At 63.9% G+C, this 42,724-nt stretch carries 45 protein-coding genes and 1 pseudogene; 15 read left to right on the top strand and 31 right to left on the bottom strand.

The window, feature by feature from the left end; genetic code table 11:
• Positions 1-83 precede the first annotated feature (83 nt).
• A complete protein-coding gene (locus C464_RS17050; RefSeq protein ID WP_080510369.1) occupies positions 84-1,217 on the bottom strand; it encodes a glycosyltransferase family 4 protein in 1,134 nt (377 codons plus the stop codon).
• Positions 1,218-1,459: 242 nt separating this feature from the next.
• Between C464_RS17050 and C464_RS01540 the strand changes: the two genes are divergently transcribed.
• Positions 1,460-2,368: an NAD-dependent epimerase/dehydratase family protein gene (locus tag C464_RS01540; RefSeq protein ID WP_006111727.1), complete on the top strand. Its 909-nt coding sequence runs from the start codon at positions 1,460-1,462 to the stop codon at positions 2,366-2,368.
• A gap of 339 nt (positions 2,369-2,707) precedes the next feature.
• Here the strand turns inward: C464_RS01540 and C464_RS19960 are convergent, their stop codons facing one another.
• Positions 2,708-2,953: a hypothetical protein gene (locus C464_RS19960; RefSeq protein ID WP_080510368.1), complete on the bottom strand. Its 246-nt coding sequence runs from the start codon at positions 2,951-2,953 to the stop codon at positions 2,708-2,710.
• Positions 2,954-4,168: 1,215 nt separating this feature from the next.
• Here C464_RS19960 and C464_RS01535 point away from each other — a divergent pair.
• The 4 genes from C464_RS01535 (at position 4,169) to C464_RS01520 (ending at position 8,672) form a co-directional block, all read left to right on the top strand.
• A complete protein-coding gene (locus tag C464_RS01535) occupies positions 4,169-4,486 on the top strand; it encodes a hypothetical protein (RefSeq protein ID WP_006111725.1) in 318 nt (105 codons plus the stop codon).
• 520 nt (positions 4,487-5,006) lie between these two features.
• Positions 5,007-7,790, top strand: a complete 2,784-nt coding sequence (locus tag C464_RS19380) for a plasmid replication protein RepH (RefSeq protein WP_239640162.1) — start codon at positions 5,007-5,009, stop codon at positions 7,788-7,790.
• Entirely contained in the window at positions 7,787-8,029 is a 243-nt protein-coding gene (locus C464_RS01525; protein WP_006111723.1) for a hypothetical protein, read from the top strand. The genes C464_RS19380 and C464_RS01525 overlap by 4 nt, the downstream gene beginning before the upstream one ends.
• Positions 8,022-8,672: a restriction endonuclease gene (locus tag C464_RS01520; protein ID WP_006111722.1), complete on the top strand. Its 651-nt coding sequence runs from the start codon at positions 8,022-8,024 to the stop codon at positions 8,670-8,672. Before C464_RS01525 ends, C464_RS01520 begins: the two co-directional genes overlap by 8 nt.
• Positions 8,673-8,707: 35 nt before the next feature.
• Here C464_RS01520 and C464_RS18270 read toward each other — a convergent pair whose 3' ends face one another.
• The gene (locus C464_RS18270; protein WP_152420854.1) at positions 8,708-9,853 is read right to left on the bottom strand and encodes a hypothetical protein; all 1,146 of its coding nucleotides are present in this window, start codon (positions 9,851-9,853) and stop codon (positions 8,708-8,710) included.
• Between the two features lie 148 nt (positions 9,854-10,001).
• On the opposite strand from C464_RS18270, the gene C464_RS01515 reads away from it, so the two are divergent.
• The gene (locus tag C464_RS01515; protein ID WP_006111721.1) at positions 10,002-10,889 is read left to right on the top strand and encodes a hypothetical protein; all 888 of its coding nucleotides are present in this window, start codon (positions 10,002-10,004) and stop codon (positions 10,887-10,889) included.
• Between the two features lie 41 nt (positions 10,890-10,930).
• Here C464_RS01515 and C464_RS19500 read toward each other — a convergent pair.
• Together C464_RS19500 and C464_RS01510 are read right to left on the bottom strand one after the other, a co-directional pair.
• Positions 10,931-11,092: pseudogene (locus tag C464_RS19500) on the bottom strand (RNA-guided endonuclease InsQ/TnpB family protein); the annotation flags it as partial.
• A gap of 353 nt (positions 11,093-11,445) precedes the next feature.
• The gene (locus C464_RS01510; protein WP_239640161.1) at positions 11,446-11,847 is read right to left on the bottom strand and encodes a VanZ family protein; all 402 of its coding nucleotides are present in this window, start codon (positions 11,845-11,847) and stop codon (positions 11,446-11,448) included.
• Positions 11,848-12,015: 168 nt separating this feature from the next.
• Here C464_RS01510 and C464_RS01505 point away from each other — a divergent pair, with 168 nt between their 5' ends.
• The 3 genes from C464_RS01505 to C464_RS01495 all read left to right on the top strand — a co-directional run bounded on the left by C464_RS01505 (position 12,016) and on the right by C464_RS01495 (position 14,670).
• Positions 12,016-13,116: a DUF4330 family protein gene (locus tag C464_RS01505; RefSeq protein WP_006111718.1), complete on the top strand. Its 1,101-nt coding sequence runs from the start codon at positions 12,016-12,018 to the stop codon at positions 13,114-13,116.
• Between the two features lie 63 nt (positions 13,117-13,179).
• Positions 13,180-13,797, top strand: a complete 618-nt coding sequence (locus tag C464_RS01500) for a hypothetical protein (RefSeq protein WP_049910758.1) — start codon at positions 13,180-13,182, stop codon at positions 13,795-13,797.
• Between the two features lie 45 nt (positions 13,798-13,842).
• On the top strand, positions 13,843-14,670 hold the full coding sequence (locus tag C464_RS01495; RefSeq protein ID WP_006111716.1) for an undecaprenyl-diphosphate phosphatase: 828 nt from the start codon (positions 13,843-13,845) through the stop codon (positions 14,668-14,670).
• A gap of 362 nt (positions 14,671-15,032) precedes the next feature.
• On the opposite strand, the gene C464_RS01490 is transcribed toward C464_RS01495, so the two are convergent.
• Positions 15,033-15,764 carry a G protein-coupled receptor family protein gene (locus tag C464_RS01490; protein WP_006111715.1) on the bottom strand — a complete coding sequence of 244 codons (732 nt, stop codon included), beginning with the start codon at positions 15,762-15,764 and terminating at the stop codon, positions 15,033-15,035.
• The gene (locus C464_RS01485; protein ID WP_006111714.1) at positions 15,757-17,361 is read right to left on the bottom strand and encodes a methyl-accepting chemotaxis protein; all 1,605 of its coding nucleotides are present in this window, start codon (positions 17,359-17,361) and stop codon (positions 15,757-15,759) included. The genes C464_RS01490 and C464_RS01485 overlap by 8 nt, the downstream gene beginning before the upstream one ends.
• A 181-nt stretch (positions 17,362-17,542) precedes the next feature.
• Here C464_RS01485 and C464_RS01480 point away from each other — a divergent pair, with 181 nt between their 5' ends.
• Complete coding sequence (locus C464_RS01480) at positions 17,543-17,992, top strand: acyl-CoA thioesterase (RefSeq protein ID WP_006111713.1); 450 nt, start codon at positions 17,543-17,545, stop codon at positions 17,990-17,992.
• Between the two features lie 81 nt (positions 17,993-18,073).
• Here C464_RS01480 and kdgK1 read toward each other — a convergent pair whose 3' ends face one another.
• From kdgK1 to dgoD, 3 genes are all read right to left on the bottom strand, one after another.
• The gene (gene kdgK1 / locus C464_RS01475) at positions 18,074-19,030 is read right to left on the bottom strand and encodes a bifunctional 2-dehydro-3-deoxygluconokinase/2-dehydro-3-deoxygalactonokinase (protein ID WP_006111712.1); all 957 of its coding nucleotides are present in this window, start codon (positions 19,028-19,030) and stop codon (positions 18,074-18,076) included.
• A 122-nt stretch (positions 19,031-19,152) separates the two neighbouring features.
• Positions 19,153-20,022, bottom strand: coding sequence for an SDR family NAD(P)-dependent oxidoreductase (locus tag C464_RS01470; protein WP_006111710.1), 870 nt, complete (start codon positions 20,020-20,022; stop codon positions 19,153-19,155).
• 43 nt (positions 20,023-20,065) lie between these two features.
• Complete coding sequence (gene dgoD, locus C464_RS01465; RefSeq protein ID WP_006111709.1) at positions 20,066-21,217, bottom strand: galactonate dehydratase; 1,152 nt, start codon at positions 21,215-21,217, stop codon at positions 20,066-20,068.
• Positions 21,218-21,409: 192 nt separating this feature from the next.
• On the opposite strand from dgoD, the gene C464_RS01460 reads away from it, so the two are divergent.
• Together C464_RS01460 and C464_RS01455 are read left to right on the top strand one after the other, a co-directional pair.
• Positions 21,410-22,045, top strand: a complete 636-nt coding sequence (locus C464_RS01460; protein WP_006111707.1) for a bifunctional 4-hydroxy-2-oxoglutarate aldolase/2-dehydro-3-deoxy-phosphogluconate aldolase — start codon at positions 21,410-21,412, stop codon at positions 22,043-22,045.
• Positions 22,046-22,190: 145 nt separating this feature from the next.
• Positions 22,191-22,370, top strand: a complete 180-nt coding sequence (locus tag C464_RS01455) for a hypothetical protein (protein WP_049910757.1) — start codon at positions 22,191-22,193, stop codon at positions 22,368-22,370.
• Positions 22,371-22,407: 37 nt separating this feature from the next.
• On the opposite strand, the gene C464_RS01450 is transcribed toward C464_RS01455, so the two are convergent.
• Positions 22,408-23,262, bottom strand: a complete 855-nt coding sequence (locus C464_RS01450) for an ABC transporter permease (protein ID WP_006111706.1) — start codon at positions 23,260-23,262, stop codon at positions 22,408-22,410.
• Positions 23,259-24,326: an ABC transporter ATP-binding protein gene (locus C464_RS01445; protein ID WP_006111705.1), complete on the bottom strand. Its 1,068-nt coding sequence runs from the start codon at positions 24,324-24,326 to the stop codon at positions 23,259-23,261. Before C464_RS01445 ends, C464_RS01450 begins: the two co-directional genes overlap by 4 nt.
• A gap of 56 nt (positions 24,327-24,382) precedes the next feature.
• On the opposite strand from C464_RS01445, the gene C464_RS01440 reads away from it, so the two are divergent.
• Positions 24,383-24,841 (top strand): hypothetical protein, encoded by a 459-nt coding sequence (locus tag C464_RS01440; protein ID WP_006111704.1) that lies wholly within the window; start codon positions 24,383-24,385, stop codon positions 24,839-24,841.
• Positions 24,842-24,890: 49 nt separating this feature from the next.
• Here the strand turns inward: C464_RS01440 and C464_RS01435 are convergent, their stop codons facing one another.
• The 9 genes from C464_RS01435 to C464_RS01395 all read right to left on the bottom strand — a co-directional run bounded on the left by C464_RS01435 (position 24,891) and on the right by C464_RS01395 (position 32,499).
• A complete protein-coding gene (locus C464_RS01435) occupies positions 24,891-25,250 on the bottom strand; it encodes a type II toxin-antitoxin system PemK/MazF family toxin (protein ID WP_006111702.1) in 360 nt (119 codons plus the stop codon).
• Positions 25,251-25,517, bottom strand: coding sequence for an AbrB/MazE/SpoVT family DNA-binding domain-containing protein (locus tag C464_RS01430; RefSeq protein WP_049910756.1), 267 nt, complete (start codon positions 25,515-25,517; stop codon positions 25,251-25,253).
• Positions 25,518-25,590: 73 nt separating this feature from the next.
• The gene (locus C464_RS01425; protein ID WP_006111700.1) at positions 25,591-26,535 is read right to left on the bottom strand and encodes an ABC transporter substrate-binding protein; all 945 of its coding nucleotides are present in this window, start codon (positions 26,533-26,535) and stop codon (positions 25,591-25,593) included.
• A gap of 120 nt (positions 26,536-26,655) precedes the next feature.
• On the bottom strand, positions 26,656-27,144 hold the full coding sequence (locus C464_RS01420; protein WP_204365981.1) for a DUF7529 family protein: 489 nt from the start codon (positions 27,142-27,144) through the stop codon (positions 26,656-26,658).
• A gap of 43 nt (positions 27,145-27,187) precedes the next feature.
• Entirely contained in the window at positions 27,188-27,589 is a 402-nt protein-coding gene (locus C464_RS01415; protein ID WP_006111698.1) for a DUF7555 family protein, read from the bottom strand.
• A complete protein-coding gene (locus tag C464_RS01410; RefSeq protein ID WP_006111697.1) occupies positions 27,589-28,917 on the bottom strand; it encodes an ABC transporter ATP-binding protein in 1,329 nt (442 codons plus the stop codon). Before C464_RS01410 ends, C464_RS01415 begins: the two co-directional genes overlap by 1 nt.
• A 1-nt stretch (position 28,918) precedes the next feature.
• The gene (locus C464_RS01405; RefSeq protein ID WP_049910754.1) at positions 28,919-30,013 is read right to left on the bottom strand and encodes an ABC transporter ATP-binding protein; all 1,095 of its coding nucleotides are present in this window, start codon (positions 30,011-30,013) and stop codon (positions 28,919-28,921) included.
• Complete coding sequence (locus tag C464_RS01400; RefSeq protein WP_049910753.1) at positions 30,010-31,452, bottom strand: ABC transporter permease; 1,443 nt, start codon at positions 31,450-31,452, stop codon at positions 30,010-30,012. Before C464_RS01400 ends, C464_RS01405 begins: the two co-directional genes overlap by 4 nt.
• 3 nt (positions 31,453-31,455) lie before the next feature.
• Positions 31,456-32,499 (bottom strand): ABC transporter permease, encoded by a 1,044-nt coding sequence (locus tag C464_RS01395; RefSeq protein WP_006111693.1) that lies wholly within the window; start codon positions 32,497-32,499, stop codon positions 31,456-31,458.
• Between the two features lie 219 nt (positions 32,500-32,718).
• Here C464_RS01395 and C464_RS01390 point away from each other — a divergent pair, with 219 nt between their 5' ends.
• The gene (locus tag C464_RS01390) at positions 32,719-34,428 is read left to right on the top strand and encodes an ABC transporter substrate-binding protein (RefSeq protein ID WP_006111691.1); all 1,710 of its coding nucleotides are present in this window, start codon (positions 32,719-32,721) and stop codon (positions 34,426-34,428) included.
• A gap of 151 nt (positions 34,429-34,579) precedes the next feature.
• Here C464_RS01390 and C464_RS01385 read toward each other — a convergent pair whose 3' ends face one another.
• Genes C464_RS01385 through C464_RS01375 form a run of 3 tightly spaced genes read right to left on the bottom strand, consistent with a single transcriptional unit; the run spans position 34,580 to position 35,712 of the window.
• The gene (locus C464_RS01385; RefSeq protein ID WP_006111690.1) at positions 34,580-34,765 is read right to left on the bottom strand and encodes a hypothetical protein; all 186 of its coding nucleotides are present in this window, start codon (positions 34,763-34,765) and stop codon (positions 34,580-34,582) included.
• Between the two features lie 57 nt (positions 34,766-34,822).
• Positions 34,823-35,089 (bottom strand): hypothetical protein, encoded by a 267-nt coding sequence (locus tag C464_RS01380; RefSeq protein ID WP_006111689.1) that lies wholly within the window; start codon positions 35,087-35,089, stop codon positions 34,823-34,825.
• Positions 35,086-35,712, bottom strand: coding sequence for a class I SAM-dependent methyltransferase (locus C464_RS01375; protein WP_006111688.1), 627 nt, complete (start codon positions 35,710-35,712; stop codon positions 35,086-35,088). The genes C464_RS01380 and C464_RS01375 overlap by 4 nt, the downstream gene beginning before the upstream one ends.
• 106 nt (positions 35,713-35,818) lie before the next feature.
• Between C464_RS01375 and C464_RS01370 the strand changes: the two genes are divergently transcribed.
• Positions 35,819-36,187: a VOC family protein gene (locus C464_RS01370; RefSeq protein ID WP_006111687.1), complete on the top strand. Its 369-nt coding sequence runs from the start codon at positions 35,819-35,821 to the stop codon at positions 36,185-36,187.
• Between the two features lie 100 nt (positions 36,188-36,287).
• Here C464_RS01370 and C464_RS19090 read toward each other — a convergent pair whose 3' ends face one another.
• The 7 genes from C464_RS19090 to C464_RS01340 form a co-directional block, all read right to left on the bottom strand.
• Positions 36,288-36,461 carry a hypothetical protein gene (locus C464_RS19090; RefSeq protein WP_167539327.1) on the bottom strand — a complete coding sequence of 58 codons (174 nt, stop codon included), beginning with the start codon at positions 36,459-36,461 and terminating at the stop codon, positions 36,288-36,290.
• A gap of 74 nt (positions 36,462-36,535) precedes the next feature.
• Entirely contained in the window at positions 36,536-37,588 is a 1,053-nt protein-coding gene (locus tag C464_RS01365) for a zinc-dependent alcohol dehydrogenase family protein (protein WP_006111686.1), read from the bottom strand.
• A 74-nt stretch (positions 37,589-37,662) separates the two neighbouring features.
• Entirely contained in the window at positions 37,663-38,694 is a 1,032-nt protein-coding gene (locus C464_RS01360) for a DUF4350 domain-containing protein (RefSeq protein WP_006111685.1), read from the bottom strand.
• A complete protein-coding gene (locus tag C464_RS01355) occupies positions 38,691-39,680 on the bottom strand; it encodes a S49 family peptidase (RefSeq protein WP_006111684.1) in 990 nt (329 codons plus the stop codon). The genes C464_RS01360 and C464_RS01355 overlap by 4 nt, the downstream gene beginning before the upstream one ends.
• Positions 39,681-39,814: 134 nt before the next feature.
• Entirely contained in the window at positions 39,815-40,819 is a 1,005-nt protein-coding gene (locus C464_RS01350; protein WP_006111683.1) for an alcohol dehydrogenase, read from the bottom strand.
• Positions 40,820-40,929: 110 nt separating this feature from the next.
• Positions 40,930-42,075, bottom strand: a complete 1,146-nt coding sequence (locus C464_RS01345) for a sensor histidine kinase (RefSeq protein WP_049910751.1) — start codon at positions 42,073-42,075, stop codon at positions 40,930-40,932.
• A gap of 156 nt (positions 42,076-42,231) precedes the next feature.
• Positions 42,232-42,724 (bottom strand): sulfite exporter TauE/SafE family protein (locus C464_RS01340; RefSeq protein WP_006111681.1); only part of this gene is annotated, 493 nt, incomplete at its 5' end.

The following is a 42,724-nucleotide window of genomic DNA, read 5'->3' as shown; positions in this document are numbered from 1 at the left end:
TCTTGGAGTTCTTCGACGGAGATCTCGTCGAGATGATCCATTAGGTACTGTACAATCTGCCGTGCGGAAAGTTCTAACGGCTACTATAGCTGACAATCCTTTCCAAGAAGATCCCGATAGATATTATCTGTTTCTTCAACCATCGCCTCCACAGAAAACCGCTTTACTCGCTCAATTCCTTGTTGACCCATTCGTTGGCGTAATTCTGTATCCTGTAATAATTGTTCTAAGCGTCGTCTCAACGCCTTGGCATCTCCGGTCGGGATCAGATACCCGCTTTCTCCATCTGCGACCTGCTCTGGAATTCCCGCAATGTCGGTGGCAACTACTGGCACCCCACTTGCCATCGCTTCTGTGATCACTCTGGGTGTCCCCTCACGAAACGATGGTAACGTTAGTAAGTCACTCGCAGCGAGCACGTTCGGAATATCATCTCGAAAACCAATTAAGAACACACGCCCGTCCAATCCCCGCCTCAGAATCTCTGCTTCCAATTCGTCGTACAGTGGGCCGTCACCGACGATACACACGGATCCAATGTCCTCATCCATTGATTCAATAGCGTTGAGTAGTACTCCGTGCCCTTTCCCCTCGGTGAGCCGTCCGATCATAACGATACGGGGACGTTTACCCGGCAAATCGTCTGCTGGCGTTGCGTCTACAAACGCATCTAACTCAACACCACTGTACACGGTCGTGTACTGCTCTGACGTACCAATGTTACGTTCAAGATAGTCCTCAGTAATGATATCTGCATTTGTCACAATACGATCTGTGTAGCTCGCTACCTGACGCTCGCAGGTGAGTACAAACTGACTTAAAATATTATTTCGGTCCGTCGAGAACGGTATTCCATGAACAGTATGAACAATATTTGGAACGCCAGCTAACTTAGCAGCAAATCGCCCGATAATACCAGCTTCCGTGCTGTTCGTGTGGACAATATCGAAATCTCTGCGTTGAAGATACCAGGCCAGCGACAGAACAGCTGGAACCGTCGTTATAGGATTATAATGTCGCACGAGAGGGAACCGCTTTGTCGAAACCCCCGCGTTCTCTAGGGAGTCAACTTGTGACTGGACGTATTCCGAACCATATCCTACTGTAAACTCATATCTGTCGAGACCCTGGACTGTGGCGATCAGATGACCTTCAGCACCACCTTTCAATAATCGCGTTATTAAATGGAAAACACGCGGTTGTTTGGAGTCAGGCATTAATCAACTACGTTGTTAGTGGTTAGGCGCACTTTTAACGTTCGTCTTCTCGTCTAAGATTGCTACTGGTTGGAGACACCGACCATTGGTCACTGAACAGGCCCAAGCATACCTCTGATTGGCAATTGAGTCTAGAATCTATCCGCACGAGAACACCACCCGCACCGCTCTGTATGTGTGATTCGATACGGTCGTAACGACCAGTACGCCTCGTGACGGACCACCTCGTAGACACCCACGTAATGTTCGACTCTGATCACGCCCTCGTCACCGGCGGAGCGGGATTCATCGGCAGCCACCTCGCCGACCGACTCGTCAACGACTGTACCGTCACGGTCTACGATGATCTCTCGACGGGCTCCCGAGACAACGTTCCCGAAGACGCGGCGTTCATCCACGCCGATATCCGTGACGCCGAGACGCTCCGAGATGCGGTCAACGACGCCGATGTCGTCTTCCACGAGGCGGCGCAGGTCAGCGTCCAACGCTCCGTCGACGACCCGCAAGCGAGTCATGAGGTGAATATTGACCCACTCCTCACAATCCTCGAGGCTGTTCGGGGGACGGACACGCGCGTCGTTTTCGCGTCTAGTGCCGCAATCTACGGCCATCCCCACTCGCTGCCGATCGACGAACACCACCCGAAAACACCGACCTCACCGTACGGGCTCGAAAAGCTCACCGCAGACCACTATTGCCGGCTCTATCACGAGCGCTACGGCGTCGACGCGGTCGCGCTCCGATATTTCAACGCCTACGGCCCCCGACAGCAGGGCGGCAACTACAGCGGCGTCATCGGCATCTTTCGCGACCAGGCACGCGCGGGCGACGACCTCACCGTTGAGGGCGACGGGACCCAGACCCGCGACTTCGTCCACGTCAACGACATCGTCGAAGCGAACCTGCTCGCCGCGGCCACCGAGGAGGCTGCCGGCGAGGCGTTCAATATCGGTACCGGAAACAGCATCTCGATCCGCGAGCTAGCCGAGACGATCCGCGACGTGACGGACTCGAACGCGGAGATTGTCTACGTTGACTCCCGGTCGGGCGACATCAACCACAGCGAGGCGGATGTCTCAAAGGCGCGCGACGTGCTCGGCTTCGAACCCACCTACGACGTCGCGACGGGGCTTGACGCGTACCTCGGCTAAGGCGTCGGACCCAATGTGGATGCGTCCGATAATAGTAAAAGCTCCGGACATGCGGGCTCGTCCGACTGCTGTGGGCGAGTAGTCGGTCCGTATTCACTCGCGAGCGCGGTTTGTCCCATTCGGAGAGTGTCATAAACGCTCAGACGCTCCTGCCCCACTGTGTCGAATGTTCTGGCGATCACATCGGGGCCATTACGACGTCGGCTCCCCATCACTTTGTGTCGGATACGTCCTACCTCTCACCCCACTATGTTGAGTGTTCTGCCAACGGTATGGAGCAACTCTTACTCACGGATTTTACATGTTATTCACCCTATTATATCGAGTGTTCGTTCAGTCTCAGATACGGTGTCGCACGCGCTGTGGAAGCGCGAGTCCCTCCAAGTCTCCCACGGCCTCTCGAACGGTCCGCAAATAAACGCTAAACTCGTACTCGCAGTACTGTCCGCCGCGTCGCCCCTCGTTGCGCGACTGCCAGTCAAGAATACCAAGCATGGCGAAGTCGGCCAAGTGATCGTGTATCCGCCGGCGGACCAGCGGATCGATCTCAGAGTGATCAGCGATCGTCCGGTAACGGGGATATATCTTTCAGACCCGAGTTGGCGTCTCTTCTTCAAGCGCGAGCGGAAGACAAGACACGTACGAACGAGTCACGAGGTGTTGGGATCACGACACCCTCACGACGCTGAAGGGCATTCAGAACCACCCCTCAGATCTCACGATGCTCGGCTTTCTCGAACGCTCTAGGCAGAACAAGAGGCGTGCCGGCGGCGCTCACTATCAGTACGAACTCACGCTTGACCCGTAGACAGTCCTCGAAACTTGAGAATCGATTAAGGCCGAGTCGTAACCTCACCGTGATTAGTATGGACCGCTGATTGATCGCTGACTGACTCTCCCAGAGCAGACGAAACGAGGGGGTGATCGACTACTCCGAGATGAGTAGGTGACAGAGGCCTACTACTATCACTTTGTAGACACCTGTTTAGTTCGTGCTTTTATCCGTCTTCGATCAGAGTAGACACACCACCGTTTCGATTGAAGCGTGATGAAGTATTGATCTGTCCTATAGCAACTATTTATCAAATACCCTTCCCAGTAGAATCGCTATTGATGTTCTCAGCGGCATCTTGATCAATATATTCCCAATCTTCAGTATCTAGGTGGCCCTTGAGATATGTCTTACCGTCTTCTGTAAGGACATATGTTGCATCACTAATCTCTCGGAGTAATCCTTTCTCTTTCAGTTTTTTTACATCGCCTACCAATATATGCTCGGCTAAATTTGATTGGTCCGCCCTTCATCATTTCTGTGGGCGACGCCGCTTCATTCTCATAGAGATATTCTAAAATCCGATCGTCAACTAGTTTCATCCAGTTTCCAGAGTGCCGGAGCATGAGAACTAATTCTCTCGGAGTGCGTGTAATGAGTTCGGATAGTTTACTTCAGAATTTTCTCTTTCCATAGGCAGTATCCGAACTTATAAGTTACAAGCGATACTACTAGCTACTACAGAGCCCGGTGACGAACCCTCGGCGCACGAGAAAGTGTAGAAACCCCGGCCGCGGTGCTCCAACACCCGGCCGAGACGGGTCCTGTGCCTGAACACAGAACCATGTTAATGCTGGCAGCTGCGGGGCTTAAGCCCTGCGAGACGACTAACGGATCGAACGGTAACAGTGCTTGCCATAGTTTGTGTACAAACCCAACCGACGGCTACGACGCTGTCTTCGACGGCCCATTCTGTACACCGTGCGCTACGAAACGTAGCGCCAACCAGGAAACCGTGGAGGGGCACAATGTCTAGCCCCAACGAGAACAACGGCATCTCGCTTGCCGATCTCTCAGCCACTCATCGCGACCTGCTCTGGGTACTATCGCAGACTGGTCCCAGAGAGAGCGGTCCACTCCACCACACACTCACCGACTACTACACCGGCGGTATCGACCAAACTCGAGTGTGTGACACCCTCAAGGACCTAATCGAACTGGACCTCGTCACCAAACAAACCCACGACACGACCGAGTACCGACTGACCGAGTCGGCCCGCCACGCGCTTTCCGCGCGGCAGGCGTGGCAAGCTGGCACTCGCAACACTGCGGGAGAGCACGAATGACGCGCCCCGACGGCCCACAAGCCGCAGACCTCGCCCAACTCACCCGCATCTCCCTCAACACCCAGAATCCAATCTGCCAAGTCTGCGGCCAACCCTTCCATGAAGGCGGCGACATCACCGCCTACGCCTACCGCGCAGCCGGCGAACCCGCGTACGCGATCGGGTATGTCATGTGCGGATCAGATATTCACGAACACCCGACCGTCTTCACCCGCGGTGTTCGTGAGTACGTCCTTACAGGCCACATCGGGACGTGTTCAAACACCCGAACGCAATCCACAACGTACGTCCTCCTCGACCCGACCCCGATTGCCACGAGTCCCACGACGACCACAGAACCACGTATCCACCTGGACGCCCCAACACCACGAACCCCAACCCAGCCGGCACGGCAGGAGCCAAGCCCGCTTCTCACGACAGTTCGGGAACACGCCCGCTCTGATGGAGGCTCCCCGCGCGAGGGGTCGGAGTGATGCTGGCCGATCTGACCCACCAGCCCAACACCAGCAGGTGATCGCTTGTGGGAACACGCCAGCCCGTGGTCCGCAAGCGAGGGGTCCGCCTCGTCAGCCACAGCACGAACGTCTCCACCGAGGGGATCACCTGTCCAGCGGTCTCCCCCCGGCTGACCGAGTGGGTCCCAGAGCTCCTCGACAAACTCCGGCCACAAACGGAGCGAACCATCCGCGAGTACCCCACCACCGATCCGTGGCACACGAGTTCCCAGATCCTCGCAGAAACCCTGCCAGCGTGGCAACGCACGGACAACCCATGGACCGACGACGTCGCCGAAGCCGTCGCGTACACCCGCGCGATCACGACACTCGCGCTCACCTACGGAGACGGACCCACCAAGACACGCAGTCCGTACCACCAACGGCGACACGCAGACCTCACCGATACAGTCACCAGCATCGGCACGGGGCGCGGGCCAGTCAACGCCGACCTCGGCGCACTCGCGAAGGGCCCGGTCGCACTCCATCGTGAACTCGACGATCAACCACGTGCCCTCACACTCCTATTGGACGGCGACGCGTGGACCTCTCTTACAGACCGCCGCACGGGCGTCCGCGCACTCGCAGCGACCGCCGTCCTTGCCGATGGGTTCGACGTTAGACTCGTCGCCTCCCCCAGAGTCCACAGACATCTATTGAAGCGGTATCCCGACTGGGGTGAGTGTCACCTCAGTCTTACTGCCAGCCGGGAGCGGTCCCCCCACACCGACCACGCACAAACTGTCGAGACCGCATGGAAGGCCATCCGTGATCTCGACACCGAGCCTGGAAAACGCCGCGTTCTCGGGAATCTCAATATAGCGTACGCCCGGAGCTACCGCGATCTTGGCAACGACCACGCGATCGATGTCGCAGACGGTACCATTAGCAGGTATGTCCTCAATCTCGAAGCCCGCGACGTAGTCACGATCGACCGCCGTGGCCAGCAGAACTCCGTCCATCTCACTGACCTCGGAAATTTAGCCGTCAAACAGTGTCTCGACGATAACTACGACCTCGTCCACCCGGATCAGCGCCAACTCGGAAAGAGTCTTACTGCGACCCCTCAGGAATCCACAAGTACAGTGTCGCCTCGCCGAGGAGGCGAAAAGACACCCTCCCCAGAGGAATGGGTGGCGACAACCGGCAATCCAGACAAGAATAGTGAGTACGTCCAGTGGCTCACCGACGCAAAAAACGCTCCAACCCACCTCCACGAGCGATTCTCCACCGTCGCTCATGACAATGCCGTCACGCTCGTTGATGACCAACCAGAACCCTTCGAGGACGGCCGTGTCGCGTACCTGAGCCACACCAACAATGAAACCCTCGTTGTGCTCCAGTGGGGTGGCCCCTTAGCCACCCTGGGACGTCTCGCGGGTGCCTTACTGAGCGAAAAGGCTCTCTCCAAAATTCTCACTCCCTCGCGGCTCGGCCAGAACTTCAACAGACTCCACGAAAATACCGACCACGACACCGCCCGTCTCCTCCGCCGTGGCCACCAAGTCGGCTGGTACAGCGACACAGAAACAACCTACGGAGCATGGCGTGAGCGAATCACGACTGTCCGAGACCGCCTCCTCACACAAGTCGCCAAACTCACGCACAGCGATGACACCGCTGCCCGAAGTGACCTCTTTGAAGATCTCCACGGCCTGATTGCTTCAGCCACCCAGCTGTATCACGCAGCGAGTATTGATCTCACGACCACCATCAGGCTTCCAGATACCGATGCGCTCGCACGCAACACCACCCAACTACAGGACCTCAGTACGTTCCTTGCCAAGACGGTCCCTAAACAATCTGTCTACGGAATTCACGCGGGCTACCGCATGTTGTTCGAAGAGCGGCCCGCAAAACTGGCCCGGCGACTCCCCTACGAGGTTGAGCCTGACACACAGATGGATCTCACCATGTCGTGGGTGCTTGCTGGGCCGACTGTCACAGAACTTGCCGATCAGATCACCACAGCCCTCGAAGCGGAACTCACCGACGTCCGGGAAGCGATCGCCGACGGCACCGAACACGCACCACCGCTCGAAATCCCCGTCGTCAACGGGACGACCTACCCCGCCATTCGGCGGGCAATAGAGAAAATTGCGATGACCCACGATGTACAGTGGACACCCCGCGAGAAACAGCGGCTCGTGCGGCGCTGTCTGCGCTCGTTCAGCCCGGCGGACACCCACAGAGCGTGTCCGTACGACGTCGTGGAGAGCCTCCTCCGCGCGCTGAACGAGACGCATTCACCAACGCCTGCCGACGTGGAACGCACAGCGGCCACACTCTCAGCTAGGCGCTTTCGGCCTGATCTCACGCCGACGGCGACGAAGTTGTACGCCACGCTGCTCAGAGCCGAGGAGCCGCTTGGTCGCACCGAGTTACTCGAGCAAGCTGGGGTCTCTGCTAGCAGCTATGATCGTCGAATTCACGATGTGCGCGAGCTCGACCAGATCCAGCCTGTCCAGGTGAATGGCCACCGACGGTGGGTGGCCACTCCCAAAGCCTCGTTCACTCCACCGGCAGCCACGAACGCACCACCGCTGTTGGCGCATCGCCAGCCGAACCTACCTCACCGCGTTGTACGCAGTCACTCCGACGTCTGGACACGACGCCGTACTGTCCATGCGTACACAGCGCTGTTCACCACGACTCAGATGACCCGACACACCACGCTTCCAGTGAAGTCGTATCGACAATTCGACCAGCACAGTTCACTGCTCGCCTCTCAAATACCAACCACACAGAGCCGACCACCAGAGCCGACAACATCAACGCTCCACTCGAAACAAAGGGGTGAGACGCAATGACATCGCCCACGATCGACCTCAAGACAGCCGTGACACGCGACCGCCCTGTCACCCACACCGAGGGGGCAATTCAGGTAAGCCAGAGCGAACTCGATGACACCACCATCACGCTCGGGTTTGGTGGTCCGTGGGGGACCACCTACGCGGAACTCACGCCCGAAGAGGCACGAGCAGTCGCAACCGCACTCGAAGAGGCAGCCACCGACGTGACTAATCAGGAGGGCTCCACAGATGAGTGACCCTCCTGAAGAACCCAAGCAGATTCCGGAGGTTGGTGACACCGACGAGAAGCCCACCGTTGATCACGACCCAACAAACGGCCGGTGGCTCGAAGCGAAGTTCGCTGAGACACTCGAAAGATGGGGGTATCTCACCGCCCGCAATGAGCACATTTTCGGGCTCGAAACCGACGTCATCGCGCGGCACAAACCCCTCCGTGATGAGCCGGACGACTTCATCGTCGCTGAGTGTAAAGACTGGAACACGACCTTGGTCGGTCGGAACGCCGTTGCGTCGATCTCACACCGGGCCGCACTCGGTCGGGCAATGCCCGTACTCGTTGTAGCGTGGGGCGTGACCACACCCGCATGGTATCTCGCTCAGCGACTTGACGTGCGGATCGTCACCAGCGAGGATCTCAGGAAGAATTCACTGCCCCCGCTAACCGAACACCGACCGCCACAAGGCACACTCCGCACCCGGCGAGAACCACGAGTGAGAGAACTTCGGGAGATGGTTCCGGCACTGCTCGACCGACGAACGGATCTCGATATCGAGGCTCCCGTGTTCATGGGTGGGATACGAAGCCCGTGTTACGTGCCAGATCGAACAGGCAACGACGAGTACGTTAGCGCGTACGACACTGACTACACGTTCGAGTGATATCCGCTCACGGGTGAACTACCTGAATCAGACGATTAGACGGTCGCGTGATATCCCGAGAGCGCTTGCTCGAAGCGTCGCTGGATGTCATCTCGGGACTTGAAGGAAACGCTGTCTGTGTGCTGACACGCAAGCGCCAGAAGGGGTGGGACATCTGTTTGGCTAATAGCTGGTGTCTCAACAAGGTCGTCTATCGTAAGCGCCGGCCCGGTGTCGGCGTCGTCAGTGCTTGTAGGCCCCGTTGTTCGTGCTTGGAGATCTGCGACAGTTGTGATCTCATCGGCACTGAGTGCCTCTATGGTGGTTGTTGACAGTGGGGTATATTCAGCAAGCGATCCAGAAACTGAAAGAGAGTGAGCCTCCACAGCAAATTCAATCGGCGTCACAAGCACCGGAGAATCGGTCGTTAGCAGATCAAGCGCGTTCTCAAACCCGTTGCGAGCCTCGCGATACCGGATCTTGGCGACCGTCTGTCGTTGCTCAAGATGTGCCCTCACAGCAGTTTGAAAGCTATTCTCCGCAGTGGTAAGCCGTGAGCGAAGCGTTTCGCGACGCGCTTGAAGATCCACAACCTGTTGGTGAGTAGTTTGGAGGTCCCTCAGCGTATGCTGGATGGCGTCTCGCCGGCCATCGTCAGCTGGGAGTCGTTCAAGAACCGTCTGGTATCCACTGATGGCCGTCTCATACTGGTCAGAAGCCTCAGTAAGTAGTCCTTCACTGTGAGCGCTTTCGGCGGCATCAACAACCCGTTCGCAGTTTTGAATAACGTGATCAACGTCCGTTGGATGAGTCGGGTCTGTGAGTTCTGGGTCGGGAACGGCGGCAACGGCCGTCTGGACCTTGTCGATGAACTCTCGGTTTGGGTCATGAAGCTCGTATGTAAACGTCTCGTCAATCGTCGCGATGGAAAGCTCTCGCCGGCGCTCATCTGGTAAATCAACAAGACGAGAGTCAACTTCTGTAACAGTTGACAACGGTACAGACTCCAAGGTCGCGTCAATCAGCTTAGAGACGACAATTATCACCTTCTCGGAAGTCAATACTAACCAAACCGTTTCTGTGAATCCGCCAGTTGTTGTTTTAACGGCGGCACGAAACGTCTCATCCTCACCGATCGCATCGATGATGTACCCTCGGAGAGAGTCGGGAAGCTGTTTTTCGTTCTCGCAGTACTCAATCATACAGATGACATTTTTGTAATTAGTGAACTTGGTTTTAATGGGTACCCCTAAGAGAGATCATCAACTGGATACACCGAAAGAGACCGCTCTGGGGCAATAATGTTAATTGTCCAATAGCTTGATGCGTCGTCCCCGTTGACCACAAGCCATGTTCCAGAGTTCGTATATGATGTGGACCGGTGGGGTCGTGATTGCCATGGTTATCTTTTCTCTCGCACTGCTCAGGCTGATCGGAGCCGCCGAAGCGAGCCAAAAAGAACCCAGCACGAAGCAGACATCACACAATCCAGAGCGGACGCTCGATGCCTCATCGGTCGGTGAACTTCGATCTACAGCCGACACATTTCTTGATACGGCTGCTAGTGCCAGAGAAGAGCGTAAATTCGAGGAAGCTATCGAGGCCTACACCGCAGCTCTCACCCGGTATCAGGCTGCGCTCAACAAACTCAATCCCGAAGCGAGCAAAACACACACCGAGATTGAGGATACTATCGACTCGACAGAAAGTGAGTTAGAAGCGGTTCGGACCCTCCACACCCAACGCAAAAACCTCACCGAGACGCTCAAATCGGCAGAACAGAGCTTTCAGGTGGCTATCGGGGCCCATACACAAGGCGATCATACACTCGCCCGAATACGGTTTCGGCAGGCTCGAGACTCGTTTGCGGACGCTACCACGCAGATTGAAGACGCCGACAACAATCTGTTCTCCTCGCCCATCGAGGTGAGTGTTGACCCTGATCAAAAGTTGACATCGACAACGCTGCGTGAGTTACAAACAATTCCAGAGCCTGTGGCGACGACGCTCGCCGACGCTGGCGTTACTACAGGTGCCGAGCTTGAGAGCAGCAACGAGCCACCGTGGCCGCCTGCTATCATCGAAACTCTAAGCGATCAACATACTGTGGACGACGAGCTACAAACGACACTAACAGTACTCTCATGGATGGACGACAGCGATAGCCGCGTGTTTGATACCCCAACGGCAGTGTCACAACGTCGTGAACAGGCCGCTTACGGATTTAACCAGAGTTGAGACTCACGACTGTGTAACCCCTCGATCAGGGGGATGGCTCGTCAGTGACCCACGACTGAAGTCGTGGGCTTGTCAGTGGACTCCCCTTCTGCCGTCGAATCGACGGAGGCGATAAATTCGCCGTTCAGGTTCAACGTCCCTGACGTCAGCGCACACTGACAGGGTGCGCCTCCATCCGAAGACGTTTGCCTCGAATGAAGTCGATTGCCCCTTCATACTGAACGAATTGGATGAAAGCGACATCATTCCGATACGTGAGCTGAACAGATTGAGCCGACCAACCGCGGTCTGTGTGGACACGGGCTGGTGACTGAATCGTCTTCTTGATTACAGTTTGCTCTTCAGCCGAGAGCGTTTCAAAAGCAATTGGCTCAACCCCCGCAGGTGAGTACGCCGCAAGTGAGTCCGCCATCGCCTCTTCAGTAGGGGCTTGTGTATCGATTGTTGTCTCATACAGTGGCATACCAGTATAAACGCCACCGAGACACGCAAGCAGACAACAACACCCGAAGATGAGACGGAGCGAGCCGGCCGATTGAATACGAGCAAACATGGGCTATTGTATCGGCTGCTCGATGTCGGTAACTCGCCGAAGCCGATAGAACCGCACCCACCGCGTGAGCACCCGCCAACTCACAGCGGCAACCGCAGCGCCAATCGCATTCACCAGCAGGTCCCCAAAACCGGCCGTCCGCGCGGCCAACGTCGACTGGAGCAGCTCAATGCTCCCACCGTACCCCACAGCACCGACGAACACAACGATCAACACGGTCCGGTCGCGCCACGGTCGGTCCTGAAGCGCATACGCAAGCGTCACAGCGAGCCCGGCGTACGCCAACCCATGAAGCCACGTACTGTACGGGACCGCGCCAAGCGGCCCAGTCCGAATCACCCCGCTCCCAGGTGGTGTAAACACCGAAAAATAGAGGATTGTCTCCGCGACGACTCCAACGCCCACAAGCCGGAGCCACCGCGGCACAAGTGGAAGCCGAACGCGAGTCAGTGTATTCACACCCAGCCAGACACCACGCAAAAAACACAGGGTTGTTGACCAGATCGCCGAACAAATACGCTTTTCACCCGCGCTCCGGTCAATACCAATAATGCCGCGCTCGGAGGGATCTAAATGGAGCTGATCGACGACGAGGGCCGTCTGTTCGGCCGCGTCAATGTGATCGACGCGCTTGTCGTGTTGGTGATCGCTGCCGTCGTCGTTGCGGGCGCCGCGTTTGTGCTTACAGACAACTCCGCTCCCGCCCCAGAGACGGATACCACCTACGCAACGCTTGATGTGGGGACGGTCTCGCCGTACGTCGTTGACGAAATTGAAGAGGGCGACACTTACGAGACCGATAGCACGTCGACGCTCCGGGTCACCGACGTGTACCTCACACCGCAAGACGACACTAGCCGGGTTACACTTCGGGTCGCACTTGAGGGCGAACGCAACGATCAGGGGAGTCTCATGTATGAGGGCGCGCCACCCCGGCTTGGGCGCACACTCGACATCACCACCGACCGCTACCAGATCAGCGGCCAGATTCGTGACGTGGGCGACAGCGACGCACTGTCAACCGAACAACAGCGCGTCCTTTTGAGTAGCCGAGTTGATGCCGCCACCGCCCAAGTGGTCACCCCAGGGGATGAAATCCAGCTTAGCGACCGGACGATAGCACAAATTAACGATGTAACCACTTACACAACGAATCAGGCAGATCAGCGCCAACTCCTTGTCGAGACGACGCTCACCGCTCACCGCCAACAGGACCGGCTCCGGTTTGGCGGCAACGCCGTGCGCCGGGGGCAGTCAGTTACACTCCCAGCAAACGAGTATACCCTCACCGGCCAAATCGACCAAGTCGGTGGTGACATCTCATTGGGCGCAACCACAACCCGGACCGTGACACTCCGGATGGAGGAGGTTCGCGAGGACTTCGCGGACGCCATTGAGCCTGGCATGACCGAACGCGCCGGAGACACCACTGTGGCCCGCGTCACACGCGTTGAGACGGAGCCGTCACTCATCATCGCCACCGGCGAGGATGGAAGCGTCAATGTCGTTGATCACCCGGTCAACCGTGACGTGACGATCACCGCTCGGCTCCAACTGCGGGAAACGCCAAGCGGGCTCGCATTTAAAGGCGATCAGCTCCGACAGGGGTCGACTGCCACACTTGATTTTGGAACCGTTAGCGTGAACGCAACGGTCGTCTCCGTGAGTCAGTAAAACCCTCAACTCCACCCCAGAAAGCCACAAACTACATGGATCCGTACCCAACCGCCAATTCAGATGGGTGACGAGACGGAGGCCGATAGACCATCCGCAACCGCGATCCAGCGGGCCGCCCGCACGTCACGGCTCGGTCAGTTATGGCGTCGGACTATTACACTCTTCAAAGGGTCGTATCTCTATCGCTGGCTGACCGCCGAACCGGACCCAGATGTGATTGTGATCGACCTGCGAGAGACGTGGACTGTTGGACCGTTCATTCGCCTGCTTGACGCAGTGATTGAGCGTGTGTTGCCCGCGTTCGAGGACTCACGGGCCGCGTCTGCTGTACAAGTTGGTGTCCAGCGCACACTGGCAGCGCCACTAGTCGTTGGTGGAGTTATGCTGCTCGTTGGCGGACTCCTCACCGCGCTCACAAGCGTTGCCACCCAGAACGTGAGCACAATCCGACTCGGAATCGCAGCCGGACTCATCGTCGGCGGCGCAGTCGCCACACGTGAGCGCCGTACCTGGGCAGAACTCCGCGAAACGCGCCCAGTCGAGTTGCTTATTGCCGCACTTGAACCACCGGAGCCACCCGCCCAGAACGACACCCAAAATACACACACCGAAGACGAGTCATCGGCCGCGCCCACGAACACAACAGACGCAGCCGACGACCAGTCGCACCACCGCTGACGCAAACAGCGCCTGTTAAGTGATTGCCTGCGCCCGAATCAGCTAGTGACTACCACGGAGTTGTTGATCGCCGTTCTCGCCGGAATCGTCCAGGGAGTCGTCGAGTGGCTTCCCGTGTCGAGTCAAGGAAACCTCTCGCTCGTGCTCACGCTCGTCGGGACGGATCCTGCGGTCGCGGTTCAACTCGCTCTGTTCCTCCAAGTTGGAACGACGTTGTCGGCCGCCACCTATTACCGCGACGAACTTGCTACCGCACTCCGAGCGGCGCCCAGTTGGCGGCCGGCCACAGCGTACGAGGGCGAACACGCACTTGTCTCATACATCGTGGTGGCGTCACTCTTCACCGGAATCGTCGGCATTCCACTCTACGTGTTCGCCGTCGACCTTGCCGGCCAGCTCACCGGTGGCGTCTTCATCGCGGTTATTGGCGTGCTGCTCATCATCACCGGGGTACTCCAACGCGTCTCGAACACAGTCAGTATGGGCGGGCGTGAGACCCCCTCGCTCGTTGATTCCATACTGGTTGGGAGCGCCCAAGGATTCGCCATCCTGCCTGGTATCTCGCGATCTGGCGTGACGGCAAGCACGCTGTTGTTCCGCAGTTACGACCCGCCAAGCGCGTTTCGGCTCTCGTTTCTGTTGTCAATTCCCGCAAGCGTCGGGGCGGCCCTTCTGACCGTTGTGGGCGCAGGTGGCCTGCCCGGGATCGATCCCATCCCAGCGGTTGTCGCGCTCGGTGTGAGCGCCGTCGTGGGGTACGTCACGATTGACGCGCTCATGCGGGTCGTCGAGCGGGTGCCGTTCGCGACCGTGTGCTTCGCGCTCGGCGCGATCGCAATCGTTGGCGGGGGCGGCATCGCGCTCATCGTGTAAGCACGCAGTTGGACCCACCATCCGGGTCGGCTGGACTATGCGTTTCAACTCGGTACAATCGATTCTTTGGTATGGGAATGGTTTGGGATAGCGACCACAGCGACGGAGCACCAACGGCAGGAGAGACAGGAATCCGTGTGAAAGATGTCGTGTCCGTGTGCGAACACAACGGATACAGTCCCGACCATTTGACCCTCTCCTCCGACTAAAGGCGAGGGTATACGCTCGCAATCTATATATAAATTTGAGATTGTTAACGTAGTTCGCTTAGCGATTTTGATTGTTGTCTTGACAGCGATTGTTGCGACACTACTGTTTAATTAGCTACAAGCCGGACGACAGGCAGGTGACAGCCGTGGTGGTCAGTCTGCGCCTGTCCCCATTGAACCACTGTGTTGTCCGGTGTCGTCAACGCTCTCCGTATCGTTTCCGCCTTCCGCTGCCAGCGTCTCGACGTTCGCGAACACGAAGCCGGCGAAGCCAACCCGCAAGAGGAGATCAAGATACTCCAGCGTCACTGTGCCCGTGAACTGATCGAGGAGGCCGGCGATCTGGAACATCGCCCACGCGATCAGCACGCCGAACGCGAACAACGCGAGGTTCCGCGTCTTCTTGAAGAAGAGTTCGCGGGCGGGCGGCTGCGCAGCCGCCGCGCTCGCAATGGGCCCGAAGAAGAGCCCTAGCAGCGCAACGTATCCGACGAAGATTGCTCCGGTACCGGCGAGCGCGGCCGCTCCGTCAAATACTTCGGCGACATCGTAGCCCAGCCGGAGGAACGCAGTGATGGCTACCACACCGCCCACGTACCGCCGGCTCACTCCCGAGACGAACGCCGCAAAGCCAAACAGGAACATGTACCCCACGTAGTCGGTGAGCAGCTGGCCGCCCGCTAGCGTGCCACTCCCGACTGAGAACGTTCCGACGCCGGCCGCCCATAGCCCTACCCCCACAGCCGCAATCCCGACAACCCCAACAAACGGGTAGCAGTACGGCCGCAAGGCGGCAGGCTTGCGCCGCGCAAGCACCAGTAGCACGACCGCGGAGACGGCATACACACCGGCGGAGACGAATCGGATCGCCGACGGCTCAATCATCCGCGCTCACCTCTGGGTCAACAACAGTTGGGTCCGCAGGCTGTGACCCGGCCGCGGTCGTGGGCGTTGTGTGTTGGCCATCAACCGTGTCTGTGTCGCGTGTTTCGAATTGGTCGAGCCGCTCAGAGAGGGAGGCGGTGCGGTCGGCGAGCGCCGTCGCCGTCTCCGCGAGGTCGCCGACCGTCTGGGCGGTGTCATCGGCGGTCTCGGCCAGTGTCCGTGCGCGGTCGGCTGCGGCGGTCGCCGAACTGTGGACCTCTTCGACCCGGGCCGCGACCGACTCAATCCCCTCGGCTCCCTGGTCAGTTGCCCGCGCGATATCACCCATTGCGATGTCAACGTCTTCAACGGTGCCAGTGAGCTCTTCGATCGCCTCCCCTGCCGCCTGAACCGCGGTGGTCGTGTCGTCCAACTCCGCCATCGTGCGGTCCATCTCGCCAGCGACCTCGGAGACATCCTCGGTGACATCGCCAATCGTCGCCTCAATCTCCGTAGTGGACTCATGTGTCTCTTCGGCGAGTCCTTTCACCTCTTCTGCGACGACCGCGAATCCGTCACCGTCGCCGCCCGCCCGCGACGCCTCGATCGAGGCATTCAGTGCGAGGATGTTGGTCTGCTCGGCGATGTCGGCGATCACGTCGGTGGTCTCGGCGACGCCATCCATCCGGTCGTCGAGGCTGGCAACGAGGTCGTCGAGCTCCGCCAACAGGTCGCCGATGGCGACGATCGCCTCGACTGCCTCGGTCGCCCGCCGCTCGCCTTCTTCGCCGAGCTCGGCCGCAGCGCTCGCGTCGCCTGCCACCTCGTCGGTGGTGGAGGCGATCTCCTCGACCGTGGCGGAGAAGTCGTCCGTGTCGGCCGCCGTCTCGCGTAGCCGGTCGGTCTGCTCGTCTAACTCGTCGGCCAGCGTCCGCATCTCGGCGGCCACCTCCTCGTTCATCTCGGCCACGTCGTCGGCCTCGGCGGCCATCTCCTCGCTCGTCGCCTCCACGTCGCCCGCGAACGTCTGGATGTTCTCGATTGTCGTCGAGAGCCCGCCGGTCATCTCGTTGTACGCGGTCGTGATCCGCTCGATTGCGTCGACCTCGCTCTCTTCTGAGAGCTGTTGTGAGAGGTCACCGTCGGCCGCCCGCTCCATCGCACCGCCGATTTCGTCGGCGCGGTCAAGCAGGGTGTCGGAGAGCTCTTCGGCCTCTTCACGGGCTTCCTCCGCCTCTGACGTGGCGCGCTCGGACTCGGCAACTGCGTCCCGCAGCGACCGCCGGGTCTCATCGAAGGCGTCGAAGAGACGCCCAATCTCGTCGCCACGGTCAGAACTCGCGCTCGCGTCGAACTCGCCGCGCCCGACCGCCTCAGCCGTCTCCGTCAGCCGCCGGAGCTCGACGGCGACGTTCCCAACCAAGACAATTCCCAATAGGCCTAGATTCAGGGTGACAACAACCCCGATCCCGACGAGCGACGCAATCGCCGCCGACAGCGTCCCGACTGTCGCGACATGGCCCGCGAAAAGGGCGACGAACCCGAGCGTGACGGCGAGCGCCAGAAGCACCGTCGCTCCGACGCGTCGGCCATACCGCGCGGTGATTACGTTCAGCATATCTGATCGAATAAAAAGGATCACCATACTTAGTATTGTAGGCAAGATTATCCGGATAGATAATCGCGGCAACGAGCGTGGAGCCCCCGGCAGATCGCCTGACAAGTGAGAGTTGGACACCCGCGCAGCGACGGGGGGCGTCGGGGCGCGGGCTTTTCCCTCGGCCGCGCCACCCGGATCCATGCCCAGTGTCAGCGAGACCTACATCGAGAACCGCCAGCGCGTCCAGCCGACCCACACCAACAACTACGCGTCGGCCCACGGGGGCAACGTCGTCAAGTGGATGGACGAAATCGGCGCAATGTCGGCGATGCGCGCCGCCGGCGAGACCTGCGTCACGGCTAAAATAAACGGGCTCGACTTCAAGCGGCCGGTCCCGCAAGGCGACACCTGCGTCATCGAGTCGTACGTGTACGCAGTCGGGCGGACGAGCCTCCGGACGCGAATCCGCGCCTACCGCGAGTCGCCGCGCACGGGCGAGCGCGAACTCACCACGGAGTCGTACTTCGTGTTCGTCGCCGTCGACGCCGACGGGGACCCCACACCCGTCCCGGAGTTGGAGGTCGCGGGCGAGCGCTGCCGCGAACTCCGCGACGAGGCGCTCGCGGCGGAGCCAGACGACGACCGCTGAGCCGACGGCCTCGTCCCCAACAAGGGCCCACCGGCGGGGAAACCCCAGCGAAGTCCCACCGGCGAGCGTGCCCGACGAGCGTCAGCGGCTGATTTCGTCGCCGCCGGCGACAACCGACTCGACCTCCGCGCGGGTCGTGACGGCGAGGTCGCCGTCGGTCGTCCGCTTCACGGCCGCGGTCGCCGCCCCCCACTCTAGAGCGTCGGAGACATCGCCGCCGTGGAGCCGCTCGGCGACGAACCCGGCGACGAATGCGTCGCCAGTGCCAATGGCGTCGAACGTCTCCGCCTCGAACACCGGCTGCTCGTACACGTCGCCGTCCGTGAGCGCCAGCGCCCCTTCATCGCCGCGGGTGACGACCACGGTCTCGAAGCCGTGGGCGGTCGCGAGCCCGTGGGCGACCTCGACGGCACTCCCGTCGCGGCCGAGCACCTCGCGCGCGTCACGGCGCGGGACAAACAACACGTCGACGTGTTCGAACAGGGCCGCGTACGCCTCGCGCGCCTCGTCGGGCTCCCACAGCTTCGACCGGTAATTGAGGTCGAACGATCGGGTGACGCCGGCCTCGCCGGCATGGCGCAACAGCGCGGTCGTCGTGGCCGCGGCGGTCGGCGACAGCGCCGGCGTGATCCCCGTCGTGTGGAACCACTGCGCCCCCGTCAGCGTCTCCGTAGGGAGTTCGTCGGGCTCGACAGTCGTGATCGCGGCGTCGGCGCGGTCGTAGATCACGTTCGTCCCGCGCGGGACGCCGCCGTGTTCGAGGTAGTACGTTCCGACCCGGCTCTCCGCCGGGTCAGTCCACGCGACTCCCGGGCTGACGCCGTGGCTCCGGAGCTCGCTCGTCACCCGCCGGCCGAGCGGCGAGTCTGGGAGCTTCGAGAGCCACGCGGCGTCAACGCCCAGACGCGCCGCGCCGACGGCAACGTTGCTCTCCGCCCCGCCAGCCTGAACGGCCAGCTCGCGCGTTGTCTCCAGTCGATCGCCGCGCGGCGGCGACAGCCGGAGCATCGTCTCACCGAAGGTCACGAGGTCGGTCATGCCGCCCACCTCACGCCACGGACGTCGAGTGGACTCATACCCGACCCTGACGGCGGACGCCTAAAAGCGATCGCGGTCCGCGGCGGTAAGCCGAGTCGCGACGATGATCCGGGCCGCGGCGGTCACTCCTCGTCGCCAGTGGAGCCTTCGCGCGCCCGGTAGTCGGGCAGCACATCGTCTTGGAGCACCGCCCCGCGGCCGCCGTCGACGAGCAGCGCCGAACCGGTGACGTACGCGGCGTCCTCGCTCGCAAGGAACGAGACCGCCCCGGCGACGTCGCTTGGCGTGCCGATGCGCCCGGTCGGGTGGATCGACTCAACCGACTCGAACCGCCCCTCGGGGAGTTCGTCGCGGGTGCGCTCGATCTCCACCCAGCCGGGGACGACCGTGTTCACCCGGACGCGGGGGCCGAAGTCGACCGCGAGCGACCGGGTCATCCCGTTGATCCCGGCTTTCACCGCGTTGTACGGGAAGTACTTCGGCATCGTCGCGTGCGCGTGGTTCGACGAGACGTTCACGATCGCGCCCCGGTCCATGTGGTCGAGCGCCGCCCGCGCCGCCAGCCAGTACGCGCGGAAGTCCGTCTCCACGACGAACGCCCAGTCGTCAAGCGTCGCCTCGTCGGCCGCGGTCTCGGTCTGGACGCCGGCGTTGTTCACGAGTACGTCGAGCGAGCCGTACTCTGCGACGGCGGCCTCGGCGAGCGCGGCGACGTCGTCCGGGTCGCGCATGTCCGCGCGGACGAAGACCGCGTCGCCGGTCGGAGCGTCCGCGTCGCCCGAATCCCCGCCGGTCGCCTCGTCGATCCGCTCGACGATCGCCTCGCCGGCGTCCTCGCTCCGGCCGCTAACGACGACGTTCGCGCCTTCGGCGGCCAGCCGCTCTGCGATCCCGGCACCGATGCCCCGAGTCGACCCCGTCACGATCGCCGTCTGCCCCGTGAAGCGCCTGGGCACGGCGTGTTCGCGCGGCGAGTCGTGGCGGCGGGTCATCGCTCCCTCCGTGAGCGCCCGGACTGAGTGGCTCCTCGCATCGTCACCACTCCGCGACCGACCCGTCCGGATGCCGCCAGACGGGGTTGTGCCAGTCGACGTCCTTCTCGGCCTGCTCGCGGACGTGCGCCTCGTCGATTTCGATGCCGAGGCCGTCGCCGTCGGGGACGTCGACGAACCCCTCCTCGTAGTCGAACACCGACGGGTCGGCCAGGTAGTCCAACACGTCGCTCGTCTCGTTGTAGTGGATGTCGAGCGACTGCTCCTGAATGAGCGCGTTCGGCGTACAGGCGTCGACCTGGAGACACGAGGCGAGCGCGATCGGGCCCAGCGGGCAGTGCGGCGCGACCGACACGTCGTACGCCTCGGCCATCGAGGCGATCTTCTTCACCTCGGTGATACCGCCCGCGTGCGAGACGTCCGGCTGGATCACGTCGACGGCGTCAGCTTCGAGCACCTCCTTGAATTCCCACCGGGAGTACATCCGCTCGCCGGTGGCGATCGGAACGGTCGTCGACGCGCGGATCGCCGGCAGCGCGTCGTTGTTCTCCGGCAACACCGGCTCCTCGACAAACATCGGGTCGTACGGTTCGAGCGCCGACGCCAGCCGCCGGGCCATCGGCTTCGACACGCGGCCGTGGAAGTCGACGCCGATGTCAACCTCGTCGCCGACGGCTTCCCTGACCGCCGCGATGCGGTCGACGGCGTCGCTCACCGCCGCGGGCGTGTCGACCGCGCGGAGCTCCGCGGTGGCGTTCATCTTCAGGGCGGAGAAGCCCGCGTCGACCTTCTCGCGGGCGGCCTCGCCCACGTCGGCCGGGCGGTCCCCGCCGATCCACTGGTAGACGCGGACGCGGTCGCGGGCGCGCCCGCCGAGCAGCTCGTGGACCGGAGCCCCGAACTGCTTCCCTTTCAGGTCCCACAGCGCCTGGTCGATCCCCGCGATGGCGCTCATCAGAATGGGGCCGCCCCGGTAGAAGCCCCCGCGGTACATCGTCTGCCAGTGGTCCTCGATCCGCGTCGGGTCCTCGCCCAGCAGGTAGTTGTCGAGCAGTTCCTCGACCGCGGTCGCGACCGTTCGGGCCCGGCCCTCGACGACCGGCTCCCCCCAGCCGACCGCGCCGTTGCTGGTCGTCAGCTTCAAAAAGAGCCACCGGGGCGGGACCTCGAACAGTTCGTAGTCAGTAATGTGCATTGTCGGGTCTGTTCCGTGGTATCGACAACGGCAGGAGCCGATTAAAAACAGGGCGGTCGGCGGGTCGGGCGGCGCGTTAGGGCGGTCGACGAATCGGGGTGTGCGGCGCGATCGGGCGGTCACTCCCCTCGGGGAAGTCGCTCCGGCCGCCGAACGAGGCCGATTTAAGAGGCTCGGCGGCGGAGGGCCGTCATGCGACCTGACAGCGCCGAGCGGATCGCGGACACGGGCGTGATCGCCATCCTTCGCGGCGTGGCCGTCGAGGACGCCCCGGACGTCGCCGAGGCGGTCGCCGACGGCGGCGTGACGGCCCTAGAGATAACGGCGGACACGCCGAACGTCACGGCGGCCATCGAGGCGGTCGCGGACCGCGTCGACGCCGCGGTCGGCGTCGGCACCGTCCTCGACGCAGAGACCACTCGGGCGGCACAGCTCGCCGGCGCGGAGTTCGTCGTCACGCCGACCGTGAACCGGGAAGTCATCCGCACCGCGAACCGGTACGGTACGCCGATCGCGGCCGGGGCCTACACGCCGACCGAGGCGCTCGATGCGTTCGAAGCGGGCGCCGACTTCGTGAAGGTGTTTCCGGCGAAGACCGGTGGCCCCGACCACGTCGCAGCGCTTGGCGGGCCGCTCGCGCAGATCCCACTCGTCCCAACCGGCGGCGTGAGCGCCGACAACGCGAGGGCATACATCGAGGCCGGTGCGACGGCCGTCGGGGTCGGCAGCGCCATCGTCGACCACGACGCCGTTGAGGCGGGCGCGTACGACCGAATCGCCGCGAACGCGCGAGCGGTGGTGGAGGCGGTGGCGGCCGCGCGGGACTGACGCGGAGACATCGACCCCGCGGGACTGACACGAAGACGTTGACCGCGCGAGACTGAGACACCGGCGTCGACCGCGACCGCGACATTCGCGCCCCGCGAGTCGACGACTCGGCACGTACATACGACTCCGCGATCATCGATCGGACATGCGAAGATCCGGGGCGGTGCTCCTCGCTGGCGGCGCGGCGGCCGGCGTCGCGGTCGGACTGCTGCTGCTCGTGGGCGCGCCGCGGTCGGTCGTCCCAACCGGCGCGCTCGGCGCGGCGATACCGGTGGCAATGATCTACGCCGTGTTGACGGCCGACGAGACCGACGCGGCGGGGTAGGCGGCCCTCGCCGGTTCCGTCGGCCGCGAGGGGCCGCTTAGTAGTCGCCGAGCACGCCGAGCCGCCGGGCGCGCGCCGTGGCGAACTGGAAGACGAGGTAGCCGCCGAACAGGTAGCCGACCGCGACCACGACGAGCAGCGCCAAGTCGACGAGCGGGAATTCCCACAGCCGCACCCCGTCGACCATCGCGCGCTGGAGCATAGCGCTGCCGTGCGCTAGGGGGAGCACGCGCGTCCACGGCAGATCGAAGACGGGCGCGGAGATGAGCGCAACGAACCCGAACTGGAGCAGATTGAGCCAGTTGCCGATCCGCTTGTACAGCACGGTCACCCCGCCGGCGGCGAAGCCGAGGCCGAGCACGGAGACGATCGACAGCCCGGCGACGACGACCACGGTGACGGGGGCGAGGCTGAGCCGCGTTCCGGTGATGACGAGCATCGCGGCGAGTATCACCGCGCTCGTGATGAAGGTTCGCACCACCTTCGCGACCCCCTTCAGCAGCGCGACGGGCGCGAAGCCGAACGGCGTGGTGATGTGGCGTTCGAGGGTCCCCCACTGTACCTCGCTGCCGATGTCGTTCGACACCGACGAGTACGCGCCCACCGACAGCGTCCACAGGAAGTAGCCGACGACGATCCCCTCGATCGAGTCGGTGAGCGCCTGCCCGGCGAGCAGCTGCCCGCCGAGAAACAGCGCGGCGAAGAAGAACAGCGACACCACGATCCCGCCGATCGCGTTGGCGGGGTACCGCACAAAGATCAGGTACTCGCGGTACAACACCGCCCGCGCCAGATGGTAGTAGCTGGCCGGGCGGGGGTCGTCACCGGCCCGCGCCGCGTCGCCGGTCCCCTCGGCCGCCGGCTCCTCTGGCGGTGTGGTGTCCGCGCTCACCGCCGGTCACCCCCGGACGGCGCGTCGGGCGCGGTCCCGGTGCGTTCGAGGAACACCTCTTCGAGGTCAGGCTGGACCGTGCGGATGTCGGAGACGGTGACGCCAGCCGCGCGGAGCGCGTCGGTCAGGTCGTACAACCGGTCGCCGCCGGCCGCGACCGTCACCGTCGGCGGCCGCGCCTCACGGTCGACATCGACTATCTCGAACGACTCGCGGACCCCCGCGACCGTCTCGGCGTTGAGGTCGGGGCTCGCTACCCGAACGGCGTCGCGGTCGGCCGCGCCGAGCAGCGCCTCGACGCTGTCGTCCGCGACGATCCGCCCGTTCGACAGCATGACGACGCGGTCGCACACCGCCTCAATCGTCGTCATGTCGTGGCTGCTGACGACGATGGTGAGCCCCTCTTCGACCGCCAGCCGGCGCAGCTCCGCCCGGAGCGTTCGCGCGCTCTCGACATCGAGTCCGAGCGTCGGCTCGTCGAGGAAAACGAGCTCCGCGCCCCCCGCCAGCACGCTCGCCAGCGACACCTTCTGTTTCATCCCCCGCGAGAGGTCGCGGACCGGCGTGTCCGCCTTGTCGGCCAGATCGAGCCGGTCGAGCAGCCGGTCGTGACGCGCCGCCACGGAGTCGGGGTCGACCCCGCTGATCGTCGCGAAGTACCGCAGGTTCTCGCGGACCGTGAGCCGCCAGTAGTCGTTGCGCGCGCCCTCCAGCATCGCGTCCACGTCGGCGTACGCCGCGCGGCGACCGTCGCGCACGTCGTTGCCGAACACCCGGACCGACCCCGCGTCGGGGATGACGATCCCGAGGGCGCACTTGATCAGCGTCGTCTTGCCCGCGCCGTTCGGCCCAAGCAGGCCGACGACGGAGCCGCGCTCGACGGTGAGACTCACGTCGTCGACCGCGGTCACCGCCTCGTCGCCCTCGCCGAACCGCTTGGTGAGCCCGTCGACCGAGAGGGCCGGCGGCCCCGACCGATCGGCGGGCGACTCCTCGCCGCGTGCCGCGTTAGTCTCGTCGCGCTCGCGGGGACCGCCGCGCGCGCTCGTCGCACTCCGTGCCATCTACCCCTGTTACGCGCCGGCGGCGGATATATCCGCGCTCGCCGGTGATACCGCGTGTGGACCTCGACCGCTTTGCCGCCGACGCTCCCGAGGACGACGCGCCGGGCGACGCCCGGGTCTGTGTCGTCGCGACGCAGCCAGACACCTTCGAGCGCTGCCGCGCCGGCTTCTACCCGGCGCCGCGCTCGTACGACCGCACCCGCGCCGACTTCGCGTACATGGCCTTCTACCGCACCGCGCCAGTGTCGGCGATCACCCACTACGCCCACGTCGACGCCCGCACCGAACAGGCGCGCGGCGAGCCGGGACCGATGAACGAGGCCGACTGGGCGGCGCTTATCGACCCGTTCTCCGAGGAGCGCGTGGTAGTCGTCTTCGAGTTCGACGAGCTGGTGCCCCTCGATAGCCCCGTCGAGAACGACCTGAACGGCGTGCGCGGCGCGTGGTACTGTACCGTCGCCGACCTCCGCGAGGCGGCGACGCTGTCGGGGTTGCGCGACCGGGCGGAGACGTGATCGGCCGACCGAAACCGGTGAATAGGCGGCAACGCCTCACTACTCTCGATCAGATCACCGTGAGCCCGAGGCTGTACTCGAGTGCCGTATCGACCCCCTCCATCCGCTCTTGCGGTAACGATCCGAGGTTCTCAGTAATGCGGTGATCGATGGAGATAGTTCGAATCTGACTACAGAGTGCGACCGAATCCTCCCGAAGCGCACATTCGTCGGCCGAGACGAACACCTCAAACGGATAGCGCTGCTCGCCGAACGAGGTGGTGAACGGAACGACGATCGTCGTCGGTGCGTTCGCATTCCCGACATCATTCTGGACGACGAGACACGGACGCGTCCCTCGCTGTTCAGACCCTTCGGTCGGATCGAGTTCGACGATAACGATGTCCCCACGATGGACTGATATAGCCATCTACCAGTCCGGGCTGTCGCCAAGGTGGTCATTCGCCTCTGTCGAGATGCCCTCTAGTTGCTCGGCAAGTTCACCGGTCCGCTGGGCCCGTCGGCGATATCCCTCAGCCAACTCCTCGCGAGTGACCGCGCGTTCAATGACGAGCTGCCCCGCCTCTTCGCGGATCACAACATCGTCGCCGCCCATGAGTCCGAACCGTTCTCTGAGCTCCTTCGGGATGGTTACCTGACCTCGCTCCCCGATCTTCCGACGTTCACCCTTGCTCATACACATTCATATCATATTCATACTGGTAAACACTTCGATGGGGGCCCTCAGTCGGTGATCATCACGGAGGATGTCAACCGCCGTCGGCGCGCACGGACGGCTTGGCGGTATCGTCAACGGCCGCAACGCGCTCGTGCGCGGTCGGCGCCGTCGCGGCGTGCTCGGGGTGGAGACAGGCGAACAGCGCCTCCAGCGAGTCGACGAGCCGGTGGCTCGGGCGATTGAAGAGCCCGTTGCCGTCGACCGCGTACGCGCGCCCATCGACCACGGCAGAGAGGTCGTCGAAGCCCGGACACGCCGCGAGGTCGCCGACTGCCTCGACGGCGCGGTCGCGGCCGAACCCGCAGGGCGCGACGACGAGCACCTCGGGGTCGAACTCGCGCACGTCGTCCCACGCGACCGGCTCCGAGGGCCCGTCGGGCTGGAAGGCCGGGTCACCGCCCCCGATTTCGACCATGTCGCGCACCCAGTGGCCCGCGCGGATCGGCGGGTCGGTCCAGTCGAGGACGGCGACTCGGGGGTGGCCCCCGTCGGCGACGGCGCGCTCGGCGCGCTCGCGGATCGTGTCGACGCGCTCGCGCAGATCGCCCCGGAGCGCGGTCGCGGCGTCGGCCGCGTCGACCGCCTCGCCGATCCGCACCACGTCGTCGAGGGCGTCGGCGAAGGAGTGCGGGTCACACACGAGCACGTCGGGCGCGCGGTCGAGTCGCTCGGCGGCCGCACGGACCTCGCTCGCGTCGACCGCGCAGATGTCGCAGGTGGCCTGCGTGACGAGGAGGTCGGGGTCGAGGGCCGCGAGCCGCTCCTCGTCGAGGTCGTAGACCGCGCCGTCAACTTCGCGCATCTGTTCGTCGATGTCGGCCGCCGAGCGGTCCGCGTGGTCGACGACCGTGCTTGTCAGCGTCGGAAGCTCGCGGGCGGCGGCCAGGTGGTCGCAGCTGTGGGAGACACCGACCGGCTCGACGCCGAGCGCGAACAGCGTCTCGGTGGCGGAGGGCAGTAGTGAGGCGACGCGCATACTTGATATGAGTCGGTCGGACGTGAAAAGCCAGGGGTCGCACGGAGCGAGTGTGTGGCCACCCCGACTCGTATACGAACGGAGCGCTGTAGTGGACCGATAACGGCGGCCGGGTTAGTTTCAGGGGAAGAACTTCCCCGGCTCGTCGTGTCGGAACGTACCGAGGTGGGTCGCGTCGAGTTTCTGGACGTGGGTGTACACCACCCCCTCGTCCTCGGCCACCGACTGGAGCGACTGTCCGTGTTGTTCGTCATACTGCGCAGCGAGCAGGATCGCGTTCCGTGACGGTGCGTCAAGCAGTTGGAGAAGGAAGAACACCTTCCCGGCGATCTCTCGGTGGAACACGTCGTAGCGCTCGAAGCCGCCCGCCTCGAACGCCTCCCGGAACGCCGACTCGTGGTTGCCGGGGATCACGTGAACGAAACCGAACCGATCCTCCTCGCCGACATCGGGGATCTCGGGCGCGGCGTGGCCGACCGGGATCGCGACTGTCTCCCACCCCTCTGTTTCGAGTTCGGACGCGATCGATTCCATCTCCTGTAGCGTTCGGCGCCACGCGTCTTTTCGCGCCTCAACGCTCGCCGGGGTGTCATCGGTTGGTTCGGGCACGATCCGAGATATGGAAATGCTAGTTAAATACCTCCCGACGGCGTCAGACGCCGAACGCCGCCTCCAGTCCGAACGACACGAGGAGGATCGCCAGCCCCGAGAGGGACCGTTTCGTGCCGAGAGCGAAGTGCCGTCCGGCGGGGAGGCCGAGACGTCGGGTCAGCGAGAGTCGGTCCACGACCCGCTGCGTCCGAGTGGCCGCGTCGGGATCCGGCTCTCGGACGTCCGACGAGTCGGTCGGCCAGAGCTGTGCGACACCGACGCCAACCTGTAAGAACCCGCCGACGAACAGCAGGTGCTTGAGGACGACCAGCGGCTCCGCGAAGAACGCCCCGACGGTTAACCCGACGAGCGACGCGGCTCCCGCCGTGAGGACGGCGTAGATGACGCCGTCGACTGTCTTGGAGAGAAACACCGCGACCGGATACGTCCGATCCGCCGACATCACTCGGATCTGAGGGTCGGAGACGGTGGATCGTACTCCGCGGTATGGCGATGGCAGTAGCTAGACCGCCCGTCGTCGTCGACGGTGTAGTACTCGGGCGTGTCGGTGTCACACGGGCCACCGATCTCCCGTTTCAAGTAGCTCTGAGCGGCCTCGGGGTTCCCGTCGGTCACCTCGTGGACGACGCGGTCGACGTGGGTTGACAGCTCGGGCGGGAGGTCGACGCCACCGAACACTTCCTCGACGATCTCGTCGATGTCGGAGAGTCGCGTCTCCAGCCCGAGCAGTTCGCGGGCGATCATGGCTATCGAGCGGTCGGTACGCGCCCGTTCTCGCAGGATCCCTCGGAGCTCTTCCATCGCCCGCCAGACGTCGTCGTCGACGGAGCGGTACTTTTCGGGGCGGATCTTCGTCGGGCAGCGCGTTGAGAACGGACAGCCCTCCGGCGGATTCCGTGGACTCGGCGGCGCCCCGCGGAGCGTGATCCGTTCGGACTCGGCGTAGGGATCCGCTTCGGGAATCGCCGATAGCAGGGATTGAGTGTACGGATTCGCGGGGTTTTCGAACAGTCGTTCGGTCTCGCCGAGCTCCATGATATGGCCGAGGTACATCACCGCGACGCGGTCGGCCAAGTGGCGGACGACCGAGAGGTCGTGGGCGATCAGCAGGTACGTCAGATCGAGGTCGGATTGGAGGTCCCGGAGCAGGTTCAGGATCTTGGCCTGGACCGACACGTCGAGCGCCGAGACCGGCTCGTCGAGGACGAGGAACTCAGGTTCGAGCGCGAGCGCGCGAGCGATCCCGATACGCTGACGCTGGCCGCCAGAGAACTGGTGAGGGTACCGGAAGTAGTGATTCTCCGAGAGTCCGACCTTCTCCAGCAGTTCGCGCACCCGCTCGTCGCGTTCCGATTTCGTTTTCCAGTCGTGAACGTCGAGCGGGTCGCGGATCAGCTCCCCGACGGTCATCCGCTCGTTGAGGCTCGAGTCGGGGTCCTGAAACACCATCTGTGCGTTCCGTCGCCACTGCTTGAGATCGCTGCCGGAAAGCGTCGTGATATCGGTATCGTCGAACCGGATTTCGCCGCTCGTAGGCGTTTCCAGCCGAATGAGCGTCCGCCCGAGCGTGGTCTTTCCGCAGCCGGACTCGCCGACAAGCCCGAGCGTCTCTCCGCGATGGATATCAAAGCTCACGCCGTCGACAGCTTTTACCGGATCGTCCGAGAGGAAGCTGTCCGCACCGTAGTGTTTTCGCAGGTTACGAACGCTGACCAGCACCTCGTCGTCGGCAGTCGTCGCTTGATGCTCTTGTTCGGGCGTCGTATTCATTTTACTCATCGTCGGCCTCCGTGTCGGAGTCCTCCATCTGTCGTTCGTGCTCCTTGACCGCTGCCTCCCGAGTCAGACCGTCCGGGTACAATAGACACGCCGCTTGGTGACCCCCCCTCCCGGATTCGACGTCGACCGGCGCGGGGTGGACCTCCTCGCACGCGTCGAACTTCTTCGGACACCGCGGGTGGAACCGGCAGTCGGTCGGTGACTCCGTCGGGGTCGGAACGTCTCCGTCAATTGTCCTGAGGTACGTCTCGTCGGGGAATCGACCGGGAATGCTCTTCAGTAACCCCTCAGTGTACGGATGAGCGGGGTTCTCGAATATCTCTCCGACAGGGCCGGATTCTGCGATTTCGCCGGCGTACATCACGTTCACCCAGTCGCTGATCTCCGCGATCACGCCCATGTCGTGGGTGATGAAGATGATGCTCAGGTTGCGCTCTTCCTGGAGCTCCTGAAGTAACTCGAGGATCTGCGCTTGGATCGTCACGTCCAGCGCAGTCGTCGGTTCGTCGCAGATCAGCAGCTCCGGGTCACACGCCAGCGCCATCGCGATCACCACACGTTGGCGCATTCCGCCAGAGAACTGGTGGGGATACTCGTCGAGTCGCCGCCGGGCGTCGGGGATGCTCACCGATTCGAGGAGGTCGATCGCCGCCTCGTCGGCCGCGTCGCCCCGAATCCCCTGGTGGACCCTCAGCGTCTCTTTGATCTGGTTGCCGACCGTGTACACCGGGTTCAGGCTAGTGAGCGGGTCTTGGAACACCATTGCGATCCCGCTGCCTCGCACCTCGCGGTATTCGTTCTCCGTCATCCCGGTCAGCTCACGCCCCCGAAACTCGATCGAGGAGTCGTCCCCGATCCGGCCGGGAGCGTCGACCAGCCCCATGATCGAGCGGGCCGTTACGCTCTTGCCGGACCCGGACTCGCCAACGATTCCGACGGTCTCGCCTTCTCGAACCTCGAAGGTGATCCCCTCGACCGCCCGAACGGTCTCCTTGTCGGTGTGGAACACCGTCTGTAGGTTCTCCACGGCGAGCATGGTTTCGTCGGCACTGGCGGTGGCCGGATGAGGCTCCGGGGTTCGGCTCATGCGCCACCCCCACCGGCGGCGGCAGCTGTCGCTTCGTCGCCTTCGGCGCTCTGCGGATCGACAGCGTCGCGGATCCCGTCCCCCATCGCGTTGAACGCGGTGACGACCAGCGTGATCAAGAACCCCGGGATCAGCGAGATGTGCCACGAGGCAGAGGCGACGTACGGCTGGCCGACGCTAATTGCTCGCCCCCACTCCGGTGTCGGTGGCGTGATCCCGAGCCCGAGGAACGAGAGCCCGGCAACGGAGATGATCACCCCGCCGAGCGTGAGCGAGGCGTAGATCAGCATGTAGCCAACGATGTAGGGCGCCATGTGCTTTCGCATGATCTGAGCGGGGTGTTGCCCGTAGTTTTTAGCGGCGTCTATCCACTCCTCCTCTGCGACTTGGAACGATGGACCGCGGATCGCTCGCCACAGGTACGGCCAGTATATGAGGGTGAACAGCGCTATGAACAGCAAGGCACCGTTGTACACCGTCGCTATCCAGGTGTTTGAGAACACCACCGCGGCTAGAATAAGTATCATCAACACCGGCAACGCCTGGATCGAGTCGCTGGTGACGACCAGCGCCAAATCAACGGCGCCTTTGTAGAACGAGGAGATCATCGCGAACGACATCGCGAGGGCGCCGGCCCCGAGCATCGAGCTGACGCCGATGAACAGCGAGATGCGTGCTCCGTACGCGAGGAACGTGAACAGGTCCTTCCCCGAAGGCAGGGTGCCGAACGGGTGGAATCTGTTGAAGTTGTCGTACTCCCACGGGCCGACGTTGCGCGCGACCGATCCGACTGAGGTCGACTGTCGGTTCGCCGCTCCGGCCGTCGTCGTTTGAACCTCACCGGTCTCTTCGGAGAAGTACTGGATCTGGTTGGAGTACGGGTCCTGAATGTTCTGTTCCATCGTCGTCGGACTCACGACGGGCGCGAACAGCGCCAACAGGAGGAACAGAGCGACGATAACCATCCCGAACTTCCCCCACTGGTGGCTCCTGAGCCGGTCGATGATATCATCGGTCGGGGTCCAGTCCGCGACTCGGTAGTGGCGGCGGAACGTGATATACCCGAACCACAACCAACCACACCAGACCGCCCCATAGACGACGACCAGGGCGACCCGAATGAGCCAGGCATACTTCGGCTCAAGCCCGAGGAATGTGCCCGCCCACTCTTCGCCGGTGTAATACCCCCGGTTCGGCACGAGATCGCGTGAGATCAGCGTCGGGAGCGATTGAGATGTACTGACCGCGCCTGAGAGCGGGGCAGTCCCGAGGGTAAGCCGGAGGAGGTCGTTCGCCACACCCAACACGAAAGAGAGCACTGCCCCGAGTTCGACCAAGAGGAGGAGTGAGACCCCCGCCAGCCATCGAGCGAACGGAGCAGGGTAATCGCGCATACGGTCACGGTACGTCGTCGTTGTTGCCGTTTGGTCAGCGGACATGGATTATTGATCCTCGAATCCAACGCGGGGATCCAGTACCGTGTACAGCAGGTCCTGGATGATGTTGAGTACGACCAGCGTCAGGATGAACACGAACAGTAGCGACGAGACCAGCGGCAGGTCTCCTTGGATTGCCGACTGGAAGAAGAGGTATCCGATTCCGTTGATCCCGAACACAACCTCGACCAGCACGGAGCCGCCGATCAGCAGAAACGCCTCGCCGGTAATAACCGGAACGAGCGGGATCATGGCGTTCCGGAAGATGTGCTTCCAAACGATGTTACGCCGGCTCATCCCCTTCGCTCGGGCGGTTTCGACATATTTCGAGTTCACCGTTTCCAGCACAGCGGTCCGGCCGATCCGCATCTCATTCCCCATCGACGCCGATCCCAACACCAGCGCGGCCGGAAGGATCTGTTTCGTCGCCCCAAGCACGACGGGCCACGTCTCTCCGGGCGCCGTGATCAGGCTGAGCGGGTCACCGAGGAACCCCAAGGGCGGGGGGGTTACGATGTTGGTCTCGACGAGAAAGGTGGCCCACTCGAAGCCGAACAATTTCTCGGACTGAGAGAGGACGGAGACGAGGATGATCGCGAGCCAGAAGTTCGGCATGGCGCGCCAGACGATCCCCCCAAACGAGGCGAAGTAGTCGCTCAGCGTGTTGGGGTTCAACCCCGCGTAGAACCCGAGCGGAATGCCGATAAACAGCGGGATCAGTATCGACCAAAACCCGAGCCACAGGGTACGCGGCGCGTACGACGCGATGAGTTCGTACGCGCCGTCGCCAGGGCTTATCACCCATGACTGGCCAAGATTAAAAGTAAACAGGTTCCACATGTAATCGAGATACTGGTCCCACAGCGGGTCGTTTAGCCCCAACGACTCTCTTAGCTGCTCGTACTCGGTTGGATCACCGGACGGACCCAGGATTGCTGCCGCGGGATCGATCGGGCCGGCGCGGATGATCAGGAATGCCACCGTCGTCCCCAAGATGAGCACGGGTATCGAGAGGAGTAACCGACGGAGGAAGTAGTTCCACTTGGCCATTAGTGTGTGATATGCTACCTCGTATCGAATATAAAGTTTTCAATAGTCAACATCATTGCCCGTTCATGACATGTTTTATACATCACCTCCATGTGCCTTCCCATGGGATCTGGTAACACAGACGCCTCACGGCGGACATTCTTGAAAACAACTGGTGCGGTGGCGACTGGTGCGGCACTGGCAGGTTGTACCGGCGGCGACGAACCGAACGACAGCGGCATGAACGATACGGACTCGGGGACGGATGTCGGGTCAGACACCGGCGAAGACGGTGGCGACGCCGGGAATGAGCTCCAGCTCATCAATGCGACGATGACTTCCCTCGATCCGGTTCAGGCGTCGGACACGGCCTCATCGGAGGTCACGACGCAGATCTTCGACGGCCTGTTGAACTGGGTGGACGGCGGCGTTCCGGTAGAGGCTCGTCTGGCCGCCGACTACTCGGTCAGCGACGACTTCCTCACGTACACCTTCGAACTCAAGGAGGGTGTCACGTATCACAACGGCGACGAAGTCACGGCACAGGACTTCGTCTACGCGTGGGAGCGGCTGGCCGCGTCGCCAAACTCCCAGGCGCCGTCGGACATCTTGAGCGCGGTAAACATCGCTCACGAGGAGACCGACGACGGGTCGTACGTCCCCGGCACCCTACAGATGGAGGCCGTCGACGACTACACTTTCGAGTTCACGCTTGCGGCCCCGTTCGCGTCGGCCACACAAGTGATGGCGAACAACCAGTTCGCCGTCTACCCGAAGGGGATCGTCGGCGACATCGAGGGATACGACGGCGAGATAGACCAGGGGACGTTCGCCTCCGATAACCCTATCGGCGCCGGACCCTTCGAGTTTGAGGAGTGGCAGTCCGGGACGGAAGCGACCGTTTTGGCCTACGATGACTACCACGGCAGCGGGCCGGAGGTGGACGGCATTCACTGGCAGATCATCGCGGACCCCTCGGCGCGGTTCAACTACGCTATGAATCAAAATGCCGACATGTTCGCCATTCCAACCTCCCAGTTCAGCGCAAGCAGCTACACGATCGACCGGACGGACGAACAGGGCCGACAGCGCGGCACGTACGAGGCGCGCAACGGTGAAACGCTGTCGGCCACCGGCGTTCCGACGCTGAACTACAACTATATCGGCTTCAACATGCCCGCGGTGCCGAAGCCCGTGCGACAGGCGCTGGCACACGCAATGAATCAGCAGACAATCGCCCAGCAAGTGTTCAAGAACCGGGCGGTGCCGGCGTACCACACGATGTCACCGAACATCTACCCTGGCGGGGCGGAAGCGTACGACCAACACGCCGAGGAGAACTACCCGTACGGGTACAACCAGACCGACCTCGAAGGCGCGCGGCAGGTGATGGAGGAGGCTGGCTACGGGCCGAACAACCGCTACGAACTCGACTGGCTCCAGTACCAGTCGAGTACGTGGCTGAGTGTGGCGAACACACTCCGTGACAAGCTGACCAACGCGTATATCGACATGCAGATCGAGCAGGCGCCGTTCTCGACCCTGCTCGAACGGGTGCGCGCCCTCAACGTCGAAGCGTTCACGCTCGCGTGGATCGTCCCCTGGGCGGCGCCGGACGCGTTCGTCAAACACCTCGATGCATCGCGGTCGGACCCGACCGATGGGCCGGTAGAGATGTACGCCGACTGGCCGAACGACAGCGAGGCGGCCCAAAACGCGGTCGAGGCTTGGGAGCGGATCGAAAACAACCCCCTCGCCAACGACGAGAACACGCAGATCCGTAACGAGGCCGCGATCGCGATGGAAGAGGCCAACTGGGAGGACGTGGCGAATCTCCCCGTCTACCACGAGATCGAACAGCGGTTCCGCTACGACCACGTCGACGTCGACGCGTTCGGTTCCGGCGGGTCCTACAAACAGAAGCACGACACGACGACGCTGGACCGCTAACGGACGGCGATCCACACCGACGCCGGGGATTTTTTCGACGCGTTACGGTCGGCGTCGAGCGCGATCAGCGCCTTCGGGGGGCGGCAGTAGCGGGGCGACGCGTATGTCAGTCGAAACGCGCTTGACGGCAAAAGCGAGGGGCCAGTCGGCGCTACCGCGCGGGGAACCACGCGAGGAGCGGCTGTGAGACGACGGAACCGGCGTACAGCAGCGTCGCGACCGCCAACGCGAACGCCGCCGTCTGGAACCACCGCGCGGTCGGGGCGTCGAGCGTGTTCAACAGCGTGACGGCGAGCAGGGTACTCAGGAGGGCGAACCGCGCGTTGCGCCGGTACATACTTGACTGTGGGTGCGGCGGGTGAAATGGTCGGTGCTTTCGCGGCGGACGCGACGCCTATGCCGCGACGGCCTCCGCAGTCGCCGTGGCGTACGCGGCCGCGAGGTCCGCGTTCGGCAGGGCGTCAAGCGCCGCGGCGCAGCCCCACCGGACCCGGTCGCGCCGCTCGCCGGCCGGGAGCTTGTTCGTCGCCACCGTCTCGGCTGTGTCGAGGGCGGCTCGAGCGGTCGCGTCGTTGCCCTCCGTCGCCGCGTCGGCGGCCGCCGCGAGCAGTTGTTCGAGGCTCGCGCGCACGTCGTGGGGGACCTCGTCGGCGTCGGTCACGGGTCGCTCGGCCCCGCGTCGCCCGCCTCGTCGAGCGTCGCGAGCGCGAACTCCGTGCTGCTGCCGAGCGGGTCGGTCGCGGTCGTCGTCTCGACGTCGGTGAACCCCGCCGCGCGCAGTTGGTCGAGCGTTCGCTCGCGGCCGGGGGCGGAGAAGAACATCCGGCCGCCCATCCAGCCGCGCCGGACAGTCTCGAAGCGGCCACCGGGCAGGGTCATGAGCAGTCGTCCGCCGGGGCGGAGGATGCGGGCGAACTCCGCGTACACCTCGGGGTGGCGCTCGCGCTCGACGTGAAACACCGAGTGGTACGCCGTGACCGCGTCGAAACGGTCAGCCGCGAGCGGGAGCGCCGACATCTCGCCGTGGACGAGCCGGGCATCGGGCACCGTCTCGCTCGCGAGGTCGAGCCCGCGCCGGGAGACATCGAGCCCGACGCTGTCCGGCGGGAGGTTCGCGAGGGTCCGCGCACCGTCGCCGCAGCCCGCGTCGAGGACGCTCGGGTCGGGAGGCAGTTCGGCGAGTAGGTCGTCGATCAGCGCCGCGTCCGACCCGTCCGGGTCGCGGCGGTCGGCGTACGTCTCCGCGACCTCGTCCCACGCGCGGCGCACGGCGTTGCGGTCCATACGGAGCGATCGGGCGCGAGAGACATGACTGTGCTGCCGGGAGCCGTCGCGAGCGCACCGGGCGTCTGCCGGCGAGGTTTATATCGACGCCGGGAGACGAGATCATATGGAGATTCTCCACACCTGCCTGAACGTGGCGGACGCGGACCAAGCCGCCGACTGGTACGTCGACGAGCTCGGGCTCGAACGCTCGTGGGAGTTCACGACCGCGGACGGCGACGCGCGGAATGTGTACGTCGCCGACGGGAACGGCGTCGAGTTCCAGCTGTCGGACACCGAGGGAGCGACGCCGAGCGCGGACGGCGACCGGTACGATCACGTCGCCCTTGGCGTCGACGACGTGGACGTGGCGTTCGACGAGATCAACCACTACGGCGTCGTGGAGCCGCCGAGCGATCACCCCGAGGCCGGGGCGCGAGTCGCATTCGTCGAGGACCCTGACGGCCACGTGGTCGAACTGATCGAGCCGCTGTGAACGAGCGGTTTCACTACTGGTCATTGCCCGGCGCTGCCGCTCCGAGGGCCAGGTATGCGATAAAAAATCGGGGTTCGGGGCGGTGTCGTGCCCGACCGCGTCAGTCGTCGGCCGGGGCGTGCGGCTCCGCCGGGGGCTCGGTCTCCTCCGCCTCCCCCGCCGGCTCGTCGACCGCGTCGACGTCGGGGGAGTCGTCGAGTTCGTCCGCCTCCTCGGACCGGTGACGCGCCTGGACCTCTTCCCAGGTCATCGCCTCGTCGTAATGATGGCACATGACAACTATTGACAGGGGCTAGCCACACGTAAATCTTACGCCGAATCGGAGCGGAGAGCGGTTCTCGCGGGGGATTACGCGCCGGCGTGGGGTTTGACCAGCACCTTGATCGCCTCGCGGTCATCCATCATGCGGTACCCCTCGTCGACCTCATCGAGGCTGACCGTCTCGGTGAAGATCGGCGCGGGGTCGAGCGTTCCCTGGAGCACGTCGGCCATCAGCTCCTCGGCGTACGCGCGGACGGGGGCGACCCCGCCCGCGAGCGTCACGTTCTGCCCGAACATGCCGAACACGTCGAGGCCCTCCTCCTCGACGCCGTACGGGACGCCGACGTAGCCGATCGTGCCGCCGGGGCGGACGGCGTCGATCGCAGTGTTCATCGCGCTCGCGGCTCCGACGCACTCCATCACGTGGTTCGGGCCGCCATAGGTGAGTTCTCGAATGCGCTCGACCGCTGCGTCGCCGCGCTCGGAGACAGTCTCGGTGGCCCCGAACTCCTCGGCGAGTTCGAGCCGGTCCTCGTGATGGCCGACGGCGACGATCCGCTCCGCGCCGAGCCGCCGCGCCGCAAGGACGCCGCAGAGTCCGACTGCGCCGTCACCGATGACGGCCACGGTCGACCCCTCCTCGACGCCCGCGCTGACGGCCGCGTGGTGGCCAGTGCCCATCACATCGGTCAGGGGTAAAAGCGAGCGGAGCGTGTCCTCGTCGTCGGCGTGGCGGTCTGGCACGCGCACGAGCGTCCCGTCGGCGTGTGTCGACCGGACGAACTCGCCCTGCCCGCCGCCGTTGTCGCCGCCCCATGAGTCGCCGTTCGCGCAGGAGGTGTGGAGCCCTTTCCGGCAGAACTCGCACTCGCCACAGGAGATGGCGAAGGGGGCGAGCACCCGGTCGCCCGGGGCGACCGAGGTCACATCGTCGCCGACTTCCTCGACGATGCCCATCGGCTCGTGACCCACCGGCGAGCCGGGGTCGCGGTCGCTGTCGCCGCGGTAGAACCACAAGTCGGAGCCGCAGACTGCGGTATGCGTGACGCGGACGATCGCGTCGGTCGGTGCCTCGATTTCGGGTCGGGGTCGCTCTTCGACGCCGATCTCGCCGGGAGCGTTGAACACGGCTGCGCGCATGCTGTTTACTTCCGGCGCGCGCGGCAAAAGTGAGAGGGTGATGGAAACCGCTCGGATAGGAATCGAGCGACCGATCAGCCGGCCGTCCCGTTCGCGGGCGGCTGACCGGGCTGCGGCGGCTGCGTCGGTCCCGACGCTCCACCGGGGCCGGGCGGCGTCCGGTCGTTCGTCACGAGGAAGTCGGCGAGGTTGCCGATCAGCGCGTCGTTGTCAGCGCGCCTGGCGTTGTCCGGCGACAGGAAGTCGCTGTCGCCGATCGCGACGACCCCATCGTTGCGGACTAAGAGCGGGGCCTCGGTCGGCGCGCGCGTCGTCGAGAGCTCGCTGCCCGCGATCGGCCGCAACACATCGGCCCCGGTCGCGGTCGTGCCGACGGGCGTCGCAGACGGGAACACCGCCCGGTCGACGCCCTCGGTGAGCGCCATCTCGCGAGTCGCCTCGGCGTAGACGCGCTGGTAGTTCAAGTCGTTCTCCGCCATGTTGTACACGTAGCCCGGCTCGGTCGTCACGTCAAGCGTCGCGTCAAGCGACGCTGCGCCCGGCTCCGAGTACGCTGCGTCGGGCTCGGTCGCGAGCACGACGTGGCCGCCGGAGTCGACGAACGACTCGATCGCGTCAAGTTCGTCCGGCTCGTAGTCGGTTCGGAACGTCACGAATGCGTCGGCCTCGGCGAGCCGCTCGCCGAGCTGCGTCGGCGGGTCCGCGCCAGGTCGTGTAGGCGGTCGCCGCTGGTTCGGATCGGGAACGTACACGCCGACCTCGTGGCCGTTCTCGATGAGCGCGTTCGCCAGCGGCCGGATGTCGCGGTCGGCGACGCCGCCGCCCCCGAGCCCGATGAGGGGCAAGGGGAACGCCCCGCCAGGGCTCGTCGGCTCCACGCCGGGGTCGACGAGAACGGTCTGGGAGCGCGCCGTGGCGTCCATCTCGACCGTCGCCTGCCCGGGCGTGTCGTTCGCGATCAGGTCGGGGTTCTGGTAGTGGTCGTTCTGGATCGCCGGGGCGGGCGCTGCGCCATCGGCGGTCACGTAGCCGGTGACCGCCGCGCCGCCGGTGACCACAGCGAGCGTCACGACGAACGCGGCCGCAAGGGTGGGGAGTCGGCTCATGCGCCGACACCTCCGGCGAGCCGCCCGGTCGCATTACTCGTCGAGCTGTCGGTCTGTGTCGCGCCGCCGGTCCGAAGGTTGGTCTCGGAGAACCGCTCTATCGTGTCGACGTGCGGGACGGCCGGCCAGTGGACGTAGGTCATTCCCATCGGCTCGACGTCGGCGTAGCCGGGGTTGTTGGCGTGGATCGCAACGACCTGCGTGTCGGTCCGGACAAGGAACGGGAGCCCGGAGATTCCACCGGTCTCGCGGGTGTCGACGGTGTACTCGCCAAGGTTCTCCGCGGTGGCCGCGGCGTGGACCGCCTCGTTAAGCGAGCCAATCTCGTCGGCGTAGCCGTTCTGGACGGCCTTGGTGCCGAGATAAACGTCCGCCTTCGCGACCTCCTCGCGGGGCATCTCAAATTCGTCGCCGCGCTCCGCCATCATCGCGTCAACGAACGTGTCCGCGAGCGTCTGCTGTTGAGCCCAGGTTTGCGTCGGGTTGCTCCCGGCCTTGTCGGGGCCGCTCGGGCCGAGGGGCGTCGACGCCGTCCGAGGCGCGGGGGCGTTAAGACCAATGCTGCCGACCGTCGATGTCGGCAGTACATAGATTTCGTCCGCGGGCGCCATCGCGTAGTAGCCGCCCGAGGCGCTGATCGACTGGACACTCGCGATGACGGTCATATCTTGGCTCGTCCGCTGGACCGCCTTGTACATCCGCTCGGAGGCGACGGGCGCACCACCGGGCGTGTCCAGTTTGAGGACGACCGCGCCAACGGAGTCGTTAGCGCGGATATCCGCGAGTTCACTCTCGACATCGTCGGCGAGGGCCGTGTTGACGGGCCCCTCGACCTCAACGACGGCGACGGTATCACTTGGTTCGTTGGTCGCCGCGTACACGCTGGGAGCGAGCACGGCACCGACCAGGGCCGCGGCCAGCACGACGACAGCCACCTGCTGTCGCGACGTGAGGGCCGTGGAGGGCTTGTCTATTGACATCGGCATCTCATACGAGTGAGAACGGTAAGATAAAAACAACGAATATGAGGCGACAACGCCCGCGGATGAGCAGCCCGGGGGCTGAGTGGTCGAAGAGCAAAGAAACAGGCGAGCGGCGTGAAGGCGACCGCGTCCGCGGCCTACGGCTCCAAGACCACTCGGAACCGCGCCTCGTTGTCGGCCATCCGGTCGTACGCCGCGCTCACGTCGTTGAGCGCGTACGTCTCGACCTCGGGGGTGATCTCGCGGAGCGCGCTGAACTCGAGGGTGTCCTGCGAGTCGCGGGCGTCTCCCGACCCCCACCCCTCGACGGCCCCGCGCGTACCGACCAGCTGCTGGGCGTCGACCGACACGGGCTCGCCCGGGATACCGGCGATGATCACCGAGCCGTCGATCCCGAGCCCGCCCACTACGGACTCGATGGCGTCGCTGGCGGGCGCGGTCGTGAGGACGACGCTCGCGCCGCCCAGCTCCGAGAGCCGCGCGGCCGGGTCCGCCTCGGCGGCGTTCACGAAGTGGTCGGCCCCGAGGTCCCTCGCGAGCGACTCCTTGTCCGGGCTGCGCGAGATCGCGACCGTCTCGTAGCCGGCGGCGTGCGCGTACTGGACCGCGAGGTGACCGAGCCCACCGACGCCCACGATCGCAACGAGGTCGCCGGCGCGGGCGTCCGAGTTGCGAAGCGCATTGTACGTGGTGATCCCGGCGCACAGCAGGGGCGCGGCATCGACCGCGTCGAGGGCGTCGGGGATCGCTGCCAGCGCCTCGGCTGGGACGGTCGCGTACTCAGCGTAGCCGCCGTCGAAGCTCAGGCCGGTGATCTCGGCGTTTTCACACTGGAGGAACTGGCCGCGGCGACACGGCTCGCAGGTGAAACAGTGGCCACCGTGCCAGCCCGCGCCGACGCGCTCGCCTGGCTCCCACGTGTCGACATCGTCGCCGACCGCGTCGACCGTGCCGGCGATTTCGTGCCCAGGCACGCGGGGGTAGTCCACGCCAGGGTAGCCGCCCTCGACAACGAACTCGTCGCTGCGGCAGATCCCGCACGCCTCAACCTCGACCCGGACTTCGCCGGGACCCGGTTCCGGCACGTCGCGCTCGACGAGTTCGAACTCAGCTCCCGGCTCCGGAACGACCGCGGCTCGCATGGTGTCAGTCATCGTGTTCCGTTCCGCAGGAGAGAGGAAAGAACCTGACGCCGGCGGCGAGACGGGTGAACGGCCAAGTCGACAGGGCACCGTTGGTCGGTGGAAGAAGATCAGTCGGCGGCAGCGTCTCGGTTGACCGATGGACCAGACGCGGTCGCAGACGTAGGAACGCCCGCTGTCTCCTCAAAACGCTCGAACCGGATTTGGACGACCTGCCCCTCGCCGCTCGACTCGAAGTCGAGGTGGGCGTCGGAGCGGTCGACGACCCACTGGACGAGCCACAGGCCCAAACCGTCGGTGTGGCGCATCGACGTCTCGTAGCCGCGCTGGATCGTCTCGACAGTCTCTGCCGGGATCCCTGGACCGTCGTCGGCGACGCGGAGCGCGACCCCGTCGCCGATCCGGCGGATCGAGGCCGAGACCCGCGGCGCGTCGCCGCCGCCGTGGACCACCGCGTTCTCCATTACTTCCGACACGACGGCCTCGGTGAGAGGGTGCGACCGGACCCGACACGTCGCCGCGGCGGGGGCGTCGAACTCCGCGTCGGGGTGTTCGGTCCCGAGCCGCTCTATCGCGCCATCGACGACCTCGACGAGGTCGAGCACCGTTTCCATATCGTCGGATCCGTGGGGACCCTCGGAGCCGATCACCGCGCCGATGCGGCGAGCGTGCTCGCTGACCGACAGCAGCCGATCGACGTTCTCCTCCACGACCGCGGCGCTCTCCTCACCGCCGTCGGCACGCTCGGTGAGGAGTTCCACGCGGCCGCTGATGACCGTCATGGCGTTCCGGATGTTGTGGCGAAGTACGCGGTTCAACACCGTGAGCTGGGCGTTCACCCGTTCAAGCTGGTCCTGCGTGTGCCGCTGTTGCGCGTCGGTCAGCCCGAACGTGAGTCCGAACAGCGACCCGATCGACGCCGCGCCGGTGACAACGACGAACGGCCGCTCCGGCGGCGGTCCTTGACTCGTCTCGTAGGTGACGAAAAGCAGCGCGACCGCGCCGAGCGTCAGCGCCCCCAGCGCGCTCCACCCTGTGACTCGAAGGGTGTACGCCGGGGAGAGCGGCGACCGGGCGACCGGAACCGTCGCGGCAACGACGAGCGAACTACAGACAATGGGAACCACCGCGCCGCTCACGATCGCGACAGGGTCGGTCATCACTGACAGCAAGGCGAGGTGGTACCCGAGCGGCACGAGACCCACGGCCGCAAGCAGCCCGAGTTCAGCGGCGTTTTGGAGCCGTGTGGTCCACATTGTTCTCACAGATTCTGTAACCGTGTTTAACAGTTTTCGACGCGGTATCAGTTTGGAGAATTCCAAACCGACGTCAGTGAGACACAAGGGCGAAGGCCGCAACCGGGGCGAAGACTGGCGAGAGGTCAGTAACCCCTACTAGAAGGAGCGACGCTCTCAGATCCCGCCAGCGGCCATCGCGAACAGCGCGACGGCGATGGCCGCGAACAGGCCGCCGACGCCCGCCTTGATCGTCTGCGTGTTCAGCGCCGTCGAGACGTACGGCGCGATCTGGCCCCCGAGCGTCGTCGCCGGAACGGTCCAGACCACCATGTTCCACGGTGTCGTCGCCAGGTCCATCGTGTGCCCGCCGACCAGTCCGCCGCCGAACACGTGGACGACGGACGCCAGCACGGCGGTGGTCGCGACGACAATGTGATTCGTCCCGATCGCCACGCGGACCGGGACCTGCGTGCGGAGCATGGAGATGATCCCGAGCTCGCCGATGCCGAAGCCCGCGAGCCCCTGGAACACGCCGCCGACGCTGTAGTTGAGGAACCGTTCGAGGTAGCCGCCGCGCGAGTAGACGTAGTCGTCGCCGTCGCGGTCGACCCGGGTGACCGTGCCGGAGTCGTCCGTCTCGACGCCCGCGGGCCCGAGCTTGTTTGCG

This window comes from Halorubrum coriense DSM 10284, from assembly GCF_000337035.1.
GTDB classification, from domain to species: Archaea; Halobacteriota; Halobacteria; order Halobacteriales; family Haloferacaceae; genus Halorubrum; species Halorubrum coriense.
This window is presented reverse-complemented; position numbering and strand designations above follow the sequence as displayed.

What these genes read in the sequence shown, in the direction of transcription:
- C464_RS17050 (WP_080510369.1), bottom strand. Translation starts at nt 1,217, where the DNA reads ATGCCTGACTCCAAACAACCGCGTGTTTTCCATTTAATAACGCGATTA.
- C464_RS01540 (WP_006111727.1), top strand. Translation starts at nt 1,460, where the DNA reads ATGTTCGACTCTGATCACGCCCTCGTCACCGGCGGAGCGGGATTCATC.
- C464_RS01535 (WP_006111725.1), top strand. Translation starts at nt 4,169, where the DNA reads ATGTCTAGCCCCAACGAGAACAACGGCATCTCGCTTGCCGATCTCTCA.
- C464_RS01525 (WP_006111723.1), top strand. Translation starts at nt 7,787, where the DNA reads ATGACATCGCCCACGATCGACCTCAAGACAGCCGTGACACGCGACCGC.
- C464_RS01520 (WP_006111722.1), top strand. Translation starts at nt 8,022, where the DNA reads ATGAGTGACCCTCCTGAAGAACCCAAGCAGATTCCGGAGGTTGGTGAC.
- C464_RS18270 (WP_152420854.1), bottom strand. Translation starts at nt 9,853, where the DNA reads ATGATTGAGTACTGCGAGAACGAAAAACAGCTTCCCGACTCTCTCCGA.
- C464_RS01515 (WP_006111721.1), top strand. Translation starts at nt 10,002, where the DNA reads ATGTTCCAGAGTTCGTATATGATGTGGACCGGTGGGGTCGTGATTGCC.
- C464_RS01505 (WP_006111718.1), top strand. Translation starts at nt 12,016, where the DNA reads ATGGAGCTGATCGACGACGAGGGCCGTCTGTTCGGCCGCGTCAATGTG.
- C464_RS01500 (WP_049910758.1), top strand. Translation starts at nt 13,180, where the DNA reads ATGGGTGACGAGACGGAGGCCGATAGACCATCCGCAACCGCGATCCAG.
- C464_RS01490 (WP_006111715.1), bottom strand. Translation starts at nt 15,764, where the DNA reads ATGATTGAGCCGTCGGCGATCCGATTCGTCTCCGCCGGTGTGTATGCC.
- C464_RS01485 (WP_006111714.1), bottom strand. Translation starts at nt 17,361, where the DNA reads ATGCTGAACGTAATCACCGCGCGGTATGGCCGACGCGTCGGAGCGACG.
- C464_RS01480 (WP_006111713.1), top strand. Translation starts at nt 17,543, where the DNA reads ATGCCCAGTGTCAGCGAGACCTACATCGAGAACCGCCAGCGCGTCCAG.
- kdgK1 (WP_006111712.1), bottom strand. Translation starts at nt 19,030, where the DNA reads ATGACCGACCTCGTGACCTTCGGTGAGACGATGCTCCGGCTGTCGCCG.
- C464_RS01470 (WP_006111710.1), bottom strand. Translation starts at nt 20,022, where the DNA reads ATGACCCGCCGCCACGACTCGCCGCGCGAACACGCCGTGCCCAGGCGC.
- dgoD (WP_006111709.1), bottom strand. Translation starts at nt 21,217, where the DNA reads ATGCACATTACTGACTACGAACTGTTCGAGGTCCCGCCCCGGTGGCTC.
- C464_RS01460 (WP_006111707.1), top strand. Translation starts at nt 21,410, where the DNA reads ATGCGACCTGACAGCGCCGAGCGGATCGCGGACACGGGCGTGATCGCC.
- C464_RS01455 (WP_049910757.1), top strand. Translation starts at nt 22,191, where the DNA reads ATGCGAAGATCCGGGGCGGTGCTCCTCGCTGGCGGCGCGGCGGCCGGC.
- C464_RS01445 (WP_006111705.1), bottom strand. Translation starts at nt 24,326, where the DNA reads ATGGCACGGAGTGCGACGAGCGCGCGCGGCGGTCCCCGCGAGCGCGAC.
- C464_RS01435 (WP_006111702.1), bottom strand. Translation starts at nt 25,250, where the DNA reads ATGGCTATATCAGTCCATCGTGGGGACATCGTTATCGTCGAACTCGAT.
- C464_RS01430 (WP_049910756.1), bottom strand. Translation starts at nt 25,517, where the DNA reads ATGAGCAAGGGTGAACGTCGGAAGATCGGGGAGCGAGGTCAGGTAACC.
- C464_RS01425 (WP_006111700.1), bottom strand. Translation starts at nt 26,535, where the DNA reads ATGCGCGTCGCCTCACTACTGCCCTCCGCCACCGAGACGCTGTTCGCG.
- C464_RS01415 (WP_006111698.1), bottom strand. Translation starts at nt 27,589, where the DNA reads ATGTCGGCGGATCGGACGTATCCGGTCGCGGTGTTTCTCTCCAAGACA.
- C464_RS01410 (WP_006111697.1), bottom strand. Translation starts at nt 28,917, where the DNA reads ATGAATACGACGCCCGAACAAGAGCATCAAGCGACGACTGCCGACGAC.
- C464_RS01405 (WP_049910754.1), bottom strand. Translation starts at nt 30,013, where the DNA reads ATGAGCCGAACCCCGGAGCCTCATCCGGCCACCGCCAGTGCCGACGAA.
- C464_RS01400 (WP_049910753.1), bottom strand. Translation starts at nt 31,452, where the DNA reads ATGTCCGCTGACCAAACGGCAACAACGACGACGTACCGTGACCGTATG.
- C464_RS01395 (WP_006111693.1), bottom strand. Translation starts at nt 32,499, where the DNA reads ATGGCCAAGTGGAACTACTTCCTCCGTCGGTTACTCCTCTCGATACCC.
- C464_RS01390 (WP_006111691.1), top strand. Translation starts at nt 32,719, where the DNA reads ATGAACGATACGGACTCGGGGACGGATGTCGGGTCAGACACCGGCGAA.
- C464_RS01385 (WP_006111690.1), bottom strand. Translation starts at nt 34,765, where the DNA reads ATGTACCGGCGCAACGCGCGGTTCGCCCTCCTGAGTACCCTGCTCGCC.
- C464_RS01375 (WP_006111688.1), bottom strand. Translation starts at nt 35,712, where the DNA reads ATGGACCGCAACGCCGTGCGCCGCGCGTGGGACGAGGTCGCGGAGACG.
- C464_RS01370 (WP_006111687.1), top strand. Translation starts at nt 35,819, where the DNA reads ATGGAGATTCTCCACACCTGCCTGAACGTGGCGGACGCGGACCAAGCC.
- C464_RS19090 (WP_167539327.1), bottom strand. Translation starts at nt 36,461, where the DNA reads ATGTGCCATCATTACGACGAGGCGATGACCTGGGAAGAGGTCCAGGCG.
- C464_RS01365 (WP_006111686.1), bottom strand. Translation starts at nt 37,588, where the DNA reads ATGCGCGCAGCCGTGTTCAACGCTCCCGGCGAGATCGGCGTCGAAGAG.
- C464_RS01360 (WP_006111685.1), bottom strand. Translation starts at nt 38,694, where the DNA reads ATGAGCCGACTCCCCACCCTTGCGGCCGCGTTCGTCGTGACGCTCGCT.
- C464_RS01355 (WP_006111684.1), bottom strand. Translation starts at nt 39,680, where the DNA reads ATGCCGATGTCAATAGACAAGCCCTCCACGGCCCTCACGTCGCGACAG.
- C464_RS01350 (WP_006111683.1), bottom strand. Translation starts at nt 40,819, where the DNA reads ATGCGAGCCGCGGTCGTTCCGGAGCCGGGAGCTGAGTTCGAACTCGTC.
- C464_RS01345 (WP_049910751.1), bottom strand. Translation starts at nt 42,075, where the DNA reads ATGTGGACCACACGGCTCCAAAACGCCGCTGAACTCGGGCTGCTTGCG.